Consider the following 57369-nt stretch of genomic DNA (forward strand, 5'->3'; position numbering starts at 1 on the left):
TCTAAACCATTTAATTTCTCATCTAAAAATTCAAAGGACTTTTCAAAATCTTTTCGCATTCGATTCATTAATTCGGTAGCTGGTACTGGTACATATTTTACTGGTTCAGTAGGAACGATATGCACTGCTCCTTTATCCATTAACTTACCGAGTACCTCGTAAATCATAGAACGAGGTACTCCTGTTTGTTTACTCACTTCATACCCAGTTACTGGGGAATGTTTTAGTAGTCCAATATACGCTTTACATTCGTACTGGGAAAAACCTAGCTTTTGTAACTCCTTTATAATTTCATCCATCGGTAATCCCCTCTCATTCTATATAACTCTCATTTCCAAACAACATATATATTAGTAGTTATTAGTATACCTACTAATATAAAAAAGCAGACCCGCAAAGTCAATTGATAATTCTGAAATTTAAAACTAAAATAAAAAAAGACTCCCGCTAACGGAAGTCTCCTATCTCAATATTTCATTCGCTTCTTTTTCATAAATTTTATCAAATGAAGTCATAACGCGTTGTGACGCTGAAATCATTTTTTGATCCGTCATAAGATCAGCCATCTCTTTCGTCATATCTACATTTGAATTTTCTAGCATATGATTTTTTACTGTCCCTACTCCGTTCGGTAAATCAGCAATGTTTCCTTCTGCTAGTGTAAAGCTTTTGTTCTCTCTTTGTACGAGACGATTATTCGCTTCTGCACCTACTGTTTTTGTTTGCAGGCGAGCAATATTATTTTGTGTTACCGCATCATATAACGTACCGTCTGCTTGTACAGCGACCTTTACTCCTTCTGGAATACGAATACGTTCATTATTCTCTCCCATTACGAAAGCACCTGAAGATGTTTGTAAATAACGATCACTATTTAATGTAAAACTACCGTCTCTCGTTAAAAACGTTTCATCGTTTTTAGATGTAACGAAAAACGATGCTGTGCCAGCAATTCCGTCGTCTAAAAAGAAATCTGTAGCACTATTTGTCATTTGAATATTTCCTTGTACTAAGTTCACATGCGTTGCTGCTGGTACTACAGCGTAATCGACCGAACCGATATTTGTTACAGCACCATCTCCGCGGCGATATGTATCTTGTACATCAAATACTTTAGAAGTCATATTTTCTGCTTTAAATCCTGTCGTTTGAGCATTTGCAACGTTATTCGAATGAACATTAATACGCTGCATGTAATTCATCATACCCATAGAACCTATATAAAGACCGTTCATACTCGTTTGAATAAGGCGGTTGCCTTATCCTTCACCTCTTTTCTATGATGTTTGCAACATTTGTTTCGCTAAATGTTCAGCTGTAGCGATATGTATATGTTGCTTCACGTCTTGTCCGTCTGTCATTAAGACAATTGGTGCTGATGATACTGCTGGAATTTTCAACAATTCACCACTACTTGCTGTTTCATCAAATTTCGTAAATACGATACCATCAATATGAATATCTTTAAAGTTCGTAATGATTTCAATCATGTCTTTACTTTTCATCGAAGCTGATAACGTTAAGCAAATATAATCTGGCTCTACTTGTCCCATCGTTTCAATCATCTCTTCCACTGTTTCTGACGCACGATAATTTTTTCCGGCTGTATCTATTAAAATATAATCGACACGCGCTTCTTCTTTAAAGTACGTAAGCGCTCTTGTCATTGCAGCTTCATCACGCACAGCGATTACTTCAAATCCAATTGTCTTTACGTAATCTTGCAGTTGCTGTACTGTTCCAATGCGCGAATGGTCTGTCGTAATAAAACCGACCGTTTTTTTCTTACCGTGAAATTGCCATGCCATTTTCGCAAGTGTCGTCGTTTTCCCAACTCCAGTTGGACCGATTAATGCAATTGTTTGTACTTCTTTTTCAAATACATTCTCCGTATTGAAATGAGATCTCATATCTTCCAATATATATTCGATTACTTCTTCTTCTGTAATCATCGTCGCATTCTCAAACTTCACTTTTAACTTTTCAGCATATGCATGAATGAAGTATTGTTCTACATCATTTTGCTCTAGCATGCGAATTACTTTTTGAATAATAAATGGTACAGATTCTTGCTTTTCTTTTTTTACAACAACTTCTTCTTTCTTAACGGGAACGACTTTTTTCACAGTTTTTTGCTTTTTCGTTACTTTCTTTTCTTCCGTCTGTTTCACAACGACGATGCCTTTTTCAAACAGCTTTAATAGTTTCTCTTTCTTTCTTGTCCATTCTTCACTATTTCCTGTTTGCATCGCTGCGTATGACATGGGAGTCGTCACGTTTTCTAAATTGTGCAGTACCGATTGAATTCCGTTCGCCTTCACAATTTGTTCTGAAGGATCGTTTACAACATCCATTAATTGTTCATGAAATTGAGCTGTGCCTTCGTTCACTTCTTCCTGTTTATCCTCTGGAAAAGCGACTAACATTTCATAATTCTTTTTCCAAAAAAACGGGATGTTTCGTTTTACACTTTCATCGACAACGTAATAATAATCTGTACCATATTGGTCAAATAACTTTCGATACAATTCATTTTTCGAAGCTGCTTTTATTCGCATTAACGCTTCTTTCTTTTCTGTACTTTCCATTACTTCACCCCCTACTATTCAATATAGGCAATTTGATCTACAACAATCTCTGGTGCTAATTCGCTAATACAAAGTACTTGTGCTTCTATTTGATAACGCTCTAGCAGTCTTACAATCGCAAACCTAAAGTCTTTTCTGCGCGTTAATAATACTGGTTCTCTTCCCATTAAGCGGGCTTGTTTAAATACGCGCTGTACTTGCTCAACGACTCGCGATTCCAAATCTAAATCCCAGTTTAATAAATAACCTTGATAAGAATTGTTCACAACGTCCGCATCTAATTCGATTGAATCTGAGAAGAGCGCCGCATAAATTTTACCGTCAGGATTTTTCGCATTTTCACAAATAACTTTTGAAATACATTCACGGACGAATGACGTTACACCGTCAACATGATTTTGATAAATTTCTTTTCCGTCAATAATACCTTCAATAATGGTTGGTAAATCACGAATAGAAATACCTTCTTTTAAAAGTTGTTTAATAACATTTTGAACGAGTGATAAGTCAATTTCTTTCTTCTTAATCTCTTCTAATAAAACGCCGTTATCATTTTCAAGCGAGTTAATTAAGTCTTTTACATGTTGACGCTGAATTAACTCATGCAGATTACGTCTAACGACAACATCTAAATGTGTAATTAATATGCTAAGTGGCTCTAATACTTGGTAGCCTTTCATTTGTGCATCTTGTACCATATGCTCTAAAATCCAATATCCATCTTCACCGAAAATTGGATCTTTCGCTGGCTCTGCATCTAAATCGGCCATAACATTCGGTGTTTTCAGTGCTAATAAGTAACCTGATTTTAAAACACCTTCAGCTGCCTTCGCACCTTTAATACGAATAATGTAACGTCCACGTGGTCTAAAACTCGTATTATCTTTAAAATTAATACCAGGAACGTTAATTCCAAGGTCGGTAATAATCGACTTCCTCATCAGAACAACTTTATCACGAGCTGTTTCCCCGTTAATTTTCTGCTTTACAAGTGCTGCTAAATCTAAACCAAGTTCTACAATAATTGGATATTTATCTGTAAATACTCCGAATGAATCTTCCACTTGTTGCAGTTGTTCATCTTCGCCTTGAATCATTTCTATTTCTTTTTGAAGCTCTTCTTCTTTTTCTTTCTTTATTCGGTTTTTATTACGAATTCCTAAGAAAATAATTGTTCCACCAACGAGTGCGAATGGTAGAAATGGTAGCGGAGTAAAAATACCCATCGCTATAAATAAACCACCAAGCGCATATACAACAACTTCATGCGCTAATAACTCTTTAAAGATTCCTTCTGTTACTGTATCCGGTGAACCGTCAAATACACGCGTTACGATAATACCGGTTGAAATTGCAAGCATTAACGAACCGATTTGGTTTACGATTCCGTCACCGACAGTTAACTGTGTATAGTGTATAGCTGCTTCAGCAAAACTCATGCCCTGCTGCATCATACCAACAATTAAACCGAAAATAATGTTTACGAATAAAATGACAATCCCGAAAATAACGTCCCCTTTAATGAACTTTCCGGCACCATCCATCGCCCCGTAAAACTCTGTTTCCATATTTAATTTTTTTCGTTTTGCCTGTGCATCTTTTTCTGTAATAATGCGCTGGTTTAAATCAGCATCGATTGACATTTGTTTCCCTGGTAAAGAATCAAGTGTAAAACGAGCTGCTACTTCAGCTGTACGAGATGCACCGTTTGCAACGATAAACTGGAATATGATTAATACTGTAAAAATAACGATACCAATTAATAAGTTCCCACCAATTACGAACTGGCCGAACTCTTCAATAACATGACCGGCATTTCCGTCTGTCAAAATCGCTCGCGTCGTCGATACGTTAATCGATACGCGGAAAATCCCGATTAATAACAACATCGTTGGAAATGACTTTAATTCATCCCACTCGTTAATACTTGTCGCTCGCATATAAATAAGCACTGACATACTTAGTAGAAAAACGATAATGATATCAAGTATAAATGGTGGAAGTGGAATTAAGAGCGCCACTACGAATGACGCTGCTAAAAAGATAGAAAAATAGGTTCTTGCAGAATCTATCTTAAACAAAGAGATCTCCTCCAAACGCGCTATTATACTTCAAGTTCATTCGTTTGAATTAAATAGCGCATAACTTCAATTACAGCTACGTATAAATCTTCTGGAATCGTCTCATCTTCCTCGACTTGATAATATAAAGAACGAGCAAGCGGACGGTTTTCCACCATTGGTATTTCTTGTTCACGGGCAAGCGTTCGTATATATAATGCGAGCTCATCTTCCCCTTTTGCAACGACAATTGGTGCTGCATCAACGTGTTTATTGTACCGAAGTACGACCGAAATATGAGTCGGGTTATTTACAATAAACGTTGCGCCATCCATCTTCTTCGCAATTGTTCCTTGCAATATGGCGTGCATAAAGTTTTTTCGTTTCCCCTTTACTTGCGGGTCCCCTTCATTATCTTTATGCTCTTGTTTTACTTCTTCTTTTTTCATCTTAATATCTTGTTCGTACTCCCATTTTTGATAAATAAAATCAATAATAGAAAGAACGATTAATATAATTAAAATAGCTAAAAAGATAAATTTAATTTGCCTAATAATTTCAGTAAGTGACGCAGTCCAGTTAAATCCAATCATACTAACGATCTTCTCTAAATTCTTTTTAAAGAGCACGTAAGCGACGTAACCAATTAACCCCATATAAAATAGTGATTTCAAAATATCTACTAAACTTTTACGACTAAACAATCTCGTAAAATAGTTTTTCGGGTTAATACGCGACGCTTTCGGCTTAATGACTTTAGAAGAAAATAAGAAACCGACTTGAATCATATAATTAAATAAATGAAAAGCGTATACGAGTATTAAGATTGGAGCTGATACTTTTAATAGTAAAATCCCCATTAAATAAAAATACTCGGTCGAATCTGTACTTTTTCCAATTTGATCAAACAGCACCGCTACAGAATTTGCAATCTCATAGCCAAGCCAATCCCCGAAAAAATAAACGACAACTGCTAATACAAGTATGGAAAATAAATTATTTAAATCTTTACTCCGGGCAATATTCCCTTCTTCACGCGATTTTTTACGCTTCTGCGGGGTGGCCTTTTCTGTTTTATTATCCTTTGCCATGCGCGTCCCCCTACTTCGTTAAGAAAAAGTTAAATAGTTTCGTATATTCCTCAAGCAATACATCCGTCATATTTTTAAACACATAACCGAGCATCGGTACACTCATCGCAATAAACAAAATACCACATGTAATTTTAATTACGAATGCATTCATAAAAATATTTAATTGCGGAGCGTTTTTTGCGATTAAAATTAAAACAAAGTTAATGATGAATAAACTTCCCATAAGCGGAAGAGCAATTTCAACCGCTGATGTAATCGCAAATAATAACGTTGCGAGTAGACTATCTAAAAAACTAGTCGTCAGCAATTTTGAAATCGCCTCTGTATATTGAAACGACTTTAAAATCGTGGCAACGAAATAATTAATGCCGCCAAGTGAAATAAAAATAATGAGAAAAAATATATCAAAAATGGTTGATAGTAAAGTAGACTGTGAACCTGCATTTACATCAAACAAACTTGCTTGTGATAAACCGATATCAAAGTCTAAAATATGCCCGGCCATTTTTGGAATGTTCCACAGCATTTCTACAATTTTTGAAAGTGATAATCCAATTACTATTTGCGTTCCTGCATAAGCTGCCACGTCCCAAGTTGTCTTTATGTGAGAGACATCAACTTGATCGGCAACAGTAATCGAAAGAGCAAGTCCAAATGTAACCTTCGCCATCGCTGGAATGGATCGACCTGAGAAAAACGGTAAAAAATATAAAAATGAAGTAATGCGGCAAAACGCAAAAAACGTCGCCGCCCATAATTCCATATTCATTTCAGTCCACCTATCTTAGTACGAACGCAATAGCGATGGAATTTTATCAAATAAATCTAAAATAAGCGTCGTTAACTCTTGAAACATCCACGGACCTAAAATGATAATAACAAGTACAATGCTTGCCATTTTCGGTAAAAACGTCAGCGTTTGTTCTTGAATTTGCATCATTGCCATAATGACAGCGATGATAATAACGACAATCATACTAACGCCGGCAACCGGCATTAAAATCATAACCCCTTTATAAAAAAAGGTTTGAAAAATATCTATAATTGGTGACGTATTCATTTATATGACTCCTATCACATAGCATCAAACGCTTCAGGCGACTGTTTTAAACATAATGTCGACGATTTTTGTATATCCACCTAAATATACGAAAACGAGTATTTTAAATGGTAAACTTAAAATCATCGGCGGTACCATCATCATCCCGAGGTACATTAATAGTGTACTAATAATCAAATCTATAAATACAAACGCTAAATAAATGAACATCCCTGTTAACAATCCCTTTTGAATTTGCGTTAACGTAAAGGATGGTACGAGCGTAAATAATGAAAGATCTTTTAAATCTTTCGGCAACTCTTCTCCGCGTACTTTCAACATCATCTTTAAATCATGCTTATATGTATGCTTTGACATATACTCTTTCATAATCGGAGCTGTCGTTTCCGCAGCTTGACTTACTGTTATTTTCTCTTTCGTCATCGGATCCCACACATCGCTCTTTAGCTGCCCAAGTACAGGCTGCATCGTAAAGAGTGATAAAAACAATGCAAGTCCAACAAGTACTTGATTGGGTGGTAAATTCATTACCCCAAGTCCTTGACGTGTAATCCCAAGAACGATCATAAAATAAGTAAAATGTGTAAATAATAGAACGATAGATGAAGATAATGATAAAAGGGTAACGAGCGCAAATAATTGTACACTTGAATTACTCGTAAACTCTTTTCCATTTTCGAAATTAATAAAACCGTTCGGGGCCGCATACGCTGGATTTACAAAAATAATTGAAAAAACGATAGAAAATACGAAAATAACGGCTAATAACGATAACTGTTTCTTTATTCTCATGATGGATCCTCTACTTTTTTCGTTTCACTCTTCACCGCGTCTTCTAGTGCTTGTTGAAACTGATTTCCTGTTCCTGTTAATTGCACAGATTGTACACCGTTATTACTAATAACAGTGAACACTTGCTTGCCGTCCACTTCAAATAAAAAGGCGCTCGTTTGATGATTTAAATAAACGCCGTCCTTCACTTGAATGTGGCCATTTTCACCTTGTTTAAAAAACTGCTGCTTGCGCGTCTTTTTCGTCATATAATATGCACCGTAGCCGAGCGCACCAAACAGTAAAACGACTTGAAATAAGGTCGTCATATACGACATATGACTCCTCCTCTACTCTTTATCTTGCATTTGACTTTGCGCTTTCATAAGCGCAGCTTGCTTCTTGTCAGCTTCAATTTCAGAAATAATAATACCGAACTTCTCGTCCATTACGATCGCTTCCCCGATGCCGACTTTCATATTACTTAAATATACATCTACTTTATGTCCTAAGTTTTTCTCTACTTCTAGAACATCGCCCACTTTTAACTGTTTCACATCACCGAGCGTAATAGATGCCTTTCCAAGCTTTACACCAAGTTCAATCGAAATATCTGAAACAGTATCAATATGTGCTTTACTTGCTTCATTTCGCTTTCCTGCAAATTCTTCTAATCCCATTAATGACACAGGAGATACTTCATGCTTCATATGGATCCTCCTACTCTACAAAACTTTTAAATAAGAGCGCCTTACGCGTTCCATCTTTTCCAATAAAACAATTAAATTTATGTTTTCCATCTACATAACCAAGTAATTCATCCGAAACTTTCGTATGGAGCGGAATAATATCGCCTTCTTCAATTTGTTCAATCTCACCCATTGTCATCTTCTGCTCACCAATTGCTACGTGAACAGGTTTGTACACTTGATTTACTTTCGCTTCCACTTCAGACGTATACTTTTTACGTTTATCTGAAGAATGTTCAACAATATTTTCAGATGTTAACTTATCCATAATCTCTTCAACAGATAAGAATGGAATTCCGATACGCACTGTCGTATTCCAAAAATCCGTTTTCATATTTACATTCAGTAATGAAATAATATCACTCGCTGTCGTAATCTTTAATGCATTCGGATCTGTCTCTGTCGTTACAAATTTTGGTTCAATCGCAACAACGCTTTCAAACGATTGCTCTAAATTTTTACAAAGGAGCATAAAAATATTATCCAGTGTTAAAAATTCAAATGCGGTAAGTGGTCTGCGCATCGTAAAGTTACGCTTACTATCTCCGCCAAGCCAACATTCATGAATGTAAATAACAAATGCTAAATCAATCTCAATGACAATTTCTCCAAGCTCTGGAAGGCCAAGATCAATAACACAATATAAATAGTAATCTTTCGGCATTTTCTCCACATACTCACTCGTGAATGGAACTTGTTCAACCGTAGAAGGCTCTAACTCAATCGGAATACGCATACGCGCTGACAACGTCTGTGACGTCTGTTTACCAAATGTAGAAGCAATTGCTTGCAAGCTACGTAAATGCTCAACACCGAACTTCTCCGGTCTATTAAAATCATACTCTTGAAATTTCTCTTGCTTTCCTGCTTCTTGTGCGAAAGCTGGCATTTCCTCGCCTTCATTTACCGCCTTCAGCAGGGCATCAATTTGCTCTTGGCTTAATTTTTCGCCACTCATGACAATCCCCTTCCCTACCTTTTCAATTCAACGATTTCAACGTACATCTTTCCATTCTTCGTCAAAATCTTTCCGGTTCCAATCTCTTCATTCTCAAGCATAAGACGCACCGTATTTTTCGTTGAATTTTCAAGACGATACAATGTACCTTTCGTAATATGAAGCAAATCTTCAATTTTCTTTTTCGTATTTCCGATTTCAAAATAAATTGTTAACGGAATATCATCTTGTAATTTCAAATCTAGCCAACTCCCATATCATGTTCACGAAAATTTCATGTTCTCTCTATATATGAAACTTCTTATTTTGAAACGTCGATATTTAATATTTTTTTAATATATCCTTGCGTTTCTTTAAATGGCGGTACGCCTCCGTACTTTCTCACATTACCAGGACCAGCGTTATAAGAAGCAAGCGCTAGTACGAGATCGCCGTTATTTTTCTTTAAATAACCGCTTAACTCTTTCACACCGCCCTCAATACTTTCAGCTGGTGAAAATGGATTTTGTATACCCATCTCTTTCACATTCGCTGGCATAAGCTGCATAAGTCCCATCGCACCTGCATGTGACACCGTTTTCGGATTAAAATTAGACTCTACTTCAATCATTTTTTGAATTAACGTTTTCGGAATTCCGTATGTACGACTGACTCTATCAATAATATCCTCATACTTCCCTTCATTGGAAGAACGTATTTTTTGAATATTATACTTCTTCGTTAATTCCCACGTATCAGCAGCCTCATTTTTCGTTTCTGGGAAACGTCGTTCAAACTCTTTTTGTGCGACTTGCACTTCATCTACATTCTTCGTTTCAGCCTTTTCTTCAGGCTTACTCGCTTCCTCTACTTTATGAATAGATTGTTCCGGTTTATTTAATACCGTTTCTATTTTCGTAGATTGTACCGGCTGACCCATATCCTCTACATTTGCCGGCTGCGCAGTACCCTTCGTCTCCTTCGCAGGTTCACTCTGCAACTTCTCTTGAAAACGACTACTAACGAATGCTTGTGGACTACTTAGCTTTTGCTGAATTTGTCCTTTCTTATATGCAAGCACTTCTTTTACTATATTTCCAACTAACATAATATCACCTTTTCGGTAAACAAAGATAATCTAATATTAGAGTTTTTTTTTAAAGTTTGCAATAATCCTTTTAATAATATTGTAATAAAAAAATGAATATATTGTTAAACTGTTATTTTTTTATATTTATTAATTCGAATTTTTAGTTGACACCCGCTATGACAGGGATTACAATAAATCTCGAAATTGATTTTTTCGCATATTACCGTTTTTCAATTTGCAGAAAAGTCAATATAAAAAAATGGGGGTTCTTAATCATGAGAATTAATACAAACATTAATAGCATGCGTACACAAGAGTACATGCGCCAAAACCAAGCAAAAATGAGCAACGCTATGGACCGTTTATCAAGCGGTAAACGTATCAACAACGCTTCTGACGATGCAGCAGGTCTTGCAATCGCAACTCGTATGCGTGCACGTGAAAGTGGATTAGGAGTAGCTGCTAACAACACTCAAGACGGTATGTCATTAATCCGTACAGCTGATTCAGCTTTAAACTCTGTATCTAACATCTTACTTCGTATGCGTGACATCGCTAACCAATCTGCGAACGGTACGAACACTAGCGATAACCAAAAAGCATTAGATAAAGAATTTTCTGCATTAAAAGAACAAATTGATTACATTTCTAAAAACACAGAGTTTAACGATAAGAAATTATTAAATGGTGATAACAAGTCTATTGCTATTCAAACTTTAGATAACGCTGATACAACGAAACAAATCAATATTAATCTAGCTGATTCATCTACTACAGCTTTAAATATTGATAAGTTATCTATTGAAGGAACTGGTAATAAAACAATCACACTTACAGCAGCAGATATTGCTAAAGATAAAACAAATATTGATGCTGTAGGTCTTGCTAAAACAGCATTAACTGGGTTAACTGGTACTCCAGCTGCAGCAGATATTAATTCAGCAGTTGCTGACTTTAAAACAGCATTTGCTAAAGCTGACAAAAACTTAATGAGTGATGCACAAATTAAAGCTGTTACGGATGCAATTACAGCTTTCGAAGCTGATGCTACTCCAGATCTTACAAAAGCTAAGGCAATCGGAACTGCTTATACTGCACCTGCACCAGGTAATATTACAAAAGCTTCACCAAACGCTTCTGAAGCAATTAAATCAATTGATGCTGCATTAGATACAATCGCTTCAAACCGTGCAACTCTAGGTGCTACATTAAACCGTCTTGACTTTAACGTAAACAACCTAAAGAGCCAATCTTCTTCTATGGCTTCAGCTGCTTCTCAAATCGAAGACGCTGACATGGCGAAAGAAATGTCTGAAATGACTAAGTTCAAAATCTTGAACGAAGCTGGTATCAGCATGCTTTCTCAAGCAAACCAAACTCCACAAATGGTTTCTAAATTATTACAATAAGCCATTTGAGTTAGCTTCATGAATAAACCTCTCTGCTTGCGGAGAGGTTTATTTTTTGTAAAACCTTCCTTTTTTTTGATGGGAGAGAGCATCCGCGTGGCGTAGAAGCGGTCAGTGCCTATCTTTATCCCCTCTCATGTTAAAACACAACTAGAAGATAAGCATAAGTCTCTTTTTCTTTTCATAGCTGTTTATTGGCTTTAAACCCATATATAAATCTATAAGATAAGGAGTGTCTATTATGCGTATTGATACGAATGTCTTGAGTATGAATGCTAGACAATCACTATATGAGAATGAAAAACGTATGAATGTTGCGATGGAACATTTGGCTACTGGTAAGAAGTTAAACCATACTTCCGATAATCCAGCTAATATCGCGATTGTGACTCGTATGCATGCACGAGCGAGTGGTATGCGCGTGGCGATTCGTAATAATGAAGATGCGATATCGATGCTTCGCACAGCGGAAGCTGCTCTTCAAACTGCGATGAATATTTTGCAGCGTATGCGTGATTTAGCTGTTCAATCTGCAAATGGTACAAATTCAAATAAAAACCGTAATTCACTGAATAAAGAGTTTCAGTCTTTAACAGAACAAATTAGCTATATTGATGAGACGACTGAGTTTAATGATTTATCCGTGTTCGACGATGAAAACCGTCCTGTTACATTAGACGATATCGGTTATACAGTAAATATGACGAAACATATTCCTCCTTCCCCTACACAACATGACATCAACATTTCAACAGAGCAAGAAGCAAGAGCGGCAATTCGTAAAATTGAAGAGGCTTTACAAAATGTATCACTTCATCGTGCTGACCTTGGGGCTATGATGAATCGTTTACAGTTTAATATTGAAAATTTAAATAGCCAAAGTATGGCCCTAACAGATGCTGCATCTCGAATTGAAGATGCGGATATGGCGCAGGAAATGAGCGATTTTTTAAAGTTTAAATTGTTAACTGAAGTTGCCCTTAGTATGGTTTCACAAGCAAATCAAATTCCGCAAATGGTTTCCAAGTTACTACAATCTTAAAAAATCATCTTCCTTCTATGAAACGATTTCATACAAAACAAAAGGGAAATACATATAAACTATGTATCTCCCTTTTATTTTGTACCCAATTTTTATTACTGCGTTACAGTCATAACCTGCCCACTACGATCAACCATAATTTTCATTTTACCGTCCTGTGCATTATATAATCCTAATTTATGCAAATCTTGTTTACATTCTTTTACGAAGAAAGGTAATGTGCGAATTTGATCGATATCAGAGCTCGTAATGAAATGAATTAAATGATGCGTCATTTCTTTTATATCATGAACAAGCTCTTCCTTTTCTCGCTTAAGTCTTTCATTTTCAGCCCGTAATATATGTAATTCACCTTCGAGTCCACGAGCATTCTTTTCATTTTTTGAACGCTCTGCAGCCATGCTAGAAAGCTTATAGATTCCTTCCATGAACTGATGTAGTTCATGCTCTTTTCTTTCACTACACTCGCTAATCGTTTCAAAATTATCAACAATGCCAGATATAACTGTTACAAGATTTTTTTCATTCTCTATATTTTGAACTTCTTTTCTTAATTCTTTCTCGTTTTCTTTTTTCATCTCAACAATCGGTTCTTTTATAGGCGTATATTTTCGCTTTCGTCCTGGCTTTTGTTTTTCAATATTTTCAAACGGTATTTCACATTTTTTTAATTTGTAATACGTATTTTGTAATTGACTTTCTGTTTTCGGAAAAATATTTAGTTCGTTTTTACTAACGTATTTTGAAATATTAATAATGTTTAAACCGTGACGTTGGGAAAATTGATACACTTCATACAGTAACTCTAGTTCAGACTTCAGCCATGTAATCGCTGATTTTTCATATACTTGCATCCCGCCATTTTTTTCTATATCTATTTTAAATAATACCATTCTATTATATAAATCAACTAGTTCTTCATATTTTACTTGGAATTGTTTTTCTATTTTTTTAAATTCCGCTTCTAGTTGCACATCGATCATTTTATTATTTGACATGTTTTGTAAAAGACTTAATACATTGATTGCTGTGTGGTGATACATAATCTGTGTCACTCCCCCTCATCCTTTCACAATTCTCATCTGACTCCCATGTCTTCTCAGAAAATAGCATTTTTTCATATCCATATTATAACATTTCAAAATTATCTGTCAAATATTAAACATACAAAAATATATAGAAAGTATAGAAATAGAAAAATTATTTTTAATTAATATGTATAATTACATATTAATTATATTATATGGTATTTCAGATATATTTTCACCGAAAAAGTTTGCGTTACTACGCAACCTTACTAACATATTCCAAAAATACGCTCTCTTATATTTTCAAATAAACAAGCCCGCTATTTATTCATTAAACAAATTGAAAATCTCGAAGTAGAGACTATTCATACAGCCACAAACACTCCAGAAACGTTTAATCTTTCTACCTGTACGTAGAGTATAGAATGCAAAAAAGGAACTAGCCAGTACTACTTACACATGGCTAGTTCCCTCCTCCCTACTAAAAAATAGAGTTATATATCAGTTCTTCAAACCCTCAATCAAAGGCTCTTTTCTTCTACTGACCTAAAACCACTCCATATATCTGATCTCACATCGCATGGGGCTCTATTAGGCACTAATCGCCACCACGAATGGCTAGAATATAATGCAACTGTACACCGGTTCTTCTCAAACTCTCTCAGTATACCACTTCCTACACTTACCCAAAACAGCTTCATATCTCTGGTCTCACATCAATAGGGCTCTATTATGCACTGACCGCTCTACGCATGGTTAGAGCTTCTATTCCAGCTAAAAAAAGCTTTTCAAAACGTTTTTTATAGCACTAACTTATCAACTAAACCAATTAACTCTTGAATATCTGGCTTACTTACTTGCGCATTTGCTCCTACAGCTTCGCCTTTATGGAATAATTCATTTGTAATTAATGAAGAGAAAATAATGACCGGTAAACGATTCATTACTTCACTATCTTTAACCACTTTCGTTAAATGGTGACCGTCCATTTTCGGCATTTCAATATCCGTAATTAGCAAGTGAATATGTTCAAACATTTTTTCCCCTTGCTCTTTCGCTAATTTTTCAATTTGTGCTAATGCTTCGGCGCCATTGCTAAAGAAATTCATTTTCGTATATCCAGCTGATGATAATGTTTCTTCTAATATTTGACGAAGCATTGCTGAATCTTCTGCAATATAAATCACTTTTTCAGCTCGATCTGTTTTCTGTTCTAACCCTGCAAGTGATTTATTGTCATAACCAGTACCGCTAATTTCACATACAATTTTTTCATAATCCAATAGTAAAATGATTTGCCCATCCAGCTTTACAATACCAGAAGTCGTTTCTTCTAGTCCCATAGACAATGAAGCTGGTTCATCAATTTGTTCCCACGAAATACGTTGAATTCGATGCACTTCATCAACACGGAAAATAACTTTCATTTGATTTAATTCTGAAATAATAAATTTCGTTTGATCAAGTGGCTTTGTCGATTTTAAATTAAGAGCTGTCGCTAAGTTAATAACAGGTAAAATTTCACCGCGTACTTGAACAACACCTTCAACTGCATGATGAGATTCTGGCACAGTTGTAACAGGGAATGGATTAATGATTTCACGTACTTTCATTACGTTAATACTAAACAGATTTTCACCAACAGTATATGTGACAATCTCTAATTCATTTGTTCCGCTTTCTAATAAAATACTTTGTGCTTGTGACATAAAGGTGTCGCTCCCCTTCCATTAATTCCGTATATCTAATTATTAAGCTTTATTAAATCGAAAAAGTCAACTACCTATATAAAAAATATAGATAGTTGAACGATTTATTTTAAAAGACGCTTAATCTTGTATAAACGAAGCAAGTGCCTCTAATAACACTTCTTGTGCTCCTACAATTTCTGTCGGCATTGCTTCCCATTTTTTTGAAAGCTCCGTTTCTACTCTTATTCTTAGCTCCGAATCCATTTCTTCTAGCACATATTCTTTCGTCGCTATATCAACATCAAGTAGCGCAAGCGCATATAATTCTGGATCATTTATTTTTTTAAATAATTGTTTCAATATAGCTGGTGCTATATGTTTTAATTTTTCAATATGAATTTCCTTATCCGAAAATAGTAACTCATATTGAATAAATGTAACATTTTCTTTAATCACTTTAAAATAGCAATTATTTTTTTTATCATTTACAAAATAACCGTTCGGATCTGCAATAATACTCTCTACTTTACGAATTAAATCCGGCAAACTACTCGCCGCCATTACAGTCCGCTGCTCAACCTCACTCGGCGAAATGAATGTAACGCGATACTTATTCTGCGCCATCCTCCTCACCTCTCCTTTTATAGAAATCTATCGTCACATACTATCCAGAAGGCGCTGGTCAACTTTGAAAGGATTATCTCATCCCAACTATCCCAGTATCTCTCATATCTATGCTCTTACAACTACGTGCAAATCATGTCTGTTATCTACACTTCGATTAAATCTTCTTATATTATCCTAGTAACTCTACATATCTCTGGGCTATTAAAAACCGGTCGAGAATCTATTAGGCACTAACCGCTACGATATATCGCCGAGTCCTCTCTCAAAACCCAAAAAGGGCCTTTAAGGTCTTTTTCAGGCTTTTAAAAGCTTTTTAAGAGCTTTTCAATAACTCGATGTTATTGAACCAAAATGCAATCTGCTGATCCGTTATCCCTGATAGTGTAATAAAAAACTCACGGCACTTCATCTCGTCCTTAAACAGTTGATACTTCCATTCTCCTTCACTACCAACACTTACGAAATAAAACTCATGAATACGGCCAATGATTGATTGCTTTTCGCCAAATGAATATGGAGGTACTTGCTTAATTTCAAATTGATCAGGTAAATATACATGCTCTTCTCGTTCCATTTTTAACACTTGCTCAGCAAGTTCACGTTTATTTTCGAAAAAAGGCAATTGTAAAATTCGCTCTTGTCTTGTCGTCATACGAATAAAAAACCCTTTCTACTACATTACAATTTTACTTTACGATATATTATCGAATTAAGTTTACAACTTCATTTAATACTTCATCTGACACTTTAATTACTTTCGCATTTCCTTGGAATCCACGTTGATATAACATTAAGTCAACGAATTCTACAGATAAGTCAACGTTTGAACTTTCCTTCGCTCCACCACGTACGTTACCGGCACCATTCTCACCTGCAACTCCAATTGCTGGAATACCTGACGATGGTGTTGCAATGTAATTACCATTTCCTGATTTCATTAACCCACCTGTGTTCGGGAATGTAGCCACTGCTAATTGTCCTACAACTTTCATACTACCATCTGAATACCTCATCATAACGAAACCACCGTCTGAAATAGAATAATCATTTGCAATTGCTGCTGGGCGTCCCGCTACATTTGTTGCTGTAAGTGTTTTTCCTGTTGGATAATTTGTTAAACCACCTAAATTCAACTCTAGGTCTTTATTAGCAAATGGAATCTTTATAGTCCCACCTTGTGTAACCTCTCCTGTATTAGGATTACGTTGCACATCTTCGTCAAGCTTTTCTAATTTACCAGTTTTATCAAATTTAATGTTTTTCGTTAAAGGTGTACCGTCTTCCCCATTAACAGGCTTAAATTCTTTTTCATTTTGAGAATCATTTCTCATAGAAAATGTATATGTATATTCTCCTGGAACAGGTACATCAACTGTCTTTTCGCCATCACCATCGCCTTTACCATCTCCAACAGGCTCTTTTCTTGTAACCTGTTTAATATCTAAACGTAATGTGATTGAATTTCCTTCATCATCATAAATTGTAAAATCTGTTGATAGATTTGATTGATTTCTAGATAAATTTCCACCTAGTGTTGCCTTATCAGTTACACTTCCTCCTATGGCCGAACCAATAGGAAGTTTTATCGCACTTGGTTGCGATGAAAAATCTATTTCTTGTGTGCCTGGTTTTACACCATACCCTAATACATATTGTCCACCTGTAGACGTTATAAAATTGTCAGCAGATGCACCGAAAGAACCTTTTCTAGTATACTCTATATTTCCCCCGTTACGGTCCCCAACTATAAATAAACCATTTCCTTCTATTGCTGTTTCCATCTTCTCACCGGTTAAAGTAATAGAACCATCACTAAAATCTGTAGCTGTACCACTAAATTTCAAACCATTACCAACACTCTTTGGATTCGTACCAGCATAAGAACCATCACCGCGTGAACCAACCGTATTATTATATAGTAAATCATCAAAAATAGCTTTTTGCTTCTTATACCCTGCTGTTTGCGCATTCGCAATATTATTTGAAGTAACACTCAATGCATTTTGTGTTGCACTCATCCCTGTAATACTTGTATATAACGCTTTAATCATAACTTATGTACACTCCTTATTTATTTTCTTTAACTTCCTCAGTTTCTCCAGCTGTTTCTGTATTTTCTTTTTTCTCATCTTCTGGATTTGTTTCTGTTATCGGTTTATCTGAAACCCTTTCTACGAAGCGGGTTGAGACAACTTGGTTACCAACAATAAGTTGGACATCATTATTCTCAGCAAGTCGCACTGTTTCCACTTGGCCAAATACTTTTTCTCCCTTATCGTTAACACCTTTAACATACTTTCCTAAAAATTTCATCCCTCCATCAAGAGCTGTCGAATACATCGTTGCTTGGAGCTTATCAACAGCTTTCGTCATATTCTGTACTTGTTCCATAAGGGACAGTTGAGCAGTTTGATTCATCATTTGGTTTGTATCCATCGCATTAAACGGATCCTGCTGTTGAAAACTGGCTAAAAAAAGCTTTAAAAAATCATCTTTATTCATAATACCAGGTGTATTTTGAGTACCCGTTGATACCCCGTTCGCTTTTTGAACTGGCGATTGTACACCACCGTTAACAGCTGCGTTCTTTGTTTGCGCTCCTGCTTGCAACGGAATATGATTTGTACTCGTTGTATTTAATCCAACTGTTGGCACGCTTTATCCCTCCAATAATCCCGCAAATTCTTTTGCATGTTGTTTCTCATGTTTCATACTTGCTAATTTTTGTTTTTGCCTTTGCTCTTGTTCTCGCTGTTCTTTACGATTTTCATCTTTATCTGAATAACTAATTTGAATATTGATTTCTTTTTCTTTTAACTTTAGTCTCAATTCATCAAAAATGATTTCAACACGTTTTTTCGCATCGTGCTTTTCCATTTCTACGTGGACATCAATTTGATCTCCATGTTTTTTCATAAACACAGTTAATGTACCAAGTTTTTCTGGATTGAGCTGGAATAAAACACGCTCTTGTTTCACTACAAACTTTTGCAGTGCTTCTACTTGCGCTTCCATTTTCTTCCCTAAGTCAGGTAATGTCACTTTCTCAGACATTCCATTTTGTTTTGCTACTGGTTCACTCCCCACTGTTTTTTGAAATAATTCAGCTCCATGCATCTCTGAGTCATTCGCTATAACCGTTTCTTCGTTTTGAACTAATTCTTTTGCTTGAACTTTTTCAGAACCTTTAGCCGAATCCTTTGCTGAATTTTTTTCTAAATCTAGGGCTCTCTTTAATATCTCCTCATCATTTTCCTTTTTTAGAAATTCCGCGTTTTTCGGTTCTTCCTGTTTCTTTGCAATATTACAAGTTTCTGTTTCTACCACTTTCAATACTTGCATCGTTTGCTCCGGCATCTTCACTTTGTCTAATGCCATTTGCATTGTATCTTCTAAACATATAGCATTTTTGATATTCATATTGGAAAGGAGCTCTTGTAACTGTTGTAATTCACCTGCGGGCAATTCATTAAGTTTTACATTTCCATATTCTTTATACAGCTCTTGTATTTTTTGTATGTATTGATATAACAATTCTGGCTGCACACGTAATTGCTCAATTGCAACCATTTGCTCAGATACAGCTAATAACAACTGTTCTGTCTCTTGTTTTTCTTCTTTCTTTACAATTGGTTCTTCTTTCGTTACTGATTGTTTAGAAAGAATATATTCTTTTTCTTCTTTTGGTGCTTCTTCTCGTTTCATTTTCTCCGTTTTCGGCTGCTTTTTATTTTCCATTCTCATCGTACGATCGAATGAAGAATCTTCACTTTTTGATTGTACTTCTAGCCCTTTTTCTTTTTGCGGAGGTAAACTTTGTTGCACCGGTAATACAGACTGTATCACTATATTCACCTCATCCATTCATACACATTTTCAAATCAAGAAGCATTTTTTCTTCCTGCTTTTCTCGTACTTTTGCAAGCTTTTTACAATCTTCTTGATACATCTCATCAATGACACGTTCTTTTTCTTTTACTTGCTCTAAAAGGCTTTCATTTTTTTGAATAAAATCTTCCGTTTTTTTAATTTTCCGATTCCATTCTTCTATTCTTTCAGGTGAAAACGTATGTGACGAAAGCATGCCAGCCATTATACGCTGCCCAGTTTGTACGACTTTACTACGCGATTTTACAACATATAAATCATATTCTTTTTTTTGTTCTATTTTTCTTTTTTCAGCTGTTAATTCATACACTTCTTTCAAAATCTGTTCTTTTTCTTGATTTATTTGCAATTTTATCGTGTCGTACTGCTGCTTATCCACCTGTTTTCATAGCCCCTTCCTATTATAACGTTCTCTTTTTCTATTATATAGTTTTTTTCCAAAAAAATCTGTGAAATATTAAAAAACAAAAAAATAAGACCTCTTAGGCAGAGGTCTTATACTATATGGTGCATCGCTTCAACAATATCATTAAATTGGAAGCGATCTGATCGACCTTGTTTTAAAAACGTATTTATACCTTCTACTTTGTTTTTACATTCAAAAATATAAGCATTTTCTGCATTTTCTTGAATCGTTCCTAATTTAAAATACAATTCATTTTCTTTATAAACAGATAAGATTTTTCTCATTTCATTTGCAAGTTGCCAATGAGTTGGCGAAACGATTTCTTCCATAATCCTACTCACTGAGTCTAGCACTGAAATAGCAGGATAATGACTAAGCGTTGCAAGCTCACGTTTTAATACAATATGTCCATCTAAAATACCACGCGCTAAATCTGGTACAGGGCCGTTTAAATCGTCTCCATCAACGAGTACGGTATAAATACCTGTTATGGATCCCTTTTGTGTTTTCCCAGAGCGCTCTAATAGCTTCTTCATATAACTTTCCATTAAGAGTGTTTTACCACCAATCGGCAACTCTTTAACGGCAATATCAACACTTCTACGCGCGTCAGCAAAACGAGTAACAGAGTCCATCATAAGTAGTACGTTATTACCTTGATCACGGAAATATTCAGCAATAGATGTTGCCAGTTTCGCTGCACGAAGTTGCATTAGGTGACTTTCATCTGACGTCGCTACAACAACGACGCTTTTTCGCATACCTTCTTCGCCTAACTCTTTTCGAATAAAGTCTTTTACTTCTCGGCCACGTTCTCCTACTAAACTAATAACATTAATGTCAGCTTTTGCGTTTTTCGCAATCATTCCGAGTAAAGTAGATTTACCAACACCAGAACCTGCAAAAATACCAATCTTTTGACCGATGCCAATTGTTAGCATGGAATCAATAGATTTGATTCCCGTTTCAAATACATCGGTAATTTCTTCACGTTCAAATGCATGAATAGGCGGGGCATCTAGTTTTATTTTTTGTAGTGGAATATTGTCTGTATCCTCATTTAGTACTCCGCCATTTGCACTTAACACTTTTCCGAGTAAATGATTGCCACGAGGTATAACAACATCTTCTTCAATTAGTGTAACTGAATCTCCGTAACATACTTTTTCTGTTTGTTCAAATGGAAGTAACATGTTGTTCTCTTTTTCAATTGCAATTACTTCACATAAGACGCTATGTTCTCCAACGAGACAAACATCACCGATTTTCGCCTTTGGCCCTTTCGCTACAAAAAACTGTTCTTGTACACTATGAACTTTACCGACTTTCGTATAAAACGGCGTTTCAATAAACGTATTCCATTTTTGGTTTTCATTCATTAATAGTCGATTCATACATTTTGCTCCTCAAATAACTTCTCTTCTTCCCATTTCTGGCGAAGTTTCGCAAATATAGGTGCAAATTTAAATTCAAAGAACTCTTTCTCTTCTTCCAGAACAAATTCACCGAACTGTAAGGAGAAATCATATTTCCATTCTACTAATTGTAGTAACCAATATTCTTTCGTATTTTCCTTTTCTTCTTGAATGCGTTCAAAAGTTTCTGGATGTACGGTAATAACTAGTTTTTCAAACGAAGTAGGCAATGTTTGAACGATGCCAGTTAAAATAGGTAACACATCAAGTAAGCGCGAATCTACTGCTTGATTTACAATTTTTTCGGCTAGTTGAAAAGATTGATCCCATAATAATTCCGTCCATTCGTACGCTGTTTCTTGTTGTTCTTTTTGAAACTGCATACGTGCCGATTCTATCTCTTTCATCTGCTGCTGTACATGTATTTGAAATTGCTCTTGATCATGTAATAACTGCTGACGTTCCCGTTCTAACATTTGTTGTTCTTGCCTTAGTTGATTCAGTTCAGTATGTAATGATTGTTGCTGCGCAAGAAGTTCTTCATGGTCCACCTGTATTTCTTCTACTTGAACTGGTATTGGTTTTGGAAATTGTAATTCATACGTTTCTTCAGAAAAAGAAACAGAATTCTTCGGAATTCTGTTTTTAAATAAGGACATCATCTTCACCTCTTTGAACGATAATTCTTCCTTCTTTCTCTAGCTTTTTCACCGTACCTGTAATCGTTTGCTGTGCCTTTTCAGCATCCGTCATCTTAAGCGGTCCTAAGCCATCTAATTCTTCTAGAATCATCTCTTTACGGTTTGAAGACATACATGTAAATAATTTTTCTTTAATCTCTTCTTTTGCAATTTTAAGTGCTTTCGCAATAACACCGTTATCTGTAATTTCTTCTAATACACGACGAAGTGCAAGATCTTCAAGTCCGAGTAAGTCTTCAAATACAAACATGTTTTCTTTAATTTTCTCAGATAACTCATAATCCATTTCATCCAGCTTTTGAAAGACTGTTTTTTCAACACCTCGTGAAACGTTATTTAAAATGTTTACTATTGTTTTCAAGCCATCTGTTTTATTAATTGCATTAAACGCCATATTATTTAATTTTGATTTTAATAAATCCCCAATTTGATTTATTAATTCACCATCTACTTGCTCTAGCTTCGCAATCCCCATTACCGTTTCTACTCGCTTATGATCTGGTAATCTCTCAATTAATTGAGAAGCAAGCTGCGGTTTAATATAAGAAGCGATAATTGCAATCGTTTGTGGCGATTCATCATTAAGTACAGTAAGAAGTGGTTCTAAATCTGTAAGTGAATTTAAGAATTCAAACGGATTATCTTTGTTATACCAAAGATCTTCCAATAATTTTTCTAGTTCATCTTCTGGCATATTTTTAAATATGCGACGAATATATTCTTTATCTGGAGTCACTAGGTTCAATTCTTTTACGTTTAATTCATACAAGAACTCCCCTAGTACATTTTCTAACGTTTCCGGTTTATATACACGAAACTTCGCGATTTCCCGAAGTAATACTTCTTTTTCCTCAGCCGTCATATATTCAATGACTTTTGCTGCCACCCCTTCTTCTAATGTACGAATAAGGATGGCAGCTTTTTCTTTGGAGGAGATTTCATCTAACATCGTTGTTCCTCCCTTACTGTCCATTTAACCATTTTTTAATTACTTTTGCAGTTCCTTCTACATGTTCTTTCGTAGCATCCTGCACTTGTTCATCTAACGTCGGTTCTTTCGGTTCTTCTGGTTCAGGTTTTGGTTCTGGTACTATTTTTTCTTCAGGAATTTCCATAATACTTTCACTACTTGCAGCAATTTCCTCTTCTGCTAAGTATTCTTCATATTCCTCTTCTTCTTTCTTTCTCTTACGTCTTGCTAAGAAGAACCATACTAGACCACCAATCGCTAATAAACCAGCTGGAATTCCACCGAATAACCACCAGTTTATGCCGCTTTCTTCTGGTTCTTTCTTCTTCTCTTCTTTCGGCTGATCAAACTGAACAGTTACAACGTTAACTTGACCGTTTGTAAAGTTTCCATTCGGATCAGCTTGAAGCCCAGCAGCTGTGCCAATTGCTTCTTTAAAAGTAGTCATATCTATTTTTCGTTTTACTAACGTATCGTTGTCTACCCATACTACAACATTTGTTTTCGTTAATTCTGGGTGTTTCTTAATTGTTTCAACTGTTTTATCTATTTCATAGTTTTCAATTTTGTTACCATTTTTATTATCATAGACGATTTTACCATTTTGATTATTGTTCGTACCGTAGTTTGGTACTTCGCCGTTCGCTGTAATACCAGCGCCTTGCTTCGTCTCTGCTCCCTCTTGTGCAGTAGAGCTTTCTTCTTGCTCTTGTTTACTACGAAGTACACCTTTATCACCATACTTTTCTGACTGGCGTGTAACTTCATCATAGTTTACAGACACTTTCGTATTCACTTTATATTCATTCGGTTTAAACATCGTCATTAATGTTGCGTCAATATCTTGCTTTAATTTACCTTCAATTTGATGCTGCATTTCTACTTCTTTTTCATAAGAAGAGGAACTAGTAGAATGCGCTTCATCTGCCCCTTTTGAGATGACGCCTTTTTTACTATCAATCACACTTACTTCTTCTGCTTTCACCCCAGGAACTGCTGCACTAATCATTTGCTGTATACCCGCAACTTGATCAGCAGTTAATAATTGACCACGCTTCACTCCAACCGTAATCGCAGCTGTTCCTTTTGCTTTTTCTTCATCAAAAATTGTCTCTTTTTCAGGTAATGTAATTTGAACATTCGCCGTTTCAACTGTCGCAAAGTTTCTTACGATATCTTGCTCCAATTGCTTTTTCGTACCGACAATTTGCTTCATTTTTTTATCTTGCTCACTTGAACCGAGCGAGCTTTCTAATAAAATTTCCTCACCGCTTTTAGAATTAAACGGTAAGCCCATCCCATTCATTTCTTTTCGTACCCATGGAGCATCATTTTTTTGCACACGAATCGATCCATCGGCCGCTAACTGATAATCAACACCTAACTTTGATAATTCTGCTGTAATCTCTTGCTTATCTGCATCATTTAAATTTTGATATACAACAACATATTTATCTGGCAAGGTGAAGTATAAAAGTGCTCCTGTTACAATCGCTAAAAGCGCAGCACCGATTACTAACTTATGCCACGTTTTTAACGATTGGATAACATTTTTCATCTTTTCCATTTAAACACACCCGTCCACTTTCCTAAATTTGCATATTAATTAGTGACTTATAATTTTCAATAAGATTATCACGTACGAGAGCAGCCGTTTTCATTTGAGACTCAGCCTTCTTCTGCTGAATTAAAACGTCATGCGTTTCTCCTACCCCTTTCGTTAGTAAATCATATACTGCTGTTTGCGCATTGTTTTGTGTTTGATTCGTATCTTCCAATAAATCGATAAACTTTTTCCCCTCAACTACTGATGTTTGAGAACTTTTCGGTGCACCAATTGACTGAATTGCTCCAAATGGTTGTGTATTTAACATTGGTTGGATTTTCATATTACTATATTCCCCCTTATCCTCGGCCAATTTCTAAATCTTTATCAAGCATTTTTTTATTTGCATTTAATACACTTGTATTTGCTTCGTACATTTTTTGAGCAACCATTACATTCGTCATTTCAGCAGTCACATCAATATTTGGATAACGTACATATCCTTCTTCATTTGCATGCGGATGTGTTGGGTCATACACTAAGTTTTCAGTTTTATCTGCTTCAATACTTTTTATTTTTACCCCATTAGTAGGAGACCCATCTAACATATTTGCAAAACTATTGTTTGATTCTAGCACTACACTACGACGCTCATATAAATCTGCCCCCGGAGCCGCCGTTGTATTTGCATTTACAATATTATTTGAAGTAACTTCCATCCACTTTCTCGCTGTCGTTAGTCCTGAGCCACTTGCATTAATTGCCTGAAACATCGTTGTCTCTCCTTCTACTTTTAACGTCCGCGTGCCGCTTGGTTAATTGCATATTGTGTATTAATCGCGTTAATTGAAATACCGTATAACTGATTTGCTTTCATTAAATCTAGCATTTCTGTCGTTACATCCACACTATTTCCATCTTTATTCGTTTGCATTGATTTTGTTTGAATCTTTGCATATGTATTTTTCGTATTTACTGTCGGTAAGTGCATTTCATTCGTTTGATATAAATCTGGATTGCTCTTTAAGTCAGCAACATTGTTCTTATATAATGCACTACTTTTATTCATTTGCTCAGCAAATGTTACATCTTGCGCTTTATAGCCGGGTGTATTCGCATTTGCAATATTACTAGAAACAGTATTTCGTTTCGTCACTAAATAATTCATATAATGGCCTACATCACTCACTAAATCTGGCATATTCCACACCCTTTCTTTTTAACTTAATGATCCACTGATGGAAGTTTCACTTCATTATTTATTTTCTTATATGTGTTTATTAAAATATTAACAATCATGTACCCTTACATATTTTATTCCATTTTTCCATTGTTGTCTTTAGAAAAATACAAAAATATAAAAAAGAATACAAAAAAACTGTATACACGCAATAATCTATGAAACATTTTAATATATGATCTACAAACCAAAGTTAATTTACATATTATTTAGATTATTACTATTTTTTCATTACAGTCATAAAATGAAACCTCAATCAGCGGAAGTCTTTATTTAAACAAAGGAATGGATCCCCTCTTAAAAAGGGGAATCCGTTTCTAAACTCTATCATTAAAATTTACCGTAAAATGAATTAGCTTTCATGCGCCCATCATTTGTCATAATCATTTCTTCCAAAATCTTTTGCTTATCTCGAATATGCTGTGCCGCCTTAATAATGAATGGACTTACTTCTGCTGCAACTTGCGCACGCGTTTCCTCATCCAATGTCATCATCCAGCGATTTAACATTTCACTCTTCTCAGCAAACTCTTCATCTGACACTTGCAATTCACCGATTTCATTAAAACAGCCGACAAACGTCCGATAAATATCATTGTTCATTTTCAAGTGCTCCGCGGTAACCGTCTATTAAATCTTGTAACACTTTCACAATCGCATCAATGTCTTTTGCTTCACGTGTTACTTTCATCGTTTGAATTTGAATGCTAATCCAATCGTATAAACCGTAAAGACTATCATATAAATCTTTCGTAATTTCAGGATTTAATTGAAGTTTTAATTCTTCAAAAATACGTTCTAACTTTTCAAGAAGTGCATCTCCTTCTTGTAGTTTAAAAGTATGTAAAAGTTCTTCTAAATTACGAAACTCCACAATACATCTTTCATAAATGAAAATTGTATTTTTAATTGGATTACTCGTCATAATATCATTTTGCATATAACGTTGCCATGCTTGCATACGATCACTTCCTTACTTTTCATTAATCATCACTTTTTTGTTTTGTCATTGCTTTAATTGTTTTTAATTGGCTATCAAGCGCCGCTAATGTACTCTCTAGCTTTTGATACTTCTTCACAATTTCATCTTGCTTTTGCAAGTTTTGCGTCTCAATATCTTTAATCTTTTTATCTAAATCACTTACACGTGAATCAATGTTTTTTACTCTCTCTCCGACTACACCTTTATCACCAAATAACTTATCAAGTGGCTCTTCCATCATTTTCCCTAAACCGTTAGAGCTGAAGAAAAATTGCTTCGCTGCATCTGGTTTTTCTTTTAGTGCTTGTGTTAATTTTTCATCATTAACTTCCATCGTTCCATCTTGCTTTAATTGAATGCCAAATGAGAATAAGTAATTGCCATCTTGTGAAAATGTTACAACATTGTTCATCGCTTGACGTACACTTTGCATAATTGTTTGCCCTTGGAAAACTCCACCTTTCCCGGCAAAAATATCTACTGTAGAAACGGCTTTATTATAATCTGCAACCATCTTTTTAATAATATTCGATGCGTCTGTTACGTTTGAGTCACTTACTGTGAATTTTAGATCTATGCCTGTTGCTTTTGGTTCTGTTGTTGTACCTGCATCTGGTGTTCCTTCTACTTTCGGTTCAGTTACTTTCAATAATTCAATTTTCACACCTGGAAGTGTTTCAATTGTATTGCTCGGACTTGTACCATCAATACCATTAATAGTATATTTTGCATCCAACGCTTCATTAATAGTATTTAATTTCATTTCCGTCGTAGATTCCACTTTCGAATAAAATAATTCTGTAAGTACATTAGGCGGTGTCTTTTCTAATTTAATTTCATTCATTGCCCCTTCTTTTTTCGAGGTCATGAAAATTTTATCTCCAAGTGTATAAGCCGATACACCATAATCTCCATCATTAATTTTATTAATTAAATCCTTATATGTCATATCAGTTGTTACTTTTAGTTCTTTATCACCTAATTTTATTGTTTCATCTTTAAGAAGCTTCGCATTTATATCAGTAACCTTATTAGAGGCTATTTGATGACGCTGTGCAAGCTGAGTAATCGTCATATTAAAAGTTCCTGCAATCGCACCCCCATCAGCTTTTACGTTAATATAACCATCTTGTGATGTTGTTACCTTTTTCTCATTTCCTTTAAAGCCCGCTAAATTTTTAAACGTTTGTGTGAAAGAGCTAAATTCTGATTTTAAACTTGTATATAATGATCTATCTTGTGAAAGTTGGTTCTTTTCATTTGTATACGGTGTTTTTCTCATATCTAACGCATTCATTTCTAATTCAACGAAGTTAGAAGTATCGATCATATTATTTCCGAGGTTCCATATTTGTTGTCTACCACCAATACCTGTCATCGTTCCTGCCATGTTGTCTCACTCCTTATTTTTTACATGTAGTCTAAAATACTCGTTTTACTCATCGTACTAACTGCTTTAAGCGTCGCTTCATACGTCGCATTAATATATGCTAAGTCAGAAATTGCTACTGCTAAATCGACATCTTCAATGTCTTTACGGTTCTCTTGAAGTGCTAAATTTTGCTCACTTAAAATTGTTTTAAATGTCTCCATTGTGTTCATTGTTGAACCGACTTCAGTTGTACGATTAATGATACCATCTAAGTTTTTCTTATTTTCTCCTAATAACGGTTGCAACGCTTTTTGATCACCTTTTTGCATCGCTTCACTCATCTGTTTTAACGTTTTTATAACAGGGGATAATAGCGCATCTCCGTTACGAAATGCTTTTAATTCATAACCGTCATTTAGTTGCCAGTTCACATCATTTTGTCCCCCTTGATATGTACCATCTTCTGTAAATGGTGGCTTTTCTGCACTATCACCACCGAAAATATAACGACCTTGCTCTTTCGTATTCGCTAAATATACAACTTGTTTTAAAATTTGATCAATCTCTGCACCGATGGCTTTCAATTCTTTTTCACCATTTTGCTCACTTAATGCCTGCACCATTAATTGATCTGCTCTTGTTATAGATTTTAAAACACCTTGTAAAGTATTTTCAGTTTGTGTTAATACATTTTTCGAATCTGCTAAATCTTTTTGCATTTGTTCAATATTCGCCAATGAATGCTGAATCGCAAATGACTTACTTGCTGCAAGTGGATCTTCACTCATAAGAAGGTTTTTCTTCCCTGAAGTTACTTGATTTCGGTGGTATTGCTGTTGCACATTTAAATCCATTAACTGATTCTTTGCCCAACTTGCATTTTGAAATGTAGATACTCTCATTTCTATCTCCTCCTTTTATATTTCTAGTCAATTACTATCACTTATCGAATAATTGAAAACAGGCTATCAAACACTTCATTCATCGTCGTCATAGCTTTAGAGTTTGCGACGAAGTATTTTTGGAAAGCCATTAAATTAACCATTTCCTCTTCCATATTCACACCTTCGATGCTCATCTTTTCTTGCTGAATTCCCTCTAATAAATCTCCATGAATTTTTTGATATGCATTCACTGCACTTTTATCAGATGCAACACCAACTACGAATTGGTCTAATGCTTGTTTATATGAAAGACCTACTTTATAATCTCCGTCTGTAATTGCTGCTAATTTATTTGCTGTTTCAGCTGATATTTTCATTTTCGAAACATCTTTTGCAAATTCAGGGTTTAATTTCATATCTTTCGCTTGATCCCCAACGAAGAACTCTTTCCCCATTACTGTGTTCACTTCATTCTTTACAGAACTCATTAGTTCTTCAAGGTTTTTCTTATAACTAGCAATCTTTGCTTTCGTATCGATCGCTGATTGGATTGCTCCACTAGCTAAGGGAATTTTCGAACCATAAATCTCAACTGACATTGGTTCTTTTTCTTTATTTAATTGAAGTGGGTATGCATCTTGCCCATTTACCGTTAAAGCACCATTCATTCTAACACTCGCGATATTAGGATTCATAGATTCATAAGATACTTCTATATTTGCATACTTAGACATCTCTGTAATGATACGATCACGTTCATCTAAAAGTTGATTCGGTACTTGTGTACCTGCTTCTCCAATTTTTTTATTCGCCTCCGCTAAATTAGCAGCAAGACGATTAAATTCATTAACATGTGCTTCAATATCGTCTGTCGTCTGCAATTCCACTGAATCTAAATTTTTCGCAAGACGATTTACTTGACTTGTAAACTTTCCAGTTTCAGAAATTAATGTATCATAGTAGTTTGGTTGTTCTGGATTTTTTGCCACTTCACGAAAAGCATTAAAGAAGCCATCCATTAAACTAGATAATGAATTCTTTCCTGTCGTTCCAGCCATAGACTCTACACGTGATAAAGTCGAATTCATATAGTTATAATAAGAGAGTTGAGATAATTGATCGTTAAACTGTTTCGTCTTCACTTCATCAGTAATACGGTCAACGCCTAGCGTTTGTACACCGTAACCTATTTTTTGTTCCGGTGAATAGCCATGACTTGCTCCAGCCGATCCGTAATTCGCCATTTGACGCACATAACCAGGCGTATGAATGTTAGATAAATTTTGTTTCGTCGTTTGTAATCCCATTTGTGCCGCTAACAAACCCGATAGCGGCGTATTATAATCAGATAGTCTCATAATGTTTCACTTCCCCTTTACAATAGTTCGTTCATAAAGATTTGTGAATTATTGTTTCGTTCTAAATTATATTCAGAAACGGAATCCACAATACTTTCTGTAGTTTTTAATAGTACGTTTAAGTAATATTGATTTTTTAAAAGAACCATTTTTACATTCTCTTCTAATTCAGTTACATTTTTTTGTAATTCTTCCATTTTTTCAATTTCTCCGTTAGAAAAATACGAAAATAATGCACTTACACGAAACAGTTCGATTCCCTTTTCTTTACAAAACTGAACAACCATTTCTTCAAACGAGCTTGATAATCCTTTTAAACCATCAATGTACTGCAATTGCTCTACTTGCAATTTTTGAACTGCATTTACATTTTTATGTTTCAAATTCTCATATATTTGTTCTCCGAGCGTTTGAATGTTTTCATATGCTTTTTGAATAATAACGAGCTTTTCATATAATTGTATGTACATATCGTTTCCTTCCCTTTTACAAGACTAAATTTACAATTAAACCGTGGATTTCTCCAATCTGATTTAACATTTCTAAATGTCCCGTTTTCGTATTAATTAAATTCATAACATCTTCTAACTCATTTAATCCCATTTCCGCCTGTTTCACAATCGTCATTTTCTGTGAATAGCCATAACGTGGATGACGAGACATGACATCTTTATATTGCAATACATTATCTACGTAAAAATTCAAAAATGATTTTACTGTATTTTTGTATTCCATTACATTATCAAGCGTTAATTCCATTTCAATTTTCTCTTTAATTTCTCCAATGTTATCGACAAATGCTTCCATTTGTTCTAGCAATTTATCTTTTTTCGGATCTGCATGCAAATTATCCGAAAATGCAAGTCCTGTCCTGACATTTGCTTCTTTCGGCATTTGAGTAGCAGGCGGTATATGCGATAAAATTGGATTATGCGAGATCGAACGCAGCATATATATCACCTATTTATTTTTTTATTTCTTCCTAAACTTAATCGTAAAATCCAGTTATTTATAATTATACTCTGAACACTAATATTTTGCAGTTATTTTTTATAAAAGATATGTTACAATTTAGCATGAGGTGGCACAAATCTATGAATATTTTTCTTTGTGGTTCAAATCAATTAACAGCATTAGATCAGGAAGAAATAAAAAAATTTTTAACTGACTATGCTCACAAACATAAAATTTACATATTATGTTATAAATCTATCGAAAATGAGATTCTTCGTTTTTTCATCGAAAACGAAAGACTCGCTCAAAATTTATGCCTTTACACGCTACAGCCGTTACAAGCATTAACAGATGAATTTCGAGAGGTCGTTGATTACTTAAAAAAACACGGAGCCGAGTATGTCGCTTTTGATCATCCTTCCGACTCCATTTACCGATCAGATTATATGTTTTTTGTAAAACAAATAATCGAAGATACCGATTTAGTTCTCTGTTTTTATAATGGGGACAAGCATACATCTGTCATTCCCGTTGACGTTGCAAAAGAAGCAGGAATCGATGCTGTTATTTATGATTTACCAGGTTTACATGAAAAACAGATGAAAAAAAACTTTGAACAAAAAATCCGTATGATGTAAAGGGGGAGGCACAATATCGTTATTGTGCCTATTATAAATATGATAATTGAACAAGATTATGATCATTTTATCGCGAGTTTTAAACAACAATTCAATATGGATATCGCTTCATATAAACAAGATAGAATGCGTCGTAGAATCGATGCTTTTATTTCGAGAAAGGGCTTTGTGAACTACACTAGTTTTCTAAGTAATTTACGTACCGATCAAAATTTATTTTTAAGTTTTATTGACTATATTACAATTAACGTTTCAGAGTTTTTTAGAAATAAAGAACGCTGGCAAACGCTAGAGACGAAAGCACTACCAAAATTACTCGAACAAAATAACGGGAAATTAAAAGTATGGAGTGCCGCTTGCGCTGCCGGTGAAGAACCATATACACTCTCTTTAATTTTATCGAAACATTTAGCTCCATATCGTTTTGAAATACAAGCAACAGATCTTGATTTTCACATTTTAGAAACTGCAAAACGCGGTCAATATACAGAACGTTCTTTAAAAGAATTACCTACCGATTTGAAAGAACGTCATTTTACAAAAGAGAATGATATATATTCATTACATCAAAACATTAAGCAAAACGTTACGTTCAAACAACATGACCTGTTAATGCAGTCGTTCGATACAAATTACGATTTAATCATTTGTCGCAACGTAATGATATACTTTACTGAAGAAGCAAGGGTAAAACTTTACGAAAAGTTTAGTCGTGCTTTACGAAAAGGCGGCGTACTATTTGTTGGTAGTACTGAACAAATTTTAACACCTGAACGTTATAATCTTCAGCGCTTCGATACATTCTTCTACGAAAAAATATAAAAGAGGTCGTCACAATGTAAAGTGACGACCTTTTTATATAACTCGAATTAAAATAATAGCAACAATCCATACAAAGAGAAAAAGAAACGTTATAGACCATTTATGTTCTTGCATCGTATGTTTCAAAGCCTGTGATAATTGTGTCATATTCATTTCTGCAAGTGCTCTCCATACGCTTACATCCCGCTCTTTAGCAGTACGATCTGTAACGCTAATTAAAATGGTTTCGTTAGACAATTTTGTTATATAAGCAGTAATAACCGTTACCATTAAATTTATATTTCCTTCTGAAGAATCACTTTCCACTCTAGAAATGAGTGCACTTACATCTAATAACGGAATATGTACCTTTCTACCAAATGATAATTGTACTTCAGCAAAATCATACGTCCCATCTAACAAAGGAAGTTCTTTTATATGCGCCTGCTTAACAAGACCTTGTAAACTTCTCATTACTTGTTCAAATATTTTATCTGTTTGCTTTCCTTCTCCAGATAATGTATGTAACTTCTTAAAGAGTTGTAATACTGTATCCATCTCTTTAGAAAGCATTTCCTTCATAACCTTTCCATCACCTAAACTCGCAAGTAAAATCCCTATTTCATTATTCTGCGAAATAATCTTAGACTGTCCAGTAAACACTAGATTGCTTTGCTTGCGTTCCTTCTGGATTTCATGTTCTGAAATAGCTGCAGGCTGTTTTAATGGTTGTAGCGTCTTATTTTCAATTGTCGTACGTTTAATATCCATCTAAGCGCCTCCACTACTATGAAATTATTAGCCCCATTCTTTATTACTTTTTAAAACTAGAAAGAGTACGAATAAACCAGACATAATAGCAAATACATTAGAAGCTTGTATTCCCTCGTCACTTTTAGCTTCTTTCTTATCTTCTTGCTCTTCGTTTTTCTCTTTCTTTTTCGAAATGACTTGATTGTTATTATCTTTATCTTTTTGAGCCTTCGCTTTATTTACTTCTTTATTGTCTGTGAGGGGCTCTTTTATAACATAAGTAATTTTTTCTTTCTCTTTCAATGGTTCTTTTATAAGATCGTTTACTTTCTCTTCTTTTTTCGGAATTTGAACAACTGGTGGTTTTTCTTCCAGAAGCGGGATTTCTACTTTCGGGTCTTCCTGCTTCTCAGTTTCTTTCTTATCTTCTAATTTATCCTCTAATTTATCTTCATTCTCTCGTTCTTCTACCTTTTTATCCTCTTCTGTTTTTTGCTCCAAAACAGAAACGATATACTCACTTTCTTCAACGAGTTTATTGCCGGCCGCATCCACTATCTCTACAAGTAATTCGTATGAGCCAATTGGCAACGCATCCGTTATTTCAAATACTTTTTGCCAATCCATATCGCGCTTATTGTAATCTAATAAAAATGTAATCTCTTTATTTTCTTTTCCTTTTAATGTAACACGGACTTCTTTCACAACTGATTCTACGTCTGTCGCCTTCACTCGTACACGTATAGAATCGCCTCGTTTTCGTTCAATTACGTTTCCCTTCGTCTCATCAATCGTAACTTTATGTAACTTCGGTAACTCTTTATCTAGAGTTGGCATTTCATTATTTATATGAATGAGCGGGACTTTCACTTCATTTTCTACGAGCTCTTCTTTCTCATTTTCTTTGTAACTTTGAACGAGCTGAAGGCTCCAATCACCTTGTAAATCAAAAGTCCCGACCTTGTAGTTAGCAATCCATCGCTTCGTTTCTTCTTCATACTTAAACGATAGCATTCTTTCTTGTTCATACTGATCGCCGTTTTTTGGCAAGCGCAAAATACCTTTTATACTTTGAACATTTTTCTCTTTCGGCTCTACAATAATCCGCACTTCTTCGCCAACTTTTAATTCCGACTTATTTACTGTAATAACCCCTTGATCCGTCTCTATCTTTTTTTCGGTCTCTTGTTCATTTTTTGCTTCTTGTTGTTCCTCTTTACCTTGATTCACTTCCACTTGCTCTGGCTGCTCTTGAACTTCTTTATTTTCTTCTTGCACATTCACTTCATTTAATTTTTGTTCTGGCACATTTTGCTCTTCCGCCTGACTTTGCAGCGGGAAGAGCAAGCACACATGTATGCATAGCCAGCAAATTAGAAAGAACTTTACGCTTTTCATTTACTATTTCAACGCCTTATAGTGATTTCGTCACTTTTACTCCGAAAAATCCATCTACATTTACAAGTTCACCATACGCCACCAATACATCATTTACATAAATACGAATTGGCTCGTCAATATCCTCATCTAGTACAACCGCTTCATTCTCTTGTAAACTTAAAATATCTTGAATTGTTTTCACTGTGCTTCCAAATACAAATTTCACATTCATTTCTACATTTTGTAAGATGGATGTGTCCATGTATACTGGTTCCATTTGTTTTACTTCTTTAAATTCAATAGGTTGCACAACAGGTTCGACAACCTCTTCTTCCATTTCTTCCGTAACAATCTCTTCTTCCTCTTCCATCATTGGATATAGAAGTCTTCTTACCATTTCTTTCGCTTCTGAAATTGGTAAAATTTGATACATTTTTGATTGAAGCAGGTCGCCAATTTCAAGGTTGAACGTAATTTGGACGAGTTCGTCCACTTTCATTGACTCTCCCAAATATTCCATTTCTTCTTTTAGCGTTACGAATTTAACATTTGGTGGTGTCATGTCCATTTTTTCTTGAAACATTTCTGACATCGCCGTCGCAGCATGCCCCATCATTTGGTTCATGATTTCTTTAATACCGCTCAGTTCTAATTCACTAAGCTCCTTCTCTGGATCAACTTCCCCTGTTCCCATCATCATTAAATCTACCATTGTTAAAGCGACATCTTTCGTAAATACGAATACATTCTCATTCTTTAGTCCTTCAACAAAATCAACATTTAAAATAACAAATGGGACTGGTACTCCGTCATAATGACGAACATTGATTGATTCTACATTGGGCGTACTAATTGTAACTGGCTGATTTAAAAGCGTTGACAATACTGTTGAAGCGGAACCAATTGAAATATTTGCAATTTCACCAAGGACATCTTTCTCTTCTTGCGTTAAATGCTCTTTTTCAACTTGTTCTTCTACAATCTCAGTTTCCACTACTTCTGCTGGCTCGTCTTGCTCTTCTACGTCACCAGATAATTGCATTAATTTATTTACCATTTGTTTCGCATGTTCAACTGAAACAATTTGCACAAGTTTAGAATTTACCAGATTATCTATCTTTAAATCAAACGATACTTTAACAATCGTTTGATTCCCATCAATTTCCGAGATTTTCTCCATTTCTTCTGATAGCTTTACAACTTTAATTGTCGGCGGAGACATATCTACTGTATCTTGGAAGAATTCAGACATAGATGTAGCTGCGAACCCCATCATTTGATTCATCGCTTCTTGTACAGCACTTAGCTCTAATTCACCAAGTTCTTTTCCGTCCTCCACTTCACCTGTTCCCATCATCATTAAATCAGCAATGGATAATGCAACATCTTGCTTAAGGACAAGAAGGTTTTCCATATCTAATCCTTTTGTAAAATGGATGTTTAGTACAACGTGTGGAACTTCGACGTCGCTTGAATCATATAAATCTACCAATTCGATGCGAGGAGCAGTAATACTTACTTGCCTATTTAAGATTGTTGATAATACAGTCGAAGCTGAACCAAATGATATATTTGCAATTTCGCCAAGAATATCGCATTCTTGAGGCGTTAAATGCTCATTTTCTTTTTCTAGCACAATGGTGCTCGTATCCCCTTTTGTGTGTTGCTCAGGCATTTTCTCTGCCTCCTCATTTCTGTTTTTCTATCAAATGATATAAACTCTCATTTTATTTTAACAAACTTATTATATAAAACGTTAATATGTATTTATTCCCATTTTTAGATTAGTAACGATTAACCAAAAAGCTCCCCAATTGTATACAAGTGGGGAGCTTTCCTTCATTCCTATTATAAACCTTCTGGGTTTAAAATGAGGACCACTCGTCCATCACCGAGAATTGTCGCACCAGAGAAATAATTAGAACTCTCTGCAAAGAAGTCACCTAATGACTTTAAGACTATTTCTCTTTGACCGATAATTGTGTTTACAATAAGTCCATAGCTGCGATGTGTATTACGAACAATTAACACAGGAACCATTTGACCATCATATGACGCAAACGCCTCATCTGCTGTTTTCTCACCAAATACCGTACTTAAATGCTTCACTTCAATAATTTGATTACGGTAATTTAACACATCTTTTCCTTGTATGGATTGGATGTCTTCTCTCTTGATTCGAATTGCTTCAACAATATTACCAAGAGGTAAAGCATAACGTTTATCATTCGTTTGAACAAGCATAGATTGTATAATAGACAACGTTAATGGAAGTTCAATTCTAAATGTACTGCCTTTGCCTTCTTCAGAATCAATAATTAAATGTCCACCTAAACTATGGATTGTATGTTTCACTACATCTAATCCAACGCCACGCCCAGAAAGGTCTGATACAACTTCAGCTGTACTAAATCCTGGTTGGAAGATCAAATCAAATATTTCACGGTCTGTTAATTTATTTGCCTCAGATTCTGTTACAACACCATTTTTAATCGCTTTTTCTAATACTTTCCCTTTATGAATTCCATTTCCATCATCCGTAATTTGAATTACGACATGATTTCCACTATGGAACGCTTCTAATTTAATCGTACCTGTCTCATTTTTACCTGCATCACGACGTTGTTCAACAGTTTCAACCCCATGATCAATTGCATTACGAATTAAATGAACAAGCGGATCACCGATTTCATCAATAACAATTTTATCAACTTCAGTATCTTCACCTGTAATTTGTAAATCGATTTTTTTCCCTAAATCTTTCGCTAACATACGTACCATACGCGGGAAACGATTAAAGACTGTTTCAATCGGCACCATACGCATGTTTAGAAGTACATTTTGAATATCTTTTGAAATATCGCCTAATCGATTTAAATGCTCAATTAATTCCTTATTTTGAATTGCTTGCGCCAATTCATCTATGCGACCACGCTCAATTACACTTTCTTCAAACATGTTCATTAATCTTTCGATTTTTTCCAATTGAACACGTATGGAACGATTTTCTACTTTACCATTTTTCGTTTTTGCAGTGCTTTTAGCTGGTGTAGCATTAGCAGATTGTTTAGATACTTCTTTAGTTGATTCCACATGCGTAGCTGCTTGTGGAACTTCTTGTACGACTTCTTGTGTAGCCAATTTTTCAGAAACTACTTCTTTTGATGTATGTCCTTGCTTCACTTCTACTTTATCAATTTCAGAAACATGAAGCACTACTTGTTTTAATTCTTCTTCACTTTGATCAGTATCCATAAATACTGTGAACTCAAATCCGAAAGCATCTGCTTCAATTTCTTCAATACTTGGAACTGTTTTTTGTACATTCCCTACATTTTGCAGTGCTTCAATACACATAATGGCACGTACTGCTTTTAAAATAGCTTGTTGCTCAACAGTTATATGCACTTCATGTGAAGTTGCATCATCGTTATTTATAGTTTCTTGTTCTATATGTTCAGCAGGAATTTCTATATTGCCGTTCAATAATGCTTCTAATTTCTGTTTCGTTGCAATTACATCAATATTGCCCATTCCACCTTGCTGCACATCTGCAACCATCTTCTCTAAATTATCAATGCACTCAAAAATCACATCAATAATCTCCGCATTTACAACTATATTCCCATGACGAATTTCATCTAAAACGTTTTCCATTTTATGCGTTAAATCCGCCATTTCCGTAAATTCCATACTCGCTGACATCCCTTTAAATGTATGGGCTGAGCGGAATATTTCTCCCACAACATCCATATCAGTGGGATTTTGTTCTAAAGTTAGCACATTTTCATTTAGCGATTGTAAATGTTCTTCTGATTCCTCAAAAAATATATTTAATAGATCTGTTTGCATTTTAATCCCCTACCTGTCTAACAAACATTTCATTTATGTATAACAATTTAGTGTTTTAAAGCAAGAAAAAAGGGGGCCACACGCATATCCGCTATCAATGTTTAGATTCCTTGTGGCACCCCTTCTATATTAGCTGTTTGCTACTTTTGTTAAAGCTTCGATTACACGATCTGCTTGGAATGGCTTTACAATAAAGTCTTTTGCTCCACCCTTAATTGCATCTAATACCATACCTTGTTGTCCCATTGCAGAACAAATAACAACTTTTGCACTTGAATCAATTTTAATAATTTCTTTTAATGCTTCAAGTCCGTCCATTTCTGGCATAGTAATATCTAATGTAACTATATCAGGTTGAAGTTCTTTATACTTTTGAATTGCCTCTACTCCATTTTCCGCTTCTCCGATTACTTCAAATTCAGAATTACTTTTTAATAAGTTTTTAATCATTGTTCGCATGAACATCGCATCGTCTACAACTAAAATTTTATGTGCCATTCTTTTTGATTCTCTCCTTCTATGTATAAATATATCTTAATATTTCACCTTATCATTCTCACTCATTATACAAAATAAAATGATAAAATTTAATATTTTTTTAAAAGAATTTTCGTATTTTTATTATTTATTATCAAAATAACAATATACTATTCTTTTATATAAATGACAACGCGGCGATTTTTTTCCCAATTTTGCGGTGAATCATTTGGTACTACTGGCTTGGTATCTGCATATCCTACCGCAGCTAGCCTTTTATCATCCACATTATACACTTCAATTAAGTGATGAATCATATTTGCCGCTCGTGCGGAAGATAATTCCCAGTTTGAAGGGAATTTATCGTTATGAATCGGTCTACTGTCTGTATGTCCTTCTACAACAATGGGGTTTGGTACCGATTGGAAAAATCCAACTAATTGGCTTATTATCTCTTTCGCCTCCGGTTTAACGTTCGCATCACCCGTATCGAATATTAAATTATCTACTATAACGACACTTACCCCTGTGTCCTCTCGGTATACGTTCACTTGACTAATACCGTTATTATCCACATATGCTTTTAACTTCTTATATAATTCATCCATTCTTTTTTTCGAAATCATTTTTTCATCATTTTTTTCATGTGAAATATCTGGTATTGTATTTTCCATTACTTTTGCATCTACTTGCTCCGCGTCACTAAACTTTTCAAGCATCTTCGACAATTTTACTGCATCCTGCTTTGATGTAGCAACTAGTAATACAAAGAAAGTTAATAATAACATCGTTAAATCTGTAAAAGTCGTCATCCAACGAGGCGATCCCTTTTGCGGTCGTTTTATCATCACCATACCACTCCTTGCAATATTAGGCTGCTCGTTTTACTTTTTTTATCTTTGTTTCGTATACGTATGTATCGAGTTTCAACTTTAATTTAGAAGGGATTTGTCCACGATACAATTCTGAAATTGCTTCAATAATAAACTTCTTCTCTGTATATAAATCTTCAATACCACGATACACTTTTTCAGCAAGAGGAATTGCAATCATATTCGCAAGTACTGATCCATACAATGTCGTTAACATAGCAACTGCCATCCCTGTACCAATTTGTGATGTGTCTTGCAAGTTTTGAAGCATAATGATAAGACCGATTAAAGTTCCTATCATACCCCAAGCCGGAGCGAAATCACCAATTTTATCTAATAATGTCGCTCCCTTTCTTAACTCATACACTTCCGTTTCAACATCTTTCATTAACACTTCTTTTAATTCCTCTTCATCATAACCACTTAACATGAGTCGAATCCCTTTTTGAATAAAAGGATTGTCTACTTGCTCTCCATCGACTTCTAAAGAAAGCAACCCATTCTTTTTAGACTTTTTCGAAAAATCAACAAACAAATCCGTTAACTGCTCTAAATCTTCTTCTCTTCTATGTAAAACAGTAAAAATACTTTTCGTATATTTTTTTAATTCTCCAAATCGATATGCCACAACAATTGTGGCAGTTGTTCCCCCTATAACAATTAAAATAGATGAAACATCTAAAAAGTTTTTAAAAGCTTTTATTCCACCGCCGCCAAGCATAATTGCCGCTATTACAATAGCAAAACCTACTATTATGCCAACTGGGCTAGAAATATCAAACTTCCTTTTTTTTCTTTCTGGTCTAGCAAATCCTTGATTTTCGTTTCCCATATTCCTGCCCTTCCTTTTCATTTTTATAAAACATTTTTTTATTTTAATAATGCGTTTTCACATATAATAAGTATTATACGCTTATCATCTATTTATCGCAATATACTCATAGAATTGACACATTTTATTTCCATATTAGAATTATAGTATAGATATATGAGGAGGATCACAATGGAACATAACATTTTACAAGTCATTGCACTAGCAGAAAAACTAAAATATGAAATGCGACATAGCTGGCTTTCTAATGGACGTCAAGAAAGCGTTGCTGAACATACGTGGCGCATGTCCTTAATGGCCATTTTAGTTGAGCCTTATTTAGATCAAAAAGTAAACATCGAAAAATTACTTAAAATGGTTATTATTCACGACCTAGTCGAAGCTGAAGCTGGTGATATTCCCGCTTTTGATACAATGAACAGTCATGAATTACAATTACAAAAACAAAAAAATGAGCAAGAAGCAATTTTAAATATTAAGCGCACATTAAAAGGTTCTCTCGGCACGGAATTATATGATTTATGGATGGAATTTGAAGCGAAAGAAACATACGAAGCAAAAGTGGCTAACGCACTTGATAAGCTTGAAGTAAAAATTCAGCATAACGAAGCTGATATTGATACGTGGCTACCAATTGAGCATAAAATGACTTTCCAAGTAGCAAAGCATACAAACTTTGATTCTTTCCTATCTAAATTACAAAAGATCATCGAACAAGACGGAGAAAAGAAATTATTAGATGCCGGCATTGACGTGGAAGCTTGCAAACAATAATGAAAAGACACTCAATATGAGTGTCTTATTTCATTATTGTTGATATAGCCTGCTTGTAAATAAGTTGTTGTTTTCCATCAACTAACATTAAAACGGTAAATTTGTCTATCGCCACAACTTCTCCTACTATTCTAACGCCACTTTTTAAAAAAATTGTAACAATACCTTTTTCTTCTTTTATTTGTTTATATAGCTCTTCTTGTAAATGTTCCAAATACTTTTCTCTCCTTTTTACGGAATATCCTAATATAAAAAACTACAAATTATTTATTTATGTACTTTATCTTTTACATTCATAAACTTATTAATAAGTATATCTAAATCTCGGCTAAATAACAAAACTTTATCATGATCCAATCCGTGTCTAGCAACAAGTTGAATTAGCTCTTTCTTTTTGTCTTCTATTTTATTGTGTAATTTTCCCATCTCCATCTCTTTACTAAAACTCCCTTTTCCCATAATATTACTTGTAAAATTATAGTACAAATCCACTCATAAAAAAATATAAAAATGGTTTTTTTTACAATTTTTCTATTTTTTTATGAACAAATCGCAAAATATATAGGAATTCATTCACATATCCCTAGCTAATTATACAATCAAAATGACCATACAGGCGTTTGTCTAATTACTCAAGAGACTGGCTCCATTTCCATACAAAAAACATACTGTATACAGTAGTCCATGAATTATATAGATTAACTTACTCAAAAGGAGGAACATATATGAGTTATGGTGGAAGTTGCGCTGGTTTCGGCGGTGGATTTGCTTTGCTTATCGTACTATTCATCCTTCTAATCATCATCGGATGTAGCTGTTGGGGTGGCGGCGGATACGGATACTAATATATCCTATCCTTAACAAATGAACGAAAAACTATACGAAAACAGCTCATATTTGAGCTGTTTTTTCATACTTTCGTATGAAGTTATGTCCCTCCTTTTTCTGATTTCAACTAATTAAAAACCGTTTACTATGAAATTAAGAAATACTTTACTAAGGAGGATTACAATGATTAAAGGTCTTTACGAAGCACATTTACCTGTCCGCAACTTAGAGGTATCAATATCTTTTTATGAATCACTTGGACTGAAATTATATAAAAGAGGAGATGCTATTGCTTTCTTTTGGATTAAAGAAAATGAAAGTTGGCTCGGTCTTTGGGAAGGCACAGAATACAAAGTTAATTATCACCCCTCTTTACGACACGTCGCCTTTCAAGTAAGCTTACATGATTTAGAACATGCGATACAATGGCTACATCAAAAAGGCATTTCAGCACGAAAAGATTTTGGAATGGAACCAATTGAACCGATTGTTTTTCCAGAATTAGCGCATGCCGCTATATACTTTAACGATCCTGACGGAAATAGTTTAGAATTGATTGCACAATTACCTGTTGGACTCCCTACAGAGGAGAAAGTGTATTTAAGTGAGTGGAAAAAACAAGTTCAAGCATCTTCATTACATAAGGATTAATCTTTTATGTCAGTTTCTTATTCCGCGCTTCTTAAAACAAATACTAACTTCAAAAAACTATTTTACGGGCAAATATTAAGTGTACTTGGAGATTGGTTTCATACAGTAGCTTTATTAACATTCGTCTATAGTATAACGGAATCTCCGTTTATGATTGCACTCACTTTTATAAGTAAAGGTTTACCACAACTTCTACTTAGTCCTTTCATAGGCGGGATTGTAGATCGTTTTTCTAAAAAGAAGATTCTGATTTTTACCGATATTTTACGAGGCATAATCGTCCTTACTTACTTATTTGCACTATATAAAATTGAGATTATTTTCATTTCTAACATATGTTTATCCGTACTTTCTTGCTTATTTGAGCCGGCTAAACAAGCAACATTAAAAAATATCGTACACCAACATCATTTCGTAACTGCTAACTCTCTTTCTAGTACAATGAATGGTTTTATGTCTATTATGGGGGCTTCTTTAGGCGGGATACTTGTACAATCTTTACATATTGAATTCGCTTTTTTAGTAAATAGCCTTTCATACTTTATTTCAGCCTATTTTATTTATAATATGAGTGTCCCTACTCATGATACTTGTAACGAAAACAAAGCATTTTTTACTGATATAAAAGATGGGTATACATACATTTTACAAACAAAATCATTTTAACATTAATTCTTGTCGGCATTTCATGGGGCATAATTGGCGGCGCTTATCAGCTACTTTTAACGATCTATGCCGAAAGAATTTTCTACACGAATATTGGAATTTTATATACAGTTCAAGGGGCTGGGCTGATGATTGGGAGCCTCCTCGTTAATCTTTATATATCTAAAAATGAAGAAAAAATGAAAAAATTATTCGGTTGGGCCTACTTCCTACAAGGAGTTTTCTTTCTCGGATTCATTTTATCCGATCAACTTATTATCGGTATCATTACATTGCTCTGTATGCGTATAGCAGGAGGAATCATCGTTCCACTTGATACGACATTACTTCAAACTTACACGAAGGACAATATGATGGGTAAAGTTTTTTCATTCCATTATTCCATTTACGGATCTCTTATTCAGTTATCCATGTTTTTTACAGGAGCGCTTTTAGAAATTCTTTCTCCGCAAGTTATTGGTACCTTGCTAGCTATATGCTGTATTTTTGTTAGTTTTATATGGCTTTACCTGCTTTATCGCGGGAAACTGAGTGAAGAACCTACTATCATGTAATAGCATGTTTATGTACATGCTATTTTTATTTATGTCGAAATATAAAGGAAAAAGGCGATTTATTTCCCTTACGTTCTAATTTTTTAGAATGTACAATAAATTTAGATTATAAGAAAGGAGATGTCATAATGTTTGACGATAGACTTACTATTTCAGCTGAGCAGCAGAAGCTTATTTCCAATGCAACCCGCATTCAAATTCTCCACCTTTTAAAAGACGAAGCACTCACTGCAAAGCAATTAGCTACTAAACTAAATAAATCTGCTGGTAGCGTACATTATCACGTTCAAATTTTATATGATGGAGGGTTACTTGAATTAGTAAACACGAAAGAAAAACGAGGAATTATTGAAAAATATTACAAAGCAAAATCTGCTCACTTCTATATTGAAGAAAGCGGCACAGAAGGAACGAATACAGGCAGTCATATTGTATCTCATTTATTTTTAACTCCAGAGGAATTACAACAGCTTACTTGGGAAGTTTCACAAGTTTTATTACGCTGGGAAAACAAAACCGCTCGTCAATCAAACTCCGAAGAGGAATACGCTATTTCCTGCAGGATTAAAAAACAATGAAAGAAAGGTCCGGCCGCTCATGAAAAATAAATTATTATTATTGTCGGGAACAGGAATTTCTCGTTTAGGTGATTTTATGTATCTCATCGCCTTAAACGTAATGGTGTTAAATAGCACAAACTCCCCCGCTGCTGTAGCAGGATTATGGATTGTAGGTCCAATTGCGACCGTTGTTACAAAAATATGGTCTGGTAGTATAGTAGATCGATTAAACAAACGGTCTATTATGCTCATCACAGATATAATTCGGGCAGCTCTTATTGGCTGTGTTCCACTATTTGATTCTATTTGGGTCATTTATATTTTTATCTTTTTAACTCGCATCGCTACATCATTTTTCGATCCAGCTTCATTCACCTATAAAACAATGCTCATACAAGCTGAAGAACGCGCTCAATTTAACGCTTGGAATAGCTTATTTACAAACGGAGCTTTCATTATCGGTCCAGCCCTTGCCGGAATACTTCTCACCACGCACTCAGCATCCTTTGTAATTTACTGCAACTCACTCTCATTTCTACTTTCTACCATTCTCATTTACTTCTTGCCAAACATTACACTACAAACAAAGCAAAATGAAGAAGTTGCAAATACTTTCGTACAAACATTACGAAATGATTGGAAACAAGTTTTTGCATTCGCTCGAACTGAAACTTACATCATTCTCATATTCGTTTTATTTCAAGCCACTATGCTTGTTTCTATGGCGCTCGATTCACAAGAAGTTGTATTCACAAATCAAGTACTATTTTTATCCGACATGGAATATAGCATGCTTGTTAGTATAACTGGTGCTGCTTACGTTTTTGGTTCATTTCTTGTTTCTCTCTTTGCTAAACGATTACCGATTCAATATTGCATCGGATTCGGTATGATATTTACAGCAATAGGTTATGTAATTTTCGCCTTTTCAAATTCATTTATAAATGCGGCAGGCGGTTTCATTTTACTGGGTATCGCTTCATCATTTGCTGGTACTGGCTTTATCACATTTTATCAAAATAACATCCCGGTTCATATGATAGGACGTATTGATAGCGTATTTGATTCTATAAAAAGTTTTATCCAAGTCTTTTTCATTTTAGCAATTGGGGCATCGGCTCAATTTATTTCCGTTCAAATCACTGTAATCAGTAGCTCATTACTCATTCTTTTCCTTTCTTGTTTATTAGCAATCCGGGTAATGGCGCCTTCACGAGAAAAATATTTTACAGCGACAGGATCATCATTGGAATATTAATTGCAACATAAAAAGTGGCTATTTTGCCGCTTTTTTCCCGTATTAAAGAGCAGCAAGCCCCACTGATTAAAGTATCACTTTATGTTAAAATATGTATTGGACCTAATTATATGTGGGAGGGCTATTTTGGAGATTATATTCACTTTCATATGTATTATATTAGTAGCTTCTATTTTACAAACAAGTACAGGTTTTGGCTTTTCTATTATGGCAACACCTTTCTTACTCATGCTATTTCTACCACAAGAAGCTATACAAATAAATATCATTTTATCATTAATTATTTCCATATCACTCATCTGGAAAATAAGAACAGACATTGATTTTATTCTACTGAAAAGATTAATTTTTGGAAGTATAGTTGGTGTTCCTTTTGGAATATTAATTTTCATTTCCATTAACATCAACACATTTAAATTAGTAATTAGCATCCTTCTCTTACTATTAACGTTGATGCTAATATGCAACTTTAAGATTCAATCAACAAAATCTAGAGATTTCATAGTTGGCGGATTATCTGGTGTTTTAACGACAAGTATCGGTATGCCAGGACCTCCCCTGTTACTTTATTTTACAGGAACTGATACGAAAAAGGAGAAGTTACGAGCAACTACATTGGCTTTTTATCTATTTATATATTTCATTAGCCTACTCACTCAAATACTCTTTACTGGAACAAACAAAACAATTTGGGAATCAAGTTTTTATGCTATTCCAATCGTATTTCTAGGTTTGTATATAGGTCAAATTATTTTCAAATGGCTTAATCAACGGATTTTTAAAATATTTACGTATATCCTTTTGAGTTGTACGGGTATGTATCTTCTTATTGAGAGTTTGCATTTATTATAACTAAGTTTTTCAAGATAATAGATGCTTTAGATGGTACAAGAACATATTGACTTAAACGATAAAAAGCGGCTATTATGCCGCTTTTTATATTCACTTAAACTAACGTTTCATCACACAGCTCTGTCACATTTTTAAAATATTGTAAGTTTTCCTTCGCTTCAGCTTCATTAAATAAATTGAGCCGTTTCATTATTTCAGTTGCAAATTCAACGTACGCAGATCCTACAGCTGTTATTATTTTCCCATCAACGGTTACATCTTTATTTTGTTTATATTTCCATTCATGTAAATGCGCTAACTGTTTTTCATCTGGTGTTAATGATGTTGAGAATTTCTTCTTATTAAGTACTCCTGCTGCATGTAGTAAAGATGTTCCTGCACAAATACACGCTATCCATTTATTTTGCTTATGTAATTCGTTCACGATAGATAACAACTTTTCATTTTCTAAATGATTAAAAATATGTCCTCCTGGTACAATAAACACTTCATAGTCTGCTACTTCATAGTCTGCTACTTCAATATGCTCGATAGCAACATGTGGTTGACACAAAAATCCACCTTCTCCTGTAACTGTTTTTCCGTCTACAGTTGCTGTTATTATTTCAAATTCCTTACTTATCAAAAATAAACTCGCTATATTTACTTCAAATTCTGCAAATCCATCAAATAAAAAGATTAAAGCTTTTTTCATAGTATCTCCTCCCCCTATACTTATTCGAAGACAATCATCTTTCTCCTCCAAAAAAGGCAAACCCGCATCACAGATTTGCCTTTTTACTCATTTTTTATTTAGTCCTTTTTCACTTAAAAACTCTTTCATATGCATTCTTTTTTCTTTAGACATAAATGAACTCATTGATTCTGTCCATGTTACATTTTTCTTGTTTGCTGACCTTTCTTTGTAATACGAGCTCATCGTTTCATCGTATTCGTTTAATAATTCATCATATTTCTTTTCATCATATCCATTTTCATGAAGGATTGCCGCTACTGGTAAACGCGGTTTCACTCCATGATCTTCATCTGGTACACCAACTGTCATTCCGAATACAGGATATACTTTATCCGGTAAATGAAGCAATTCACTTACTTCCCTCGGATTATTGCGAATACCACCAATATAACAAATACCGTATCCTAACGATTCTGCTGCTAGCGCTAAGTTTTGCGCGAAAAGTGAAGCATCTACCGTCGCAACAATAAAGTCTTCTACTCCTTCATGCTTTATTTCTGTACCATGTTTTTCACATGCCATTTCAAGACGTTTTAAATCTGCACAACAAACAAAGAATGCTGCGCAGTCTTTCACGTGACGATTTCCAGATAACTCTGCTAGTTTAACCTTTAGGTGTTGATCTGTTACATATATAACAGAATACGCCTGTACAAAATGTGAGGAAGCGGCATGCTGCGCAGCTTGCACCATTCTTTCTACTACATCTTTCGGAATTGATTCTTCTTTATATTTACGAACTGACACGTGTTGCTCCATTTTATGTATAATCTCATTCATGAAAAACACTCCTTTTTTTCTCTTCATAATGAAAAATTAACATATCTTTTCCAATATTCACAACTTATAAGCACAAAAAGAGCAATTCTTGTTGAATTGCTCTTTTTAAAACGTCTATCAATACGGTACATGAAATTATATCGACGATTATTTAAATATATCAGCGATTTTTCAGATATATCGACGATTCCTTGCACTATATCAACGATTTTTCGAATATATCGACGATTCGACAAGGGATATCGACTTACCGACAAATAACGACAAATCCACTCCGACTTATTCCTTATCTTATTACGCTGTTTTCAAAACTTTAATACCTTTTACGATATTCCAAATGAAGTAATAAATCCCTACAAGAATGAACACCGCATATGTGATCATCATGCCAATTCCAGCACCATCCGATTGATTGAAGCTTAACCCGTATATGCCGGATACTGCTAATCCACCAAATAAAACCGCATACGGGAAAATATGTGACCAAAATGCTTTTTTCGCGTGGTATTTCACTTCATCTTCCGCAACGAAGTACACGATAATTGGTAGTAAAAATGGTGCAAAAAAGATACTAAAGTAACATAGTGAAGATAATATATTATTCCCTTTCATCCGATTCACCTCTAAATAGTTTTGTTACCTTCATTATGTCAGGAATCCACTCTAGAAACTATCGCTTTACCTTTCATAAACATGACACATTTGTAAGATTTCGCCCAAAAAATCCCGCCTAGAATGCTAGGCGGGATCACTTTCACTATATTCGATTCATAAACCAATATTGCGTAATAGCTAAATACTCTCGTAAATTCGATGGAATGACAATTCGCTTCGGCGTTTCGGCCGGAAGTCCTTCTAATTGTAAACCTTGCTTTGCTGCTATTTTTTTCGCTCTAAACATATGGAAGTCATTTGTTACGATCATGCCCTTTTTCATATTGTCTGGAATTAAAGGTTTTGAGAATTTAATATTTTCATCTGTACTCGTTGACTTATCTTCCATTATAATGCGGTCTTCTGCAATTTTTAGTTTCATTAATCCATGTTTCATTGCTAATGCTTCTGAAATATCTTCTCCTTTTCCTTTCCCTCCAGACACAATAGCAATTGCTTTCTCATGTGATTGTAAATAGTCAGCTGCTTTATCAATACGATATTGCAATGAGTACGATGGTTTCGTTCCGTTTACTTTCGAGCCTAGTACAATTATATAATCTGCGTCGTAGGTAACATTCATTTGCCCATGCTTATAAATGTTATATTGTAAAAATCCCGCATAAACGGCGCAAACCATTATAATTCCTAGCATATACTTCGTTATTTTCTTCTTTTTCATATCCAAATACTCCTAAGTTCTTTGCTCCTTTAATCATATTATCCGTTTATTCATTTGTATACAGACAAATTCCATTTCACCCTAATTTATCCTCTAAAAAGTAATATTTATATTCCGTTCGGGAACAGTAAGTACAACTTTGCACGAAGGAGTGTCTCTATTGCTTCTCTTTTTATGTAACGTATCATTCTTTTTCATCTTATTTTTACTATCACTTAAATTGCTCGGTAAATCTGCTTTAGCACAACTAACGCCTCATGATTTTGGTGCTATTATCTTTTTATCTTATTTAGCTTTTCAGGCCATACCAGTCTCTGGTGCTTTGCAAGCTTTTCTCGGTATGGTCGTTATTACATGTTTGCATTTGCTTCTTACAAAATTAAGCTTACTAAACAAACTAAATCGTTTTATTCTCGGGCACCCGATTATTTTAATTAAACACGGTGACATTATTTTTGAGAACTTACAAAAAAGTAGATATCCAATCGCTGAACTTCTTTCTAACCTTCGCGTCGCAGGATATCCAAGTGTTCACGAAATTGAATATGCTATTTTAGAAGCAAATGGCGCCATTAGCATTTTACCAAAGCGTGAACTTGTACCATTAACTCCGAAAGATTTGAACATAGATGTTACATATGCTGGTTTACCAATTGCCCTTATCGTTGATTCTCAAATTCAATACGATAACTTAAAGTTAATTCATAAGGACGAAAAATGGCTATATAAAGAATTAAAAGAAAAAGGAATTACAAATATAAAGACCGTTGCTTTCGCGTCTGTTCAAGAAACAGATGGATCTTTTGCAATTAGTTTAAAGGAATAAAAAAATCCCATTAATTGCTTAATGGGATTTTCCTCATTATATTGCTTCTTTCTTTCCCGCCATATTTAATGGAACAGGATGTTTCATACGATTCATCGTAAATACGATAATCGCTGTCAATACTTCCGCTACTGGCATAACGAGCCAAATTCCGTTTATCCCAAATAATTTTGGCATAATCCATAATAATGGAATAATAAATAATAACCCTCGGCTCATTATAATAAGTACTGATTTCGTCGTTTGTCGAACGGATTGGAAGTACTCTCCATACACAATGTTATAGCCTAAAAATACATATTGGATAAAGAACAAGCTAATTCCCGTTAATGTTAACTCCAGTAACTTTGGAGACTGGACATCAAATAGACCAATAATATATTTCCCGAAGAATAATCCGACAATTATCGCAACGCCTCCAAGTACAACTGCAATTTTCACAGCAAACTGCAATCCTTCGCGCAATCTTTCTGATAAATTTGCACCGTAGTGGAAACTCGCAATTGGTTGTAACGCTGCTCCAACGCCGAAGAATAGTAGTAATGTCATCGCGTGAATACTATTCACCATCGCATAGGACGCGACACCTACTTCTCCTGCATATTGAACGAATGCAATGTTAAAACCAATCGTTACAATTGCAACTGTACTTTCTGCTGTAAAGCTCGGGAAACCGATTATCATAATTTGTTTCACTGTATCCCATTCAAAATGGAATTTCGTCCACTTTAAAATACTACTTTTTCTAAAGAAGTGCGTTAATAATACAAGGAAGCCAATTGCTGCTGAAAGAATAGTCGCTGAAGCAGCACCTGTTACACCCCATCCAAAAATGAAAATAAAGATATAGTCAAACACTATATTTAATACAGCCGTTACAACTAGACCTGCCATCGCTAAGTTAGGATTTCCATCATTTCGTATAAATGTACTTAAAATATTTTCTAAAACGTATATCATTCCAAATGTTAATAACACGTGTAAATAGTCTAACGCATACGGTAAGATCACTTCGTTTGCTCCGAATAAGTATGCTAAATCTTCTATTCTCCATAAACAAATCGCTGCTAATACACCTACGATAATTACTGCTACCGTCATAGATTGAGTAAAAATAGACCTTGCTCTTTCTATTTTATTTTCACCTAATGCAATGGAATATAACGTTGCCCCGCCCATTCCAATCCATAATGAAATTGAGAAGAATATTGAAAACGCTGGAATAGCCACGTTTACTCCTGCTAATCCGTTTGCTCCAACTCCTCTACTAATCATAACCGCATCAATCACAATATTAACTGACATTAATACCATTCCAAGAACAGCTGGTATTAAATATGAAATAAATAAACTTTTTATCGGTTTTTCTCTTAACTTTTCTGTTGCTTCCATACTCTAATATGCTCCTTTTTTCAACTCTCTTTACTCAGTTTAAACCTTAAAGTAACTTGAAGGTCAATAGAGAATTTAAAAAATAGGTAACTTACTTATCGTGTTTCATGCCAATTTGTAATGATACGAGTTCTATAACTTATTGCTTTGTTTTTTCATAATAGGAATTTGAATTTCTGTTACTTGTTCCTCTGGATTTTCTGTTACAGACCAATCAATTAATGCAATTTCAATTGCATCTCCACTTATTTCGTATCCTTCTTGATCAATATATTTCATTAGCTTCTTATATGTTTCATCAGTTTCTTCATATGGCCCATGATGATATACACAGGCAAACATACCTTCTTTAATTTCATCTGAACTATGTACTTGAAAAGGCATGTAATCCAACAGAATAAAAACACTGCTATACGCTTGAAACTCATTTTGCAATAATCCTTTTTTCGCAACTGTTACACCGATATCTCCAGAAAACAAGCTATCATCCATTTGCCTCATATTTTTTTGCAACGAATGAATGTAATACTCAAACATATCATCTGTCGTATTCGGTGCAACCGCAATAGCTGTTATTTTTCGCTGCGGAATCTCTTTTATTACCATTTGTTCAGCTTTTGCTTTTGTTGCTTCCTTAATTAAATGAATTCTATGCTCCATTTTCGCCAAAGCATACTCAATTTCTCTTTGTTTTTTCAACATCATTTCTTGTTGTTTCTCCAGTAAATTGAGTGCGTATGCTGGATTTCTTTCATCAATATATTTTTTAATTTCCTTTAATGGAATATTTAATTGGCGTAAAAACTTAATCGTATCTAATAGTGAAAATTGATCGATTGTGTAATAACGATAATTGGTTTGCGGATCTACAGTAGACGGATGAAAAATACCTTTTTCATCATAATAACGTAATGTAGATTCTGCTATATTATGCATTTTTGCCATTTCTCCAATTGTAAAGCGTTTGTTTAATAACATCTTTTATTTCCTTCCATTTCTATTTATTTCATTATATGTTCATTCTGTCTTCAAAACAAAAAAAGAATTCCCCTAAGAGAATTCTTTTTATTAAATCTTAAACCTCTATTATTATAGGAAGGATCATCGGTTTTCTTTTCGTATTAGTATATATAAACTTCCCTAAAGCTTCTCTTACTTCTCTTTTCAAAATACCCCAGCTATTCACATTCTCTTTCTTTAAATTATTAATTGTAATAACTGCTAATTTATTTAATTCCTTCAAAAATTCTTCTGAATCACGAACATAGACAAATCCACGAGATATCATATCAGGACCGGAAATAATTTCTCCGTCCACTTTATTAAAGGTAATAACTATTACGAGCATTCCATCTTCTGAAAGTTGTTTTCGATCACGTAATAAGGCATTTCCAACATCACCTATTCCTAATCCATCTACGTATATATTTCCTGCCTGTATTTTTCTAGATTGAATTGCCACTTCATTACTTATATCTACAACATCTCCATTACGAACGATAAAGATATTTTCTTTTTCGACACCAATTGATTCTGCTAACAAACTATGGTGATGCAGCATTCTAAACTCTCCATGAATTGGGATAAAATATTTAGGTTTCATTAAAGTGAGCATTAATTTCAATTCTTCTTGATACGCATGACCAGATACATGGACTCCAGTAGAACTACCTGATCCATAAATTACTTTTGCTCCTAAAGCAAATAAATTATCTATAATTCTTGAAACGTTACGTTCATTTCCTGGAATCGGAGTCGCAGCTATAATAACCGTATCTTCTGGTAAAACATCAACTTGTCTATAGTTTCCACTCGCTAAACGCGCTAAAGCTGCCATCGGTTCTCCTTGACTTCCTGTACAAAGTATCGCTACCTGCTTTGGATCTAAACGATTTACCTCACTCGCTTCAATTAACATGCCGTCTGGAATATGTAAATACCCTTTCTCTAGAGCAACTTCTACTACATTTACCATACTTCTCCCGAGTAAAGCCAGTTTTCGATTTGTTTTTATGCAAGCTTCAACTATTTGCTGAACACGATTCACATTAGAAGCAAATGTAGAAATAATCACTTTTCTATTTGCTTTCATAAATATTTCTTCTATTCGTTCTCCTACTGATCTCTCTGATGGAGTAAAACCTGGTCGTTCTGCATTTGTACTTTCAGATAGTAAAGCTAGTACACCTTCACTACCTATTTTAGCCATTTTATGAATATCAGGATGTTGGTTATTTACTGGTGTTAAATCAAATTTAAAATCCCCGGTATGCACTACAGTACCTTCTCGAGTATGAAACACAATACCGAGACAATCTGGAATACTATGATTCGTTTTAAAAAATGTCGTCTGAATAGAACCGAGATCGATTTCTGATTCAGCGTGAATAACAATTAATTCTGTATCATTTTGAAGATTATGCTCTTTTAATTTAATTTCAATTAAACCTAACGTTAACTTCGTCGCATAAATTGGTACGTTTAGTTGTTTTAAAAAATATGGTATTCCGCCAATATGATCCTCATGCCCATGTGTCACGACTAACCCGCGAATTTTTTCTTTATTTTCTTGTAAGTATGTGATGTCTGGAATTATTAAATCAATTCCTAATAAACTTTCATCTGGAAATTTAGATCCACAATCAATAACGACAATATCATTTTCATATTGAATAGCGTACATATTTTTTCCTATTTCATTTACTCCACCTAAAGCAAAAATAGACAAGTTGTTCTTTAATGAATTCAAAGGCTAGGCCCTCCCTTTCATATTTATAATTCGAGAAATAGCATTTAGGCTTTATTATTTGTAATAAAAAAGGACTTCATACTATTTCATACATATAAAGTGAAACTTTAATCAGTGGGGGTTTTCTTCATCCCCCCACTGATTATTAGTTGAACCAATCGGACTTTTATGGGCAGTTGATCCCCCACCTAAATTCTTTGCTTTCGCTGAATTTTGAAGTGGGGGTCTTACTGCCCATTAAAGTGGGATAAAAATTCACACACTATTCTTATATGTATATCCCTAATAACACCGTCTCTCTCTAAAAAAGCTCCCATTTTTTCATTGATTTTTTGTAAAATCTATTATATATTAATTACAGGTTCAAATTACGAGTTCAAAAGAACTTGTAATAAGACCCTTTGTTTAATGGGTTTTACATATTTTCATTAGGCAAATTCCGAGAAATCGTATGATAAAAATAAAAATGATGAGGAGAGGATCCGATGGAATTCGAATTTTTCTTTCAAATTGCACTTATTTTATTAAGTACAAAGCTTGCTGGTGATCTTAGTGTTAGATTAGGCCAACCTTCTGTACTCGGTAAATTAATTGTCGGTATCGTTATCGGTCCAGCTGTATTAGGTTGGATTGAAAATTCAGAACTTCTAACACAATTAAGTAATGTGGGTGTTATTCTTTTAATGTTTATGGCAGGACTTGAAACAGACTTAGAGGAATTAAACGCAAATCGTAATTCTTCTTTAGCTGTTGCACTTGGAGGTATCGTTCTTCCATTCGTAGGTGGTTACGTTTCTGGTCTCGTTATGGGAATGGAACAAGGAAATGCTGTATTTTTAGGATTACTTCTATGTGCGACAAGTGTTAGTATTTCTGTACAAACACTTCGCGATTTAGGAAAGATGAAAACACGTGAAAGTACAACTATGCTGGGTGCAGCTGTATTCGATGACATTCTTGTCGTTATTTTATTAGCATTTGCTATGAGCTTCTTAGGTACAGACGATGTTAACTTAACAATGGTTATCTTGAAGAAAGTTGTATTCTTCGCTTCTATTATTTTAATCGGATGGAAAGGTGTTCCTGCGATTATGCGCTGGTTATCACCACTACGCGTATCTGAGTCTATCGTGAGCGCGGCTCTTATCATCTGTTTCTCATTCGCATATTTCGGCGAATTATTAGGAATTGCTGGTATTATCGGTGCTTTCGCAGCTGGTATCGCTATTTCTCAAACGAATTACAAACATGAAGTAGAAAAGAAAGTAGAACCAATTGCTTACGCTATGTTCGTTCCAGTATTCTTCGTAAGTATCGGTATGAATATTACATTTGACGGTATTGGCAATCAAATTTGGTTCATCCTAGCATTAACAGTAATCGCTGTATTAACGAAACTAATCGGTTGTGGCTTAGGTGCACGAATGACTGGATTTGACGCTAAGTCTTCTGCAATTATCGGTGCTGGAATGGTTTCTCGTGGTGAAGTTGCACTTATCATCGCAGGAACAGGACTTTCTTCCGGTCTATTAGCACAAGATTACTTTACAGCTATCGTTATTGTCGTTATTTTAACTACAATGATTACACCACCAATGTTGAAATACACTTTTGGTGCTAAAGATAAAGCAATGAAAGCAAGTAAATAAGCTTTCTACAATAAAAAGAGATTACTATCTTATAAGATAGTAATCTCTTTTTTCATTTTATCTTTAAACAATTCCATTCGTTTTTAACCAGTTTTCAAAAATAATTCGTGCTTCTTCATCGTCAATATCATTACGAAATGAATACACCATAATGCCGTAATCATCTACATATTCACCTAGCTTCATCTCCTTCACTCTCTTATAAAAATCGTCTGCCTCATAGTGCGGAATATAAGCATCCCAAACTGGTTCATTTATTCTTTTGTACGCTGTCACTTCCAAATCATATCC

64 protein-coding genes and 1 pseudogene (2 of these 65 only partly in view) are annotated in these 57369 nt (G+C 34.6%); 13 read left to right on the forward strand and 52 right to left on the reverse strand.

Going from position 1 to position 57369, the window contains the following annotated elements; all coding sequences use genetic code 11:
• The 13 genes from AC3WVA_RS15120 to AC3WVA_RS15180 form a co-directional block, all read right to left on the reverse strand.
• Positions 1-299: the 5' portion of a TrmB family transcriptional regulator gene (locus tag AC3WVA_RS15120; RefSeq protein ID WP_098345383.1), read on the reverse strand. It extends 538 nt beyond the left edge of the window; only the first 299 of its 837 coding nucleotides appear in the window; it begins with the start codon at positions 297-299; its stop codon lies off the left edge, out of view.
• Between the two features lie 162 nt (positions 300-461).
• Positions 462-1235 (reverse strand): flagellar basal-body rod protein FlgG, encoded by a 774-nt coding sequence (locus AC3WVA_RS15125; RefSeq protein ID WP_098345384.1) that lies wholly within the window; start codon positions 1233-1235, stop codon positions 462-464.
• Between the two features lie 42 nt (positions 1236-1277).
• Positions 1278-2588, reverse strand: coding sequence for a flagellar biosynthesis GTPase FlhF (gene flhF, locus AC3WVA_RS15130; protein ID WP_098345385.1), 1311 nt, complete (start codon positions 2586-2588; stop codon positions 1278-1280).
• A 14-nt stretch (positions 2589-2602) separates the two neighbouring features.
• Positions 2603-4669, reverse strand: a complete 2067-nt coding sequence (gene flhA / locus AC3WVA_RS15135) for a flagellar biosynthesis protein FlhA (RefSeq protein ID WP_048527172.1) — start codon at positions 4667-4669, stop codon at positions 2603-2605.
• Between the two features lie 23 nt (positions 4670-4692).
• Complete coding sequence (gene flhB, locus AC3WVA_RS15140) at positions 4693-5739, reverse strand: flagellar type III secretion system protein FlhB (RefSeq protein ID WP_098345386.1); 1047 nt, start codon at positions 5737-5739, stop codon at positions 4693-4695.
• Positions 5740-5749: 10 nt separating this feature from the next.
• Positions 5750-6511, reverse strand: coding sequence for a flagellar biosynthetic protein FliR (locus AC3WVA_RS15145; RefSeq protein WP_001055693.1), 762 nt, complete (start codon positions 6509-6511; stop codon positions 5750-5752).
• Positions 6512-6526: 15 nt separating this feature from the next.
• On the reverse strand, positions 6527-6802 hold the full coding sequence (locus AC3WVA_RS15150; protein ID WP_001098085.1) for a flagellar biosynthetic protein FliQ: 276 nt from the start codon (positions 6800-6802) through the stop codon (positions 6527-6529).
• Positions 6803-6835: 33 nt separating this feature from the next.
• Entirely contained in the window at positions 6836-7594 is a 759-nt protein-coding gene (locus AC3WVA_RS15155) for a flagellar type III secretion system pore protein FliP (protein ID WP_001220582.1), read from the reverse strand.
• Positions 7591-7911 (reverse strand): hypothetical protein, encoded by a 321-nt coding sequence (locus AC3WVA_RS15160; RefSeq protein WP_000121176.1) that lies wholly within the window; start codon positions 7909-7911, stop codon positions 7591-7593. The genes AC3WVA_RS15155 and AC3WVA_RS15160 overlap by 4 nt, the downstream gene beginning before the upstream one ends.
• Before the next feature lie 12 nt (positions 7912-7923).
• Positions 7924-8283: a flagellar motor switch protein FliN gene (gene fliN / locus AC3WVA_RS15165; RefSeq protein ID WP_000680021.1), complete on the reverse strand. Its 360-nt coding sequence runs from the start codon at positions 8281-8283 to the stop codon at positions 7924-7926.
• A gap of 10 nt (positions 8284-8293) precedes the next feature.
• Positions 8294-9280, reverse strand: coding sequence for a flagellar motor switch protein FliM (gene fliM, locus AC3WVA_RS15170; protein WP_000012364.1), 987 nt, complete (start codon positions 9278-9280; stop codon positions 8294-8296).
• Positions 9281-9294: 14 nt separating this feature from the next.
• Positions 9295-9519, reverse strand: coding sequence for a flagellar motor switch protein FliN (locus AC3WVA_RS15175; protein WP_000775712.1), 225 nt, complete (start codon positions 9517-9519; stop codon positions 9295-9297).
• A gap of 62 nt (positions 9520-9581) precedes the next feature.
• A complete protein-coding gene (locus tag AC3WVA_RS15180; protein WP_492322019.1) occupies positions 9582-10367 on the reverse strand; it encodes a lytic transglycosylase domain-containing protein in 786 nt (261 codons plus the stop codon).
• Positions 10368-10624: 257 nt separating this feature from the next.
• Between AC3WVA_RS15180 and AC3WVA_RS15185 the strand changes: the two genes are divergently transcribed.
• Entirely contained in the window at positions 10625-11758 is a 1134-nt protein-coding gene (locus tag AC3WVA_RS15185) for a flagellin N-terminal helical domain-containing protein (RefSeq protein ID WP_098520737.1), read from the forward strand.
• 241 nt (positions 11759-11999) lie between these two features.
• Positions 12000-12800, forward strand: coding sequence for a flagellin N-terminal helical domain-containing protein (locus tag AC3WVA_RS15190; protein ID WP_492322020.1), 801 nt, complete (start codon positions 12000-12002; stop codon positions 12798-12800).
• A gap of 95 nt (positions 12801-12895) precedes the next feature.
• On the opposite strand, the gene AC3WVA_RS15195 is transcribed toward AC3WVA_RS15190, so the two are convergent.
• The 22 genes from AC3WVA_RS15195 to AC3WVA_RS15300 form a co-directional block, all read right to left on the reverse strand.
• Positions 12896-13843: a DNA-binding domain-containing protein gene (locus AC3WVA_RS15195; protein WP_141539557.1), complete on the reverse strand. Its 948-nt coding sequence runs from the start codon at positions 13841-13843 to the stop codon at positions 12896-12898.
• 785 nt (positions 13844-14628) lie between these two features.
• Positions 14629-15537, reverse strand: a complete 909-nt coding sequence (locus AC3WVA_RS15200; protein ID WP_000075958.1) for a chemotaxis protein — start codon at positions 15535-15537, stop codon at positions 14629-14631.
• Positions 15538-15657: 120 nt separating this feature from the next.
• Positions 15658-16143, reverse strand: coding sequence for a hypothetical protein (locus AC3WVA_RS15205; RefSeq protein ID WP_000068318.1), 486 nt, complete (start codon positions 16141-16143; stop codon positions 15658-15660).
• 316 nt (positions 16144-16459) lie between these two features.
• Complete coding sequence (locus AC3WVA_RS15210) at positions 16460-16798, reverse strand: DUF3964 family protein (RefSeq protein ID WP_070172112.1); 339 nt, start codon at positions 16796-16798, stop codon at positions 16460-16462.
• A 49-nt stretch (positions 16799-16847) separates the two neighbouring features.
• Complete coding sequence (gene flgE / locus AC3WVA_RS15215; RefSeq protein ID WP_048527162.1) at positions 16848-18197, reverse strand: flagellar hook protein FlgE; 1350 nt, start codon at positions 18195-18197, stop codon at positions 16848-16850.
• Between the two features lie 16 nt (positions 18198-18213).
• On the reverse strand, positions 18214-18801 hold the full coding sequence (locus tag AC3WVA_RS15220; protein WP_001143476.1) for a flagellar hook assembly protein FlgD: 588 nt from the start codon (positions 18799-18801) through the stop codon (positions 18214-18216).
• Between the two features lie 3 nt (positions 18802-18804).
• Entirely contained in the window at positions 18805-20010 is a 1206-nt protein-coding gene (locus AC3WVA_RS15225) for a flagellar hook-length control protein FliK (RefSeq protein WP_098520740.1), read from the reverse strand.
• Entirely contained in the window at positions 20003-20413 is a 411-nt protein-coding gene (locus tag AC3WVA_RS15230; RefSeq protein ID WP_000360869.1) for a hypothetical protein, read from the reverse strand. Before AC3WVA_RS15230 ends, AC3WVA_RS15225 begins: the two co-directional genes overlap by 8 nt.
• A 116-nt stretch (positions 20414-20529) precedes the next feature.
• The gene (locus AC3WVA_RS15235; protein WP_098345396.1) at positions 20530-21834 is read right to left on the reverse strand and encodes a flagellar protein export ATPase FliI; all 1305 of its coding nucleotides are present in this window, start codon (positions 21832-21834) and stop codon (positions 20530-20532) included.
• Entirely contained in the window at positions 21831-22514 is a 684-nt protein-coding gene (locus tag AC3WVA_RS15240) for a FliH/SctL family protein (RefSeq protein ID WP_098345397.1), read from the reverse strand. The genes AC3WVA_RS15235 and AC3WVA_RS15240 overlap by 4 nt, the downstream gene beginning before the upstream one ends.
• Positions 22501-23505, reverse strand: a complete 1005-nt coding sequence (locus tag AC3WVA_RS15245) for a flagellar motor switch protein FliG (protein WP_000883361.1) — start codon at positions 23503-23505, stop codon at positions 22501-22503. The genes AC3WVA_RS15240 and AC3WVA_RS15245 overlap by 14 nt, the downstream gene beginning before the upstream one ends.
• A 13-nt stretch (positions 23506-23518) precedes the next feature.
• Positions 23519-25093, reverse strand: coding sequence for a flagellar M-ring protein FliF C-terminal domain-containing protein (locus AC3WVA_RS15250; RefSeq protein WP_071757449.1), 1575 nt, complete (start codon positions 25091-25093; stop codon positions 23519-23521).
• Positions 25094-25115: 22 nt separating this feature from the next.
• Positions 25116-25415 carry a flagellar hook-basal body complex protein FliE gene (gene fliE / locus AC3WVA_RS15255; protein ID WP_492322021.1) on the reverse strand — a complete coding sequence of 100 codons (300 nt, stop codon included), beginning with the start codon at positions 25413-25415 and terminating at the stop codon, positions 25116-25118.
• Positions 25416-25431: 16 nt separating this feature from the next.
• Positions 25432-25845: a flagellar basal body rod protein FlgC gene (gene flgC / locus AC3WVA_RS15260; protein ID WP_000484673.1), complete on the reverse strand. Its 414-nt coding sequence runs from the start codon at positions 25843-25845 to the stop codon at positions 25432-25434.
• A gap of 20 nt (positions 25846-25865) precedes the next feature.
• On the reverse strand, positions 25866-26273 hold the full coding sequence (gene flgB, locus AC3WVA_RS15265; RefSeq protein ID WP_001113103.1) for a flagellar basal body rod protein FlgB: 408 nt from the start codon (positions 26271-26273) through the stop codon (positions 25866-25868).
• A gap of 369 nt (positions 26274-26642) precedes the next feature.
• Positions 26643-26915 carry a hypothetical protein gene (locus AC3WVA_RS15270; protein ID WP_001058076.1) on the reverse strand — a complete coding sequence of 91 codons (273 nt, stop codon included), beginning with the start codon at positions 26913-26915 and terminating at the stop codon, positions 26643-26645.
• Positions 26905-27273 carry a flagellar export chaperone FliS gene (locus AC3WVA_RS15275; protein ID WP_001149516.1) on the reverse strand — a complete coding sequence of 123 codons (369 nt, stop codon included), beginning with the start codon at positions 27271-27273 and terminating at the stop codon, positions 26905-26907. Before AC3WVA_RS15275 ends, AC3WVA_RS15270 begins: the two co-directional genes overlap by 11 nt.
• Positions 27274-27295: 22 nt before the next feature.
• Positions 27296-28684, reverse strand: a complete 1389-nt coding sequence (locus tag AC3WVA_RS15280) for a flagellar hook-associated protein 2 (protein ID WP_088315149.1) — start codon at positions 28682-28684, stop codon at positions 27296-27298.
• A 20-nt stretch (positions 28685-28704) separates the two neighbouring features.
• Positions 28705-29568 (reverse strand): flagellar hook-associated protein 3, encoded by an 864-nt coding sequence (locus tag AC3WVA_RS15285; protein WP_098520741.1) that lies wholly within the window; start codon positions 29566-29568, stop codon positions 28705-28707.
• A gap of 41 nt (positions 29569-29609) precedes the next feature.
• A complete protein-coding gene (gene flgK, locus AC3WVA_RS15290) occupies positions 29610-30908 on the reverse strand; it encodes a flagellar hook-associated protein FlgK (RefSeq protein WP_098520742.1) in 1299 nt (432 codons plus the stop codon).
• 17 nt (positions 30909-30925) lie between these two features.
• A complete protein-coding gene (locus AC3WVA_RS15295; protein ID WP_098520743.1) occupies positions 30926-31378 on the reverse strand; it encodes a hypothetical protein in 453 nt (150 codons plus the stop codon).
• 16 nt (positions 31379-31394) lie between these two features.
• A complete protein-coding gene (locus tag AC3WVA_RS15300) occupies positions 31395-31859 on the reverse strand; it encodes a YaaR family protein (RefSeq protein ID WP_000946323.1) in 465 nt (154 codons plus the stop codon).
• Positions 31860-32002: 143 nt separating this feature from the next.
• Here AC3WVA_RS15300 and AC3WVA_RS15305 point away from each other — a divergent pair, with 143 nt between their 5' ends.
• Both AC3WVA_RS15305 and cheR read left to right on the forward strand, forming a co-directional pair.
• Positions 32003-32500, forward strand: a complete 498-nt coding sequence (locus tag AC3WVA_RS15305; RefSeq protein WP_098520744.1) for a flagellar motor switch protein FliG — start codon at positions 32003-32005, stop codon at positions 32498-32500.
• 39 nt (positions 32501-32539) lie between these two features.
• Complete coding sequence (gene cheR, locus AC3WVA_RS15310; protein WP_141539553.1) at positions 32540-33322, forward strand: protein-glutamate O-methyltransferase CheR; 783 nt, start codon at positions 32540-32542, stop codon at positions 33320-33322.
• A 33-nt stretch (positions 33323-33355) separates the two neighbouring features.
• On the opposite strand, the gene AC3WVA_RS15315 is transcribed toward cheR, so the two are convergent.
• The 7 genes from AC3WVA_RS15315 to AC3WVA_RS15345 form a co-directional block, all read right to left on the reverse strand.
• Positions 33356-34072, reverse strand: a complete 717-nt coding sequence (locus AC3WVA_RS15315) for a hypothetical protein (RefSeq protein WP_098345407.1) — start codon at positions 34070-34072, stop codon at positions 33356-33358.
• Between the two features lie 27 nt (positions 34073-34099).
• Positions 34100-35452 carry a transglycosylase gene (locus AC3WVA_RS15320; protein WP_098345408.1) on the reverse strand — a complete coding sequence of 451 codons (1353 nt, stop codon included), beginning with the start codon at positions 35450-35452 and terminating at the stop codon, positions 34100-34102.
• A 16-nt stretch (positions 35453-35468) separates the two neighbouring features.
• A complete protein-coding gene (locus AC3WVA_RS15325) occupies positions 35469-37109 on the reverse strand; it encodes a flagellar motor switch protein (protein ID WP_098345409.1) in 1641 nt (546 codons plus the stop codon).
• 173 nt (positions 37110-37282) lie between these two features.
• Positions 37283-39286, reverse strand: coding sequence for a chemotaxis protein CheA (locus AC3WVA_RS15330; RefSeq protein WP_098345410.1), 2004 nt, complete (start codon positions 39284-39286; stop codon positions 37283-37285).
• Between the two features lie 129 nt (positions 39287-39415).
• Positions 39416-39784 carry a response regulator gene (locus AC3WVA_RS15335; protein ID WP_000940576.1) on the reverse strand — a complete coding sequence of 123 codons (369 nt, stop codon included), beginning with the start codon at positions 39782-39784 and terminating at the stop codon, positions 39416-39418.
• 149 nt (positions 39785-39933) lie between these two features.
• Positions 39934-40611, reverse strand: a complete 678-nt coding sequence (locus tag AC3WVA_RS15340) for an OmpA family protein (protein WP_048527147.1) — start codon at positions 40609-40611, stop codon at positions 39934-39936.
• 22 nt (positions 40612-40633) lie between these two features.
• Entirely contained in the window at positions 40634-41467 is an 834-nt protein-coding gene (locus tag AC3WVA_RS15345; RefSeq protein ID WP_098520745.1) for a flagellar motor protein MotP, read from the reverse strand.
• A 171-nt stretch (positions 41468-41638) separates the two neighbouring features.
• Between AC3WVA_RS15345 and AC3WVA_RS15350 the strand changes: the two genes are divergently transcribed.
• The gene (locus tag AC3WVA_RS15350; RefSeq protein WP_048527145.1) at positions 41639-42241 is read left to right on the forward strand and encodes an HD domain-containing protein; all 603 of its coding nucleotides are present in this window, start codon (positions 41639-41641) and stop codon (positions 42239-42241) included.
• A gap of 25 nt (positions 42242-42266) precedes the next feature.
• Here the strand turns inward: AC3WVA_RS15350 and hfq are convergent, their stop codons facing one another.
• Together hfq and AC3WVA_RS15360 are read right to left on the reverse strand one after the other, a co-directional pair.
• On the reverse strand, positions 42267-42455 hold the full coding sequence (gene hfq / locus AC3WVA_RS15355; protein WP_000400660.1) for an RNA chaperone Hfq: 189 nt from the start codon (positions 42453-42455) through the stop codon (positions 42267-42269).
• Between the two features lie 53 nt (positions 42456-42508).
• On the reverse strand, positions 42509-42727 hold the full coding sequence (locus AC3WVA_RS15360) for an aspartyl-phosphate phosphatase Spo0E family protein (protein WP_048527144.1): 219 nt from the start codon (positions 42725-42727) through the stop codon (positions 42509-42511).
• 239 nt (positions 42728-42966) lie between these two features.
• Here AC3WVA_RS15360 and AC3WVA_RS15365 point away from each other — a divergent pair, with 239 nt between their 5' ends.
• From AC3WVA_RS15365 to AC3WVA_RS15390, 6 genes and pseudogenes are all read left to right on the forward strand, one after another.
• Positions 42967-43086 (forward strand): YjcZ family sporulation protein, encoded by a 120-nt coding sequence (locus AC3WVA_RS15365; protein ID WP_000120179.1) that lies wholly within the window; start codon positions 42967-42969, stop codon positions 43084-43086.
• A 166-nt stretch (positions 43087-43252) separates the two neighbouring features.
• The gene (locus tag AC3WVA_RS15370; RefSeq protein WP_098520747.1) at positions 43253-43720 is read left to right on the forward strand and encodes a VOC family protein; all 468 of its coding nucleotides are present in this window, start codon (positions 43253-43255) and stop codon (positions 43718-43720) included.
• 6 nt (positions 43721-43726) lie between these two features.
• A pseudogene (locus AC3WVA_RS15375) lies at positions 43727-44940 on the forward strand (MFS transporter).
• A 128-nt stretch (positions 44941-45068) separates the two neighbouring features.
• Positions 45069-45518: an ArsR/SmtB family transcription factor gene (locus AC3WVA_RS15380; protein WP_048527141.1), complete on the forward strand. Its 450-nt coding sequence runs from the start codon at positions 45069-45071 to the stop codon at positions 45516-45518.
• A 19-nt stretch (positions 45519-45537) separates the two neighbouring features.
• Positions 45538-46758: an MFS transporter gene (locus AC3WVA_RS15385; protein WP_098520749.1), complete on the forward strand. Its 1221-nt coding sequence runs from the start codon at positions 45538-45540 to the stop codon at positions 46756-46758.
• Positions 46759-46884: 126 nt separating this feature from the next.
• On the forward strand, positions 46885-47610 hold the full coding sequence (locus AC3WVA_RS15390) for a sulfite exporter TauE/SafE family protein (protein ID WP_098345417.1): 726 nt from the start codon (positions 46885-46887) through the stop codon (positions 47608-47610).
• 94 nt (positions 47611-47704) lie between these two features.
• On the opposite strand, the gene AC3WVA_RS15395 is transcribed toward AC3WVA_RS15390, so the two are convergent.
• From AC3WVA_RS15395 to AC3WVA_RS15410, 4 genes are all read right to left on the reverse strand, one after another.
• Positions 47705-48304, reverse strand: coding sequence for a DJ-1/PfpI family protein (locus tag AC3WVA_RS15395; RefSeq protein ID WP_492322022.1), 600 nt, complete (start codon positions 48302-48304; stop codon positions 47705-47707).
• Between the two features lie 87 nt (positions 48305-48391).
• Positions 48392-49126: an oxygen-insensitive NADPH nitroreductase gene (gene nfsA, locus AC3WVA_RS15400; protein WP_098520751.1), complete on the reverse strand. Its 735-nt coding sequence runs from the start codon at positions 49124-49126 to the stop codon at positions 48392-48394.
• Between the two features lie 294 nt (positions 49127-49420).
• Positions 49421-49738 (reverse strand): magnetosome magnetite crystal formation protein family, encoded by a 318-nt coding sequence (locus AC3WVA_RS15405; RefSeq protein ID WP_000678049.1) that lies wholly within the window; start codon positions 49736-49738, stop codon positions 49421-49423.
• A 145-nt stretch (positions 49739-49883) separates the two neighbouring features.
• Positions 49884-50435 carry a YdcF family protein gene (locus AC3WVA_RS15410; RefSeq protein WP_341014071.1) on the reverse strand — a complete coding sequence of 184 codons (552 nt, stop codon included), beginning with the start codon at positions 50433-50435 and terminating at the stop codon, positions 49884-49886.
• Positions 50436-50622: 187 nt separating this feature from the next.
• Between AC3WVA_RS15410 and AC3WVA_RS15415 the strand changes: the two genes are divergently transcribed.
• Positions 50623-51288: a DUF421 domain-containing protein gene (locus tag AC3WVA_RS15415; protein ID WP_071757463.1), complete on the forward strand. Its 666-nt coding sequence runs from the start codon at positions 50623-50625 to the stop codon at positions 51286-51288.
• Positions 51289-51324: 36 nt separating this feature from the next.
• On the opposite strand, the gene AC3WVA_RS15420 is transcribed toward AC3WVA_RS15415, so the two are convergent.
• From AC3WVA_RS15420 to AC3WVA_RS15430, 3 genes are all read right to left on the reverse strand, one after another.
• Entirely contained in the window at positions 51325-52680 is a 1356-nt protein-coding gene (locus tag AC3WVA_RS15420; RefSeq protein WP_098345422.1) for an MATE family efflux transporter, read from the reverse strand.
• Between the two features lie 132 nt (positions 52681-52812).
• Positions 52813-53658, reverse strand: a complete 846-nt coding sequence (locus AC3WVA_RS15425; RefSeq protein ID WP_098345423.1) for a MerR family transcriptional regulator — start codon at positions 53656-53658, stop codon at positions 52813-52815.
• 97 nt (positions 53659-53755) lie between these two features.
• Positions 53756-55429 (reverse strand): ribonuclease J, encoded by a 1674-nt coding sequence (locus AC3WVA_RS15430; RefSeq protein ID WP_098345424.1) that lies wholly within the window; start codon positions 55427-55429, stop codon positions 53756-53758.
• Between the two features lie 485 nt (positions 55430-55914).
• Between AC3WVA_RS15430 and AC3WVA_RS15435 the strand changes: the two genes are divergently transcribed.
• Positions 55915-57078 (forward strand): cation:proton antiporter, encoded by a 1164-nt coding sequence (locus AC3WVA_RS15435; protein WP_071757466.1) that lies wholly within the window; start codon positions 55915-55917, stop codon positions 57076-57078.
• 63 nt (positions 57079-57141) lie between these two features.
• Here the strand turns inward: AC3WVA_RS15435 and AC3WVA_RS15440 are convergent, their stop codons facing one another.
• Positions 57142-57369, reverse strand: partial view of a DUF3986 family protein gene (locus tag AC3WVA_RS15440; protein WP_492322023.1) — the 3' portion only. It continues 51 nt past the right edge of the window; the window shows 228 of its 279 coding nt (coding positions 52-279); its start codon lies off the right edge, out of view; its stop codon occupies positions 57142-57144.

Source organism: Bacillus sp. EB106-04-02-XG92 (assembly GCF_058791995.1).

What these genes read in the sequence shown, in the direction of transcription:
- flgC (WP_000484673.1), bottom strand. Translation starts at nt 25,845, where the DNA reads ATGTTTCAGGCAATTAATGCAAGTGGCTCAGGACTAACGACAGCGAGA.
- AC3WVA_RS15315 (WP_098345407.1), bottom strand. Translation starts at nt 34,072, where the DNA reads ATGGATATTAAACGTACGACAATTGAAAATAAGACGCTACAACCATTA.
- AC3WVA_RS15160 (WP_000121176.1), bottom strand. Translation starts at nt 7,911, where the DNA reads ATGTCGTATATGACGACCTTATTTCAAGTCGTTTTACTGTTTGGTGCG.
- AC3WVA_RS15385 (WP_098520749.1), top strand. Translation starts at nt 45,538, where the DNA reads ATGAAAAATAAATTATTATTATTGTCGGGAACAGGAATTTCTCGTTTA.
- AC3WVA_RS15270 (WP_001058076.1), bottom strand. Translation starts at nt 26,915, where the DNA reads ATGAACAATGATATTTATCGGACGTTTGTCGGCTGTTTTAATGAAATC.
- fliN (WP_000680021.1), bottom strand. Translation starts at nt 8,283, where the DNA reads ATGAAGCATGAAGTATCTCCTGTGTCATTAATGGGATTAGAAGAATTT.
- AC3WVA_RS15405 (WP_000678049.1), bottom strand. Translation starts at nt 49,738, where the DNA reads ATGAAAGGGAATAATATATTATCTTCACTATGTTACTTTAGTATCTTT.
- flgB (WP_001113103.1), bottom strand. Translation starts at nt 26,273, where the DNA reads ATGCCAGATTTAGTGAGTGATGTAGGCCATTATATGAATTATTTAGTG.
- AC3WVA_RS15200 (WP_000075958.1), bottom strand. Translation starts at nt 15,537, where the DNA reads ATGTCACAAGCACAAAGTATTTTATTAGAAAGCGGAACAAATGAATTA.
- AC3WVA_RS15210 (WP_070172112.1), bottom strand. Translation starts at nt 16,798, where the DNA reads ATGACGACAAGACAAGAGCGAATTTTACAATTGCCTTTTTTCGAAAAT.
- AC3WVA_RS15250 (WP_071757449.1), bottom strand. Translation starts at nt 25,093, where the DNA reads ATGGAAAAGATGAAAAATGTTATCCAATCGTTAAAAACGTGGCATAAG.
- AC3WVA_RS15335 (WP_000940576.1), bottom strand. Translation starts at nt 39,784, where the DNA reads ATGGCACATAAAATTTTAGTTGTAGACGATGCGATGTTCATGCGAACA.
- AC3WVA_RS15370 (WP_098520747.1), top strand. Translation starts at nt 43,253, where the DNA reads ATGATTAAAGGTCTTTACGAAGCACATTTACCTGTCCGCAACTTAGAG.
- AC3WVA_RS15285 (WP_098520741.1), bottom strand. Translation starts at nt 29,568, where the DNA reads ATGAGAGTATCTACATTTCAAAATGCAAGTTGGGCAAAGAATCAGTTA.
- flgE (WP_048527162.1), bottom strand. Translation starts at nt 18,197, where the DNA reads ATGATTAAAGCGTTATATACAAGTATTACAGGGATGAGTGCAACACAA.
- AC3WVA_RS15295 (WP_098520743.1), bottom strand. Translation starts at nt 31,378, where the DNA reads ATGTACATACAATTATATGAAAAGCTCGTTATTATTCAAAAAGCATAT.
- AC3WVA_RS15190 (WP_492322020.1), top strand. Translation starts at nt 12,000, where the DNA reads ATGCGTATTGATACGAATGTCTTGAGTATGAATGCTAGACAATCACTA.
- AC3WVA_RS15275 (WP_001149516.1), bottom strand. Translation starts at nt 27,273, where the DNA reads ATGCAAGCATGGCAACGTTATATGCAAAATGATATTATGACGAGTAAT.
- AC3WVA_RS15330 (WP_098345410.1), bottom strand. Translation starts at nt 39,286, where the DNA reads ATGCAAACAGATCTATTAAATATATTTTTTGAGGAATCAGAAGAACAT.
- AC3WVA_RS15150 (WP_001098085.1), bottom strand. Translation starts at nt 6,802, where the DNA reads ATGAATACGTCACCAATTATAGATATTTTTCAAACCTTTTTTTATAAA.
- fliE (WP_492322021.1), bottom strand. Translation starts at nt 25,415, where the DNA reads ATGAAAATCCAACCAATGTTAAATACACAACCATTTGGAGCAATTCAG.
- AC3WVA_RS15195 (WP_141539557.1), bottom strand. Translation starts at nt 13,843, where the DNA reads ATGTATCACCACACAGCAATCAATGTATTAAGTCTTTTACAAAACATG.
- AC3WVA_RS15380 (WP_048527141.1), top strand. Translation starts at nt 45,069, where the DNA reads ATGTTTGACGATAGACTTACTATTTCAGCTGAGCAGCAGAAGCTTATT.
- AC3WVA_RS15365 (WP_000120179.1), top strand. Translation starts at nt 42,967, where the DNA reads ATGAGTTATGGTGGAAGTTGCGCTGGTTTCGGCGGTGGATTTGCTTTG.
- AC3WVA_RS15435 (WP_071757466.1), top strand. Translation starts at nt 55,915, where the DNA reads ATGGAATTCGAATTTTTCTTTCAAATTGCACTTATTTTATTAAGTACA.
- AC3WVA_RS15225 (WP_098520740.1), bottom strand. Translation starts at nt 20,010, where the DNA reads ATGGATGAGGTGAATATAGTGATACAGTCTGTATTACCGGTGCAACAA.
- AC3WVA_RS15305 (WP_098520744.1), top strand. Translation starts at nt 32,003, where the DNA reads ATGAATATTTTTCTTTGTGGTTCAAATCAATTAACAGCATTAGATCAG.
- AC3WVA_RS15300 (WP_000946323.1), bottom strand. Translation starts at nt 31,859, where the DNA reads ATGCTGCGTTCGATCTCGCATAATCCAATTTTATCGCATATACCGCCT.
- AC3WVA_RS15240 (WP_098345397.1), bottom strand. Translation starts at nt 22,514, where the DNA reads ATGTCCTTATTTAAAAACAGAATTCCGAAGAATTCTGTTTCTTTTTCT.
- nfsA (WP_098520751.1), bottom strand. Translation starts at nt 49,126, where the DNA reads ATGAATGAGATTATACATAAAATGGAGCAACACGTGTCAGTTCGTAAA.
- AC3WVA_RS15425 (WP_098345423.1), bottom strand. Translation starts at nt 53,658, where the DNA reads ATGTTATTAAACAAACGCTTTACAATTGGAGAAATGGCAAAAATGCAT.
- AC3WVA_RS15420 (WP_098345422.1), bottom strand. Translation starts at nt 52,680, where the DNA reads ATGGAAGCAACAGAAAAGTTAAGAGAAAAACCGATAAAAAGTTTATTT.
- AC3WVA_RS15245 (WP_000883361.1), bottom strand. Translation starts at nt 23,505, where the DNA reads ATGTTAGATGAAATCTCCTCCAAAGAAAAAGCTGCCATCCTTATTCGT.
- AC3WVA_RS15185 (WP_098520737.1), top strand. Translation starts at nt 10,625, where the DNA reads ATGAGAATTAATACAAACATTAATAGCATGCGTACACAAGAGTACATG.
- AC3WVA_RS15350 (WP_048527145.1), top strand. Translation starts at nt 41,639, where the DNA reads ATGGAACATAACATTTTACAAGTCATTGCACTAGCAGAAAAACTAAAA.
- AC3WVA_RS15145 (WP_001055693.1), bottom strand. Translation starts at nt 6,511, where the DNA reads ATGAATATGGAATTATGGGCGGCGACGTTTTTTGCGTTTTGCCGCATT.
- fliM (WP_000012364.1), bottom strand. Translation starts at nt 9,280, where the DNA reads ATGAGTGGCGAAAAATTAAGCCAAGAGCAAATTGATGCCCTGCTGAAG.
- AC3WVA_RS15340 (WP_048527147.1), bottom strand. Translation starts at nt 40,611, where the DNA reads ATGATAAAACGACCGCAAAAGGGATCGCCTCGTTGGATGACGACTTTT.
- AC3WVA_RS15410 (WP_341014071.1), bottom strand. Translation starts at nt 50,435, where the DNA reads ATGCTAGGAATTATAATGGTTTGCGCCGTTTATGCGGGATTTTTACAA.
- AC3WVA_RS15155 (WP_001220582.1), bottom strand. Translation starts at nt 7,594, where the DNA reads ATGAGAATAAAGAAACAGTTATCGTTATTAGCCGTTATTTTCGTATTT.
- cheR (WP_141539553.1), top strand. Translation starts at nt 32,540, where the DNA reads ATGATAATTGAACAAGATTATGATCATTTTATCGCGAGTTTTAAACAA.
- AC3WVA_RS15235 (WP_098345396.1), bottom strand. Translation starts at nt 21,834, where the DNA reads ATGAATCGACTATTAATGAATGAAAACCAAAAATGGAATACGTTTATT.
- AC3WVA_RS15125 (WP_098345384.1), bottom strand. Translation starts at nt 1,235, where the DNA reads ATGAACGGTCTTTATATAGGTTCTATGGGTATGATGAATTACATGCAG.
- AC3WVA_RS15205 (WP_000068318.1), bottom strand. Translation starts at nt 16,143, where the DNA reads ATGGCGCAGAATAAGTATCGCGTTACATTCATTTCGCCGAGTGAGGTT.
- AC3WVA_RS15320 (WP_098345408.1), bottom strand. Translation starts at nt 35,452, where the DNA reads ATGAAAAGCGTAAAGTTCTTTCTAATTTGCTGGCTATGCATACATGTG.
- flhB (WP_098345386.1), bottom strand. Translation starts at nt 5,739, where the DNA reads ATGGCAAAGGATAATAAAACAGAAAAGGCCACCCCGCAGAAGCGTAAA.
- AC3WVA_RS15325 (WP_098345409.1), bottom strand. Translation starts at nt 37,109, where the DNA reads ATGCCTGAGCAACACACAAAAGGGGATACGAGCACCATTGTGCTAGAA.
- flhF (WP_098345385.1), bottom strand. Translation starts at nt 2,588, where the DNA reads ATGGAAAGTACAGAAAAGAAAGAAGCGTTAATGCGAATAAAAGCAGCT.
- AC3WVA_RS15345 (WP_098520745.1), bottom strand. Translation starts at nt 41,467, where the DNA reads ATGGGAAACGAAAATCAAGGATTTGCTAGACCAGAAAGAAAAAAAAGG.
- flgK (WP_098520742.1), bottom strand. Translation starts at nt 30,908, where the DNA reads ATGAGACTATCTGATTATAATACGCCGCTATCGGGTTTGTTAGCGGCA.
- AC3WVA_RS15180 (WP_492322019.1), bottom strand. Translation starts at nt 10,367, where the DNA reads ATGTTAGTTGGAAATATAGTAAAAGAAGTGCTTGCATATAAGAAAGGA.
- AC3WVA_RS15395 (WP_492322022.1), bottom strand. Translation starts at nt 48,304, where the DNA reads ATGAAAAAAGCTTTAATCTTTTTATTTGATGGATTTGCAGAATTTGAA.
- AC3WVA_RS15280 (WP_088315149.1), bottom strand. Translation starts at nt 28,684, where the DNA reads ATGGCAGGAACGATGACAGGTATTGGTGGTAGACAACAAATATGGAAC.